At 67.0% G+C, this 41,866-nt stretch carries 34 protein-coding genes and 9 pseudogenes; 19 read left to right on the top strand and 24 right to left on the bottom strand.

Going from position 1 to position 41,866, the window contains the following annotated elements; genetic code table 11:
- Positions 1–554: 554 nt before the first annotated feature.
- The 3 genes and pseudogenes from AB0A61_RS36330 to AB0A61_RS36320 form a co-directional block, all read left to right on the top strand.
- Positions 555–674 (top strand): annotated as a pseudogene (locus AB0A61_RS36330) (IS5/IS1182 family transposase); the annotation flags it as partial.
- A gap of 339 nt (positions 675–1,013) precedes the next feature.
- Positions 1,014–1,481: a VOC family protein gene (locus tag AB0A61_RS36325; protein WP_361302341.1), complete on the top strand. Its 468-nt coding sequence runs from the start codon at positions 1,014–1,016 to the stop codon at positions 1,479–1,481.
- A gap of 381 nt (positions 1,482–1,862) precedes the next feature.
- Entirely contained in the window at positions 1,863–2,825 is a 963-nt protein-coding gene (locus AB0A61_RS36320) for a nitronate monooxygenase (protein ID WP_361302338.1), read from the top strand.
- A gap of 156 nt (positions 2,826–2,981) precedes the next feature.
- Here the strand turns inward: AB0A61_RS36320 and AB0A61_RS36315 are convergent, their stop codons facing one another.
- Entirely contained in the window at positions 2,982–3,599 is a 618-nt protein-coding gene (locus AB0A61_RS36315; RefSeq protein ID WP_361302335.1) for a TetR/AcrR family transcriptional regulator, read from the bottom strand.
- A gap of 437 nt (positions 3,600–4,036) precedes the next feature.
- On the opposite strand from AB0A61_RS36315, the gene AB0A61_RS36310 reads away from it, so the two are divergent.
- Together AB0A61_RS36310 and AB0A61_RS36305 are read left to right on the top strand one after the other, a co-directional pair.
- A complete protein-coding gene (locus tag AB0A61_RS36310) occupies positions 4,037–5,473 on the top strand; it encodes an aldehyde dehydrogenase (protein ID WP_361302332.1) in 1,437 nt (478 codons plus the stop codon).
- Between the two features lie 65 nt (positions 5,474–5,538).
- Positions 5,539–7,143, top strand: coding sequence for a GMC family oxidoreductase N-terminal domain-containing protein (locus AB0A61_RS36305; protein ID WP_361302329.1), 1,605 nt, complete (start codon positions 5,539–5,541; stop codon positions 7,141–7,143).
- A 17-nt stretch (positions 7,144–7,160) separates the two neighbouring features.
- On the opposite strand, the gene AB0A61_RS36300 is transcribed toward AB0A61_RS36305, so the two are convergent.
- Together AB0A61_RS36300 and AB0A61_RS36295 are read right to left on the bottom strand one after the other, a co-directional pair.
- Positions 7,161–7,856, bottom strand: a complete 696-nt coding sequence (locus AB0A61_RS36300) for a type 1 glutamine amidotransferase domain-containing protein (RefSeq protein ID WP_361302326.1) — start codon at positions 7,854–7,856, stop codon at positions 7,161–7,163.
- A 466-nt stretch (positions 7,857–8,322) separates the two neighbouring features.
- Complete coding sequence (locus AB0A61_RS36295) at positions 8,323–9,573, bottom strand: IS701 family transposase (protein ID WP_361302373.1); 1,251 nt, start codon at positions 9,571–9,573, stop codon at positions 8,323–8,325.
- A 195-nt stretch (positions 9,574–9,768) separates the two neighbouring features.
- Here AB0A61_RS36295 and AB0A61_RS36290 point away from each other — a divergent pair, with 195 nt between their 5' ends.
- Positions 9,769–10,218, top strand: coding sequence for a GNAT family N-acetyltransferase (locus tag AB0A61_RS36290; RefSeq protein ID WP_361302323.1), 450 nt, complete (start codon positions 9,769–9,771; stop codon positions 10,216–10,218).
- Positions 10,219–10,255: 37 nt separating this feature from the next.
- Here the strand turns inward: AB0A61_RS36290 and AB0A61_RS36285 are convergent, their stop codons facing one another.
- Entirely contained in the window at positions 10,256–11,713 is a 1,458-nt protein-coding gene (locus tag AB0A61_RS36285) for an NF041680 family putative transposase (protein WP_361302321.1), read from the bottom strand.
- 282 nt (positions 11,714–11,995) lie between these two features.
- Here AB0A61_RS36285 and AB0A61_RS36280 point away from each other — a divergent pair, with 282 nt between their 5' ends.
- Complete coding sequence (locus AB0A61_RS36280; RefSeq protein WP_361302370.1) at positions 11,996–12,457, top strand: GNAT family N-acetyltransferase; 462 nt, start codon at positions 11,996–11,998, stop codon at positions 12,455–12,457.
- Positions 12,458–12,466: 9 nt separating this feature from the next.
- On the opposite strand, the pseudogene AB0A61_RS36275 reads toward AB0A61_RS36280, so the two are convergent.
- From AB0A61_RS36275 to AB0A61_RS36245, 7 genes and pseudogenes are all read right to left on the bottom strand, one after another.
- A pseudogene (locus tag AB0A61_RS36275) lies at positions 12,467–13,341 on the bottom strand (IS5 family transposase).
- A 79-nt stretch (positions 13,342–13,420) separates the two neighbouring features.
- Entirely contained in the window at positions 13,421–14,182 is a 762-nt protein-coding gene (locus tag AB0A61_RS36270) for an alpha/beta hydrolase (RefSeq protein ID WP_361302318.1), read from the bottom strand.
- Positions 14,183–14,665: 483 nt separating this feature from the next.
- Positions 14,666–14,824, bottom strand: coding sequence for a hypothetical protein (locus AB0A61_RS36265; protein ID WP_361302315.1), 159 nt, complete (start codon positions 14,822–14,824; stop codon positions 14,666–14,668).
- Positions 14,824–15,512, bottom strand: a pseudogene (locus tag AB0A61_RS36260) (ATP-binding protein); the annotation flags it as partial. The pseudogene AB0A61_RS36260 and the gene AB0A61_RS36265, both read right to left, overlap by 1 nt.
- A 377-nt stretch (positions 15,513–15,889) precedes the next feature.
- Positions 15,890–16,564, bottom strand: a complete 675-nt coding sequence (locus AB0A61_RS36255) for a hypothetical protein (protein ID WP_361302312.1) — start codon at positions 16,562–16,564, stop codon at positions 15,890–15,892.
- A gap of 813 nt (positions 16,565–17,377) precedes the next feature.
- Positions 17,378–17,668, bottom strand: a complete 291-nt coding sequence (locus AB0A61_RS36250) for a hypothetical protein (protein ID WP_361302309.1) — start codon at positions 17,666–17,668, stop codon at positions 17,378–17,380.
- Between the two features lie 65 nt (positions 17,669–17,733).
- The gene (locus tag AB0A61_RS36245; protein ID WP_361302306.1) at positions 17,734–18,240 is read right to left on the bottom strand and encodes a MarR family transcriptional regulator; all 507 of its coding nucleotides are present in this window, start codon (positions 18,238–18,240) and stop codon (positions 17,734–17,736) included.
- Between the two features lie 70 nt (positions 18,241–18,310).
- Here AB0A61_RS36245 and AB0A61_RS36240 point away from each other — a divergent pair, with 70 nt between their 5' ends.
- Positions 18,311–19,231, top strand: a complete 921-nt coding sequence (locus AB0A61_RS36240) for an EamA family transporter (protein WP_361302368.1) — start codon at positions 18,311–18,313, stop codon at positions 19,229–19,231.
- Positions 19,232–19,326: 95 nt separating this feature from the next.
- Here AB0A61_RS36240 and AB0A61_RS36235 read toward each other — a convergent pair.
- The 4 genes and pseudogenes from AB0A61_RS36235 to AB0A61_RS36220 all read right to left on the bottom strand — a co-directional run bounded on the left by AB0A61_RS36235 (position 19,327) and on the right by AB0A61_RS36220 (position 22,701).
- A pseudogene (locus tag AB0A61_RS36235) lies at positions 19,327–20,423 on the bottom strand (integrase core domain-containing protein).
- 327 nt (positions 20,424–20,750) lie between these two features.
- The gene (locus AB0A61_RS36230; protein WP_361302303.1) at positions 20,751–21,491 is read right to left on the bottom strand and encodes an alpha/beta hydrolase fold domain-containing protein; all 741 of its coding nucleotides are present in this window, start codon (positions 21,489–21,491) and stop codon (positions 20,751–20,753) included.
- Positions 21,492–21,880: 389 nt separating this feature from the next.
- Positions 21,881–22,171, bottom strand: a complete 291-nt coding sequence (locus AB0A61_RS36225) for a transcriptional regulator (RefSeq protein WP_361302365.1) — start codon at positions 22,169–22,171, stop codon at positions 21,881–21,883.
- A 62-nt stretch (positions 22,172–22,233) separates the two neighbouring features.
- Positions 22,234–22,701 carry a hypothetical protein gene (locus AB0A61_RS36220; protein ID WP_361302300.1) on the bottom strand — a complete coding sequence of 156 codons (468 nt, stop codon included), beginning with the start codon at positions 22,699–22,701 and terminating at the stop codon, positions 22,234–22,236.
- A gap of 304 nt (positions 22,702–23,005) precedes the next feature.
- On the opposite strand from AB0A61_RS36220, the gene AB0A61_RS36215 reads away from it, so the two are divergent.
- From AB0A61_RS36215 to AB0A61_RS36205, 3 genes and pseudogenes are all read left to right on the top strand, one after another.
- Positions 23,006–23,935, top strand: a complete 930-nt coding sequence (locus AB0A61_RS36215; protein ID WP_361302297.1) for a WD40 repeat domain-containing protein — start codon at positions 23,006–23,008, stop codon at positions 23,933–23,935.
- A 458-nt stretch (positions 23,936–24,393) separates the two neighbouring features.
- The gene (locus tag AB0A61_RS36210; RefSeq protein WP_361302294.1) at positions 24,394–24,918 is read left to right on the top strand and encodes a GNAT family N-acetyltransferase; all 525 of its coding nucleotides are present in this window, start codon (positions 24,394–24,396) and stop codon (positions 24,916–24,918) included.
- A 34-nt stretch (positions 24,919–24,952) separates the two neighbouring features.
- Positions 24,953–25,201 (top strand): annotated as a pseudogene (locus AB0A61_RS36205) (Tn3 family transposase); the annotation flags it as partial.
- A gap of 236 nt (positions 25,202–25,437) precedes the next feature.
- Here AB0A61_RS36205 and AB0A61_RS36200 read toward each other — a convergent pair.
- Positions 25,438–26,775: an MFS transporter gene (locus AB0A61_RS36200; protein WP_361302291.1), complete on the bottom strand. Its 1,338-nt coding sequence runs from the start codon at positions 26,773–26,775 to the stop codon at positions 25,438–25,440.
- Entirely contained in the window at positions 26,772–27,437 is a 666-nt protein-coding gene (locus tag AB0A61_RS36195; RefSeq protein ID WP_361302288.1) for a helix-turn-helix domain-containing protein, read from the bottom strand. Before AB0A61_RS36195 ends, AB0A61_RS36200 begins: the two co-directional genes overlap by 4 nt.
- A 709-nt stretch (positions 27,438–28,146) precedes the next feature.
- Between AB0A61_RS36195 and AB0A61_RS36190 the strand changes: the two genes are divergently transcribed.
- The 3 genes and pseudogenes from AB0A61_RS36190 to AB0A61_RS36180 all read left to right on the top strand — a co-directional run.
- Positions 28,147–29,634 (top strand): beta-ketoacyl reductase, encoded by a 1,488-nt coding sequence (locus AB0A61_RS36190; protein WP_361302285.1) that lies wholly within the window; start codon positions 28,147–28,149, stop codon positions 29,632–29,634.
- Between the two features lie 161 nt (positions 29,635–29,795).
- The gene (locus AB0A61_RS36185) at positions 29,796–31,085 is read left to right on the top strand and encodes an MATE family efflux transporter (RefSeq protein ID WP_361302282.1); all 1,290 of its coding nucleotides are present in this window, start codon (positions 29,796–29,798) and stop codon (positions 31,083–31,085) included.
- Positions 31,086–31,100: 15 nt separating this feature from the next.
- Positions 31,101–31,571: pseudogene (locus AB0A61_RS36180) on the top strand (carboxyl transferase domain-containing protein); the annotation flags it as partial.
- 123 nt (positions 31,572–31,694) lie between these two features.
- Here the strand turns inward: AB0A61_RS36180 and AB0A61_RS36175 are convergent.
- The 3 genes and pseudogenes from AB0A61_RS36175 to AB0A61_RS36165 form a co-directional block, all read right to left on the bottom strand.
- A pseudogene (locus AB0A61_RS36175) lies at positions 31,695–32,282 on the bottom strand (transposase); the annotation flags it as partial.
- 134 nt (positions 32,283–32,416) lie between these two features.
- Positions 32,417–32,815: a preprotein translocase subunit TatB gene (locus AB0A61_RS36170; protein ID WP_361302279.1), complete on the bottom strand. Its 399-nt coding sequence runs from the start codon at positions 32,813–32,815 to the stop codon at positions 32,417–32,419.
- 1,706 nt (positions 32,816–34,521) lie between these two features.
- Positions 34,522–35,706, bottom strand: a complete 1,185-nt coding sequence (locus AB0A61_RS36165) for a hypothetical protein (RefSeq protein ID WP_361302276.1) — start codon at positions 35,704–35,706, stop codon at positions 34,522–34,524.
- 119 nt (positions 35,707–35,825) lie between these two features.
- On the opposite strand from AB0A61_RS36165, the gene AB0A61_RS36160 reads away from it, so the two are divergent.
- From AB0A61_RS36160 to AB0A61_RS36145, 4 genes are read left to right on the top strand one after another with little or no spacing between them, the layout of a single operon-like run.
- On the top strand, positions 35,826–35,996 hold the full coding sequence (locus tag AB0A61_RS36160) for a hypothetical protein (RefSeq protein ID WP_361302273.1): 171 nt from the start codon (positions 35,826–35,828) through the stop codon (positions 35,994–35,996).
- 23 nt (positions 35,997–36,019) lie between these two features.
- Entirely contained in the window at positions 36,020–36,196 is a 177-nt protein-coding gene (locus AB0A61_RS36155; protein WP_361302270.1) for a hypothetical protein, read from the top strand.
- Positions 36,197–36,232: 36 nt separating this feature from the next.
- Complete coding sequence (locus AB0A61_RS36150) at positions 36,233–36,409, top strand: hypothetical protein (RefSeq protein WP_361302267.1); 177 nt, start codon at positions 36,233–36,235, stop codon at positions 36,407–36,409.
- A 5-nt stretch (positions 36,410–36,414) separates the two neighbouring features.
- Positions 36,415–38,244, top strand: coding sequence for an HEXXH motif domain-containing protein (locus AB0A61_RS36145; RefSeq protein ID WP_361302264.1), 1,830 nt, complete (start codon positions 36,415–36,417; stop codon positions 38,242–38,244).
- Here the strand turns inward: AB0A61_RS36145 and AB0A61_RS36140 are convergent.
- Together AB0A61_RS36140 and AB0A61_RS36135 are read right to left on the bottom strand one after the other, a co-directional pair.
- Positions 38,235–39,152 carry a hypothetical protein gene (locus AB0A61_RS36140; RefSeq protein WP_361302261.1) on the bottom strand — a complete coding sequence of 306 codons (918 nt, stop codon included), beginning with the start codon at positions 39,150–39,152 and terminating at the stop codon, positions 38,235–38,237. The two genes, AB0A61_RS36145 and AB0A61_RS36140, sit on opposite strands and share 10 nt — an antisense overlap.
- A gap of 161 nt (positions 39,153–39,313) precedes the next feature.
- Positions 39,314–39,805 (bottom strand): ArsR family transcriptional regulator, encoded by a 492-nt coding sequence (locus AB0A61_RS36135; protein ID WP_361302258.1) that lies wholly within the window; start codon positions 39,803–39,805, stop codon positions 39,314–39,316.
- 49 nt (positions 39,806–39,854) lie between these two features.
- Between AB0A61_RS36135 and def the strand changes: the two genes are divergently transcribed.
- Positions 39,855–40,526: a peptide deformylase gene (gene def / locus AB0A61_RS36130; protein ID WP_361302362.1), complete on the top strand. Its 672-nt coding sequence runs from the start codon at positions 39,855–39,857 to the stop codon at positions 40,524–40,526.
- Between the two features lie 199 nt (positions 40,527–40,725).
- On the opposite strand, the pseudogene AB0A61_RS36125 reads toward def, so the two are convergent.
- Both AB0A61_RS36125 and AB0A61_RS36120 read right to left on the bottom strand, forming a co-directional pair.
- Positions 40,726–41,485: pseudogene (locus AB0A61_RS36125) on the bottom strand (IS5 family transposase); the annotation flags it as partial.
- A gap of 264 nt (positions 41,486–41,749) precedes the next feature.
- A pseudogene (locus tag AB0A61_RS36120) lies at positions 41,750–41,866 on the bottom strand (IS5/IS1182 family transposase); the annotation flags it as partial.

The following is a 41,866-nucleotide window of genomic DNA, read 5'->3' as shown; positions in this document are numbered from 1 at the left end:
GTGCCGCCTGCCGCCTGCCGCCTGCCGCCTGCCGCCTGCCGCCTGCCGCCTGCCGCCTGCCGCCTGCCGCCTGCCGCCTGCCGCCTGCCGCCTGCCGCCTGCCGTTGTACCGACTGGTCCGCAGCGCGGTCAGTTCAGTCGATGGCCGCTGGGGCAGACGGCGCTGTGGGGGTGTGCTCCAGGCCGGGTGGTAGGGGCAGGAGCGGATCTGCTGAGGGCGTTCAGGGTCTGGTGCATAGCTGTTCGTACCGTCCGTTTCGCCCGGCACGATACGACGGTCAGTCTCCTCAACTCGTCCTTGCTGACCGCGCCGGTGGCCTGGGTGACCGCTTCGGCGAAGGCCGACCCGGCGAGGGTGCAGACGGTGGCGCCGGGCTCGCGGTGCCTCTCGCGCCGTGCCGCGGGTTCCCTAGCGGAATGGGTGAGACCGCCACACGATGAGCTTCCCTTGACAGTCCCGGAGACTCGCGGCCTGCTGAGCACGTCTGCACAAGGGCCTCGGACAGTTCGCTGTCCGAGACCCGCAGACCCTCGGCCTGGTCGACGGAATCCCGCCTGTGGCCGGATGTCCGGGCCGTCCACGGCGGCGGCCCGGCTGCGTCCTGAGCGACAAGGCGTACGACTCGAACGCCGTGCGGCGTGAGCTGCGACGCCGCTGGATCCTGCCGGTGATCTCCGGCAAGGGCGCGCCGAGTATCAAGGGCCTGGGCAAACTCCGTTACGTCGTCGCGTAGCCCTTCGCCCTGCTCCACCAGTTCAAGCGGCTCGCCGTCCGCTGGGAATGCCGAACCGAACTCCACGTCGCCTTCGTCTCCTTGGCATGCAGCCTCATCTGCTGGATGCGACTGAAGAGGCACCGATCATAATCGTGTTACAAGCTCTACACGGCGAGCCATCAAACCTGATCACGAATATCCGGACCTTGATTATTCCGCAGCGAACCGGGCGATAGGCTGAACCGTCTGGTTCATCCCGCCACCCCCTGATGGTTCAGCAGGCTAGGAGTGATCGCGATGCCCATGCCAGCCCACCCGCCGAAAAACCCATCAAGCCCCTTTTCATCCTTCAGTGGTCACCATGTTGGTATCCGTGTTCCCGACTACGACGCGGCGAAGGCTTGGTACACGGAGAAGCTGGACTTCCGAGTGCTCCAGGAGTGGCCCTACGGTGAGCTGAAGCTCGCGTACCTCTGCCCGCCCAACGATGACAACTTCCATGTAGAACTGCTGGCCGGACCGGTACCCTTCCCGAACGAGGTCCTCGACGACCTCGGAGTCAGCCTGCAGCACGGCGGCTACCAGCACATGTGCTTCCATGTCGCCGATGTCGACGAAGCACGTGCGGAACTCGCTGGCCGTGGTGTCGACCTTATCGGTGAACCTTTCGAGATCGAGGACATCAGCCGGCGACTGGCGTTCTTCCGCGACCCGTGGGGCAACATGATCGAACTGTCGCAGAAGCTGCCCGGAGCTGGTTCCTGATCAGCCTCACAACATCAGCATGCGCTCAGTTGCGCAGACTTTTACTTGCCCACTGCACCGTCCGCGAAGAATAGCGCGGGCCTTCCCCTGCCGTGTGTTGCGATTCAGTCGAACCACAAATCGTCGTCCACGATCCACGGCCGAGTACTCGCAGCCGCCCGAACGGCCGAATCATCACATCGTTCACGCCCAACCAGAGCACTTTAACAAGATCGTGTTATGAGCTTTACGGCACCATCTAACACTCCGACTGACGGGTCAGGCGCTCCGCGGTTCCATTTTGCGATCGAGTAGCTCCACGCGGGCGAGACGGCGCTTCTGGTGGGCCGGACTCACCGTGTTCGCTAGCGTCTACCCATGTTGCATACGAGATTCACCGAAATGTTCGGTATCACCTACCCGGTGATGGCGGCCCCGAGGGCCTTGCACAGCGGCGGAACACTCGCCGCCGCGGTCTCCGCGGCCGGCGGGCTCGGTTCCTTCGGGGGTACACATCCCTGGAAAGGGCCTGACTGGATCCGTGCGGAGATCGCGACCATTCGCGCCACGACTCACCTCCCGTTCGGAGTCGGCTTCATCACGCCGTTCCTCCCCTTCACCGAACCGCATTTCGAGGCCGCTCTGGAAGAGCGACCAGAGGTCATCGCACTGTCGTTCGCCGACCCGCAGCCGTGGCTTGCCCGAGCCAAGGCCGCAGGAGCCCGGGTGATGTGCCAGGTACAGAACTACGACGACGCACAGGCGGCCGTCGCCGCGGGTGCCGATGTCCTCGTGGCGCAGGGTACCGAGGCTGGCGGCCATACCGGAACGATGGGCCTCCTGCCCTTCCTGGCCGGGATCGTGAGGCGCTACCCCGATGTTCCGGTGCTGGCCGCAGGAGGCATTGGCGATGGCCGCACACTCGCGGCCGTCCTCACTGCCGGGGCGGACGGCGCCTGGCTGGGCACGGCGTTTCTCGCCACGACCGAAGCGATCGAGGTAAACGATGTCCACAAGCGCCTGATCGTCGAGAGTGATGGCAGCGACACCGTATGGACGCGGACCTACGACATTGTGTCGGGGCTGCCGTGGCCGGCGACCATCGGTGAACGAGTCCGCCGCAATCGGTTCACCGATGAGTGGTCAGAGCGCGAGGCGACGCTGCGGGGCCGCGAAGAGGAATTCGCGCCCCCCAAGGGCGTCAGTCCCGTTGAGGACCCGCCCGACCCTGACACGAGCGCGATTCTCTATGGCCAGTCGGCGATCTTCGTCGATGCCGTCCGTCCCGCCGCGGAAGTGGTCCGGACGATCAGTGACGAGGCCGAGGCAATCCTGGCCGCACGGCCTCGATCGCTGCTGAGCTGACGAGCAACCCAGCTCGCGCGGGTGTCGTGAACGGCTGAGTCACCACCCGACGGGAAGCCGGGTGGGGAGGTGGCGGTGCCGGTGGATGCGGTCGGCTGAGCGTGGTGAACGATGACTCCGGATGGTCTTTGGGAGCTGTTGACGGTGGCTGCCCTGTCATTCTCGTGATGTTGCCGAGGCATGCTCGGTGATGGCCTCGAAGAGGAAAAGGCCCTGCTCCACCAGTTCCTCCCTTGAGATGCCCAGATCTCCGTTGAACCAGCTCAGCAGCATCTCGCTGACCGCGCCCACGACGGCCACGGACAGGGTGGCGGTGTCGATCCGGGGATCATGAAGCCCTTCCCTCAGGAGGGAGTCCACGAGGCCGCTCATTCGCTGCAGGCCCAGACGCCGTTCGCGTGCTGTGAGGGGACCGGCACCCAGGGATTCCGTGAGTTTGACGCGCCCTTTTCTGGGGTCTTCCAGAGGAAGCCCGGCGATGAGGTCGATCATGTTTCGAGCCCGGTCGCGCAGCGGCTGGTCTGTGGCGATCGCCTCGGTGCACCGGCTGATCTGTTCCTCGTAGATGTCTCTCATGAGCGCTGCCATGAGATCGTCGAGGGACGCGAAGCTCTCCGCGAAGTACCTGTCTTTGAGTCCGGCGTGGCGGAGAACCGCACTGATCGATGTGCGGGCGTATCCCTGGGTGGAGAAAAGTTCGAGTCCGCTTTCCATGAGGCGCCGACGGCGGAGCGAAGCGCGCTGTTCCGCCGTGGCTCCGCCATATGTCCTCACGATGTGCCGCCTCTCCTTGAGGCGTCCTGCTCATGGTGCGATGTCACGCACCCGGGGGCCGGCCTGCCGACCGCGATGCTCAGTGGCCTCGTGTGATGTCTTGAGCCGCCGGTCCGGCCTTCCCTCGTCGGGAGGCGGCCACAGCATTTACTCCCACATTTCACCCATCTGGTGACAGGCTACCCCAGATAGGTGTAATGTCGGATTCATTCAGTTGTGAATCATGAAAGCGCTCCCCCCGGGCCGGTACCAGCCGCAAGGGGCGTCGCAGATGTGGCCCCCCCGCAGGTTCGACGCGCCGGGCCACTGCGCAGGAAAGTCATGACCGGCAGCGGCCTGCGTACCGCGCTGAGCACCCTCGTACCCGCTGGTCATCCACGTATCGAACACCACGGAATGTCGTGGTCCCAAGGCCATGCCGTGGGGAGAGTTCACCAATGGATCCCAACCAACTGTTCATCGGCGGACGCTGGGTGCACACGTCCGGTGACCGTGTCATCAACGTCGCATCCGCGAGTACCGGCGATCATCTCGGTGCCGTTCCGGACGGTTCTCAGGACGACATCGACCGGGCGGTCGGAGCCGCTCGTGCCGCATTCGACGCACCGACCGGCTGGTCCTTCTGGGGCCCTGAACATCGCGCGGCCGCCATGATCCGTCTCGCGGATGCGCTCGATGCCAGGAAGGGGGCGACCTCCGCCGCCGTCAGCGCGCAGAACGGCATGCCGATCACTGTCGCCCGGTCCTTCGAAGGGGTGGTGCCGTCAGCCCTGCTGCGCTACTACGCGGGTCTGGCCGACAGCATGACGTCCGAGGAACTGCGTACTGGACTGCCCCGTGGCACCACGCTGGTCCGACGGGAACCCGCAGGCGTCGTAGCCGCCATAATGACCTGGAACTTCCCTCAGACCATCGCCTTCTTCAAGGTGGCCCCGGCTCTGGCGGCCGGTTGCGCGCTCGTCCTCAAGCCGGCTCCGGAGACGGTCCTCGACTCGGTGCTGCTGGCGGAGGCCGTCGAGGAAGCGGGAATTCCCGACGGCGTGATCAACATCGTTCCGGGCGGCCGTGACACCGGCGCCTATCTGGTCTCCCATCCTGACATCGACAAGGTGTCGTTCACCGGATCCACCAGAGCGGGACGCCAAGTGGCTGCCGCATGCGCCGAGTTGCTGCGGCCGGTAACCCTGGAACTGGGAGGCAAGTCCGCCGCCGTTGTCCTCGACGACGCCGACCTCGCCGCGAACGCAGAGCAGTTCTTCATGGCCAGTCTGCTGAACAACGGTCAGACATGTTACGCGAGTACCAGGATCCTGGCCCCCCGCAACAGGTATCACGAAGTGGTCGAGTTCTGTACGGCGATGGCCCGTGACGCCGTCGTCGGTGACGCGCTCGACCCCGACACCCAGATCGGCCCACTCGTCAGCCAGCGCCAGCGCGAACGGGTCCTGGGTTACATCAAGACCGGCCTCAACGAAGGGGCTCGGCTCACCACCGGAGGAGGTCGGCCATCCGGCCTCGATCGAGGCTGGTTCGTCGAACCCACCGTATTCGTCGACGTCGAGAACTCATCGACCATCGCGCAGGAAGAAATCTTCGGCCCGGTCCTCACGATCACACCCTACGACGGCGAGGACGAGGCAGTGCGCCTGGCGAACGAGTCGGCCTACGGCCTCGCCGGCACCGTCTGGACCACGGACCTGGACCATGGTGCCCAGGTGGCCCGCCGTTTGAGGACCGGCACCGTCGGGCTCAACGGCTATCTGCCCGACCTCGCCTCCCCCTACGGAGGCAGGAAGGCCAGCGGACTCGGCAGCGAACTGGGGCCCGAGGGACTTCACGCATACCAGCAACTCCAGTCGATCTACCACCCCTGATGCGACAGCCGTAGCCCGGCTCGGCGAGTCCGGGCGACGGCCGCTCGCCGGGCGAGGGAACCAGCATGACTTCCACCGGAACCGAAGGATTCGACTACGTCATCGTGGGCGCCGGCAGCGCCGGTTGCGTACTCGCAGACCGCCTGAGCCGCGACGACCGCGTTCGGGTGCTGCTCCTCGAAGCGGGCGGCCCCGACGCCGACGAACTCATCCACATCCCAGCCGCGCTCGGAATGCTCTTCGGATCGAATACCGACTGGACCTACCGTACGGTCGAGCAGCCCCAGCCGGGGCGTACCTTCTCCTGGCCCCGGGGAAAGACTCTGGGCGGCTCATCATCCACCAACGTCATGATCTACACCCGGGGCAACCGGAACGACTACGACAGCTGGCGTGATGAGCACGGTGCGAAAGGCTGGGGCTACGACGACGTCCTGCCCTACTTCATGAAGTCCGAGTCCAACCGCCGCCTCGGCGAGCCCTACCACGGTTCGAACGGACCCCTGCACGTCGAGGACCGCACCTACACCCACGAACTCTCACAATCCTGGCTGGACGCCGCCGTGGAATGGGGACTGGACCGCAACGACGACTTCGCGGGTGCGTCCCCTGTCGGCGCCGGCCTGTACCAGGTGACATGCCATTACGGGCGACGTTGGTCCACGGCCGACGCCTATCTGCGCCCGGCCCTCGGCCGACCCAATCTCACGGTACGCACCAGCGCCCTGGCAACAAAGATCACACTCAACGGATCACGCGCGGCCGGCATCACCTATCTCCGGGACGGACAGGAGCAGACGGCCCACGCCGACGGGGAGATTCTGCTCTGCGGCGGATCCATCAACTCGCCCCAGCTGCTGCTCCTGTCGGGCATAGGCGATCCCGACGAGCTGCACGATGTGGGGATAGACGTCCGAGTCCCCCTGCCCGGCGTCGGGCGTAACCTGCAGGACCACTTGATGGCTCCCATCGTGTGGGAGACCCGGAACTCCACTGATATCGTCCGGGACCTGCTCACCTCGGACAACCTCGAACGGTGGCGCACACACGGCGACGGGCCCTTCGCCTCCAACTACGGCGAGGTCGGCGCGTTCCTCAATGTCACGGACGGCCAAAGCCGTCCTGACGTCCAGCTGGTGGGAGGGGCCACGGCACTCATTCGCAGCGGTGAGGAAGAACCTGACCGGCCGGTGTTCACGATGAACTGCGTCCCCCTGCACCCGCAGACTCGCGGCACCGTCCGTCTCGCGTCGGCTGATCCGCAGGCCCCGCCGTTGATCGATCCCCGGTACTTCGACGTGCCCGTGGATGCGTCGGTCATGGTCGCCGGACTCAGAGCGGTCATGGGCATCGCCCACCGCGCACCGTTCGCCGAATACCTGGGGCGGTCGTACCTGCCGGCCAGTGACGACCTGGACGGTCTGGACGACGCGGCTCTCGAAGAGCACGTCCGCAGATGGAGTGCCACGGCGTATCACCCGGTGGGCACCTGCGCCATGGGAACCGGACACGACTCCGTCGTCAATTCGGATCTGGAGGTCTACGGAGTCGAGCGACTCCGTGTCGTCGACGCCTCGGTCATGCCGACTGTCATCAGTGGAAACACCAACGCACCCACGATCATGATCGCCGAAAAGGCTGCCGAGCGGATCGGGGAGCGGCCTCACTGAACTCGACGTAAGCGAGGTCAGGGCAGAGCTTCGACGAGCTCCTTGGCGAGCGGTCCCGAGGACGCGGGGTTCTGCCCCGTGAAGAGGTTGCGGTCCACGACCGTGTACGGCTCCCACGCGGGGCCCCGGGAGTACTCGGTGGGGAGCTTTTTCAGCTCGTCCTCCAGCAGCCACTTGGCCTTCTCGGCGAAACCGACTCCGGCCTCCTCCTCATTGCAGAAACCCGTCACCCGGTAGTTCGCGAAAGGCGTGCCGCCGTTCGCGTCACGGGTCGCGAGGAGAGCGGCCGGGGCATGGCAGCCGATGCCGAGTGGACGGCCGGAGGCGAGTGCCTCCCGCAGCAGTGACCCGGAGTCCGGGTCGACCGCGAGGTCTTCCATCGGGCCATGGCCTCCGGGGTAGTAGACCGCGTCGTAGTCGTCGAGGCGCACATCCTTCAGGGAGAAGGGATGCCGTAGCTCGTCCGCCTCCTCGATGACGGCCTCCTCCCGCAGCGCGTTCTCCTCGCCGCCCGCCATACGGGGCCTGAGGCTCATCGTGTCCACGACGGGCACGACCCCGTGCGGAGTTGCCACGGTGACCTCGTGTCCGGCCTCGGTGAACACGCTGTAAGGCGCCACGAACTCCTCGGCCCAGTACCCGGTGGGATGTCGGTGCCCGTCCTTCAGGGTCCAGTAACTCGCGCCGGTCAGCACACACAGGATCTTGACCATGGGACGGTCCTCCGGGAACACACTGCCCTCGACAGGGCATGAGGCGACCGGTTCAAACTTGCCCATCAAGTGTGGGCACGTATCCAGCTGCTTGCAACTCGTGGCCGACCGAGATGCGCATATTTCGGCCTCGCGAAATTTTCAACGGGATTTGACGCACTTCGTCTGGGGGATGTGGGACACGAATGCGTGGGATTTCAGTGAAGAATTTCCCGTGATGAGTTTTTCTTGAAGTGCAGAGATCTGCCGGCGTAATTGGACGGACCAATCCGGTGTTCCGAAGGCTGGCCAACGACGCCGGATACAGAAGCCCTCTCGGTCCGGCGCCGCCTCCGGGCAACGGCCCGGACCGCCACTTCCTGGTGGGTGCATGCCGTCGACGTGAAAGAACGGGAGGTGTCCGCGGACATCGACCCCGGCATATGTGGACATCCTCAGCCTAGTACTCCAGCCGTAGATGTGATCTTCATGGTTGCAGGGCGGCTTGGCGGCTGTAGTGGCTGTGGCGGGCGCGGGCTTGGTGTCGTCGGCGCCAGGTGGACCAGCGCAGTCGGTGCGCGAGGTCGTGGACGGGCTGGAGCAGCAGTGCGGTGAACAGGCGCTGGATCTCGTTGCAGGTGAGCGGGATGAGGCCGTCGGGGCTGGTGCCGTCGTCGGCCGGGGTATGGCGGCGTTCGAGGGCTGCGGTGACGGCGAGGAAGGCGTGGGCGGCCAGGGTGACCCATCGGTGCCATGAGTCCCAGCGGCGGACCTGGTGCTCGTCCAGTCCGGCCAGGGTCTTCGAGCTTTGGAACGTCTCCTCCACCGTCCAGCGGCTGCCGGCAACTTTGACCAGGGTGAGCAGTGGCACTGGGCGGGGTGAGCAGCAGCGGTAGTAGGCGAGTTCGCCGGTGGTGCGGTTGCGGCGGACCAGTAGGTGCTGGTGGCCCGGCAGATCGTTTGCGGTAATGGCGACTTGTGCCCAGTCGTACCGGCGGTGGCCTTTCGCACCCGTCCCGGCGGACAGCTTTTGCCAGGCTCGGCGTGGAATGCGTTTGGCGAGGTGGTCGGCGCGCTGCGGTCGGGCCGGGGTGGGGATGCGGTGGGTGCTGGAGACCGCGAGCGCGTGGCCGAGCTGCCGTTTCTCCAGGGCGGAGCGGAGGTTCGGGTTGTTGCCGTAGACCTCGTCGCCGGCTGCCCAGGCGGTCGGGACTCCAGCGTCTAGGGCCCGCTCGATCATCTGCTGGGCGAGTTGGGGCTTGGTGGCGAAGCCGACCTCGTCTGGGGTGGCGGCCTGTCGGCATCGCTCCGGGTCGCTGGTCCAGGATTTGGGCAGGTAGAGCGCGCGGTCGATGCCTGCGTGTCCGTGTGGGGAGGTGTAGGTGAGGTAGACGGCGACCTGGGAGTTCTCGATTCGTCCGGCGGTGCCGGTGTACTGACGCTGCACGCCGACGGTATGCGTGCCCTTCTTCAGGTCGCCGGTCTCATCCATCACCAGCACGGCCTGGTCATCGGCCAGATGCTCCACTATGAAGGCGCGCGGGTCGGCCCGCACCAGGTCGGCGTCCCATTTGGCCCGGCCGAGCAGGTGCTGCAGCCCGTCCGGGCTGGTGTCCCCGGAGTGCTCGGCGCTCGTCCAGCAGTTCTTGCGCGGCAGGTCAGCCAGCAAGCCGAGCACCAACTGCCGGGCTCGAAGCCTGGGTTCAACCCGCGCGAAGCGGCCCGCGATCTGGCCGATCAAGCCCTCAAACATGGCCCGCCACCCGGCGGGCACTACGCTGTGACCTGCGGCCACCGCTTCATGGTCAGTCCACACACCTCACGATGATTACCGGCGGCCGCACCCGAGTCCGTGCTGGGTGTCGTCGTTGAGTCAGTGTCCGATAGCCGAAATGCCCTGCTCCGCTGGTGCCGCTCCTGTTAGACAACCCTGATGGGCTACATCAAAATCCGTACCGCGAGCATCGCCGAGGTTCCCGCACTGCTGGCCTTCTGGGCCCGGTCGGCCGAGGGCACCAGCATCACCGACGACAAGGACGGGGTCACCCGCCTACTCGTCCGTGACCCAGAGGCCCTGCTGGTGGCCGAACAGGACGGAGCCATTGTCGGCACAGTCATCGCCGGCTACGACGGCTGGCGCTGCCACCTCTACCGGCTGGCAGTCGACCCGGACCAGCGCCGCCAGGGCATCGCCGCGGCGCTAATCGCCGCCGCCCACGAACGCTTCGTGACACTCGGCGGCCGCCGGGCCGATGCAATGGTCCTGGACCACAACGAACTCGGTCAGCATGCCTGGCGCGCCGCCGGTTACCACGCGGAGGAGCAGTGGACCCGCTGGGTCAGGCCGCTGTCCGACAGTGCCGACAACGGCTGCGGTGCATGACAGCATCACATCTACGGTTGGAGTACTAGCTTGATCTTTAACCTGTGCGGCGGGGTCGTGGGTCCGTTGACTTCTTCTTGCTGGGTCTCGCGGTGTCTGTTTTGCGGACTGTGTGCACGTCGTGGCGTGGGGTGGGCCGGGTGTTCTTGCGGCCGGGTGGCCGTCCCGGGCCAGGGCGGGAGGGTTTCGGTGCCTGGGCGGGGCAGGCGACGTGTGGGCGGAGGTGCCGGAAGTCGCGGCGGACGCGGGCAGGGGTGAGCCTGTTCGGCGGGCTCGGTTTCTCCCACGGTCGGCGCAGGTCGACGGCCAGCGGTCGGGCCAGCCGCAGCTGGGTGTAGACGGCGAGGATCAGCCAGGTCCATCGGTCGGCCGCCTCGGGAGTACGGATCTTCGGGCAGGTCCAGCCCAGGGTCTGCTTGAACAGCCGGAAGGTGTGCTCGATATCGAAGCGTCGCAGGAAGACCTGCCAGAGCCGGTCGACGTCAGCTTCGGTGGCGTCGGTGCCTGACCACCACAGCCATACCGGCTTCGGGGTGGCGCCGCTGGGCAGGCGGTCCACCCGCAGGTGGATCACGGTCCCTTCGATGACCGGGAGGACGCCCAGCTGAGCGGTCCAGGCGGAGCGATGGGTCAGCCGCGGGTGGAGCCTGTCCCATGCCTGGGCGGTGGCTGTGCCATACAGACGGGTCTCGGTCACGGTCTGGACATTGGGTGTGCCCCACGTGGTTCGGTCGCCGAAGACGAACTCGCCGCCGTGACGCGGTGGACGGCCCATCGTATGCGGCTCGCGCGGTGGGGCCGCCCGGCGCAGGACGCGGTCCGAGCGCATCCGGCCCAGCACCTGCACCGGAAGATCCTTCAGCAGGAAGGCCAGTCGGGGAACGTCGTATCCGGCGTCCACCACGATCAGCACGTCCGGATCGCCGTCCTTCCACTGCCCGGCCTCCATCAGCCGCTCGACCAGCTCGCGCATCTGCCGTGCGGTGACGGTGGCGGCGTCGTCGCCCGGAGCCAGCCGCAGGGCGTCCAGCGGCGCGGTCCACGAACTACGGCCCGATTCCAGTGCGCAGATCATCGAGTACGGCCAGCCGGGGACGGGGATGTGCTGGTCCTTGCCACGGCCGTAGGTATGGCACAGGATCCGCTGCGGTGAGGTGTGCGCATCGGGGCGCAGCCAGCAGGTGATGTCGGCGGCCAGCACCAGCCGGCCGTCCGCTGCCCGAGGCAGAGACACTGCGGCCAGCGCCCGCCGCAGCCGGGCGATGTCCACCCGGCCTGCGGCCAGAGCGTCATACAGCCCGCCGTGCCCGCGGCGGTGTTCGCCCACCAGCGACAGCTCCACCAGCGACCGCACCGGGCCATCCACACACAGCACCGCGTCAGCAAGCTCGAGCAGCGCATCCGCACGCCGAGTCAGGCAGGAGTAGAACTCGCCCCGGAAGCGTGACAGTTCCGCGAACGGCTCCTGCCGGACAGCATGATGCAACACACTCATCCTCACGGCCTTCGTGCTGGTCAGGTGTATTCCTTGGTCGGAGCACATGATCAGCCGAAGGCCGCCCGCGCGTACGGCGGTTACCGACGCGAGTGATCAAGTACGACACGTCGTTCGAGGCCAGAGGTTAAAGATCAAGCTAGGGCGTGTGTCAAAAGTGGCTGGTTGTGACTCTGTGGCCTGTGTTTCTATGCCGGAGTGAACATCGAGAGCTCTGGGGTGCCTGTTGAGAGGCCGAGCCGCCGGGTCCGGCAGAGGGTTGATGGCGATGTTGCGGAGTGCGTGCGGGTCCTCGCGGAGGTCCATCAGCTTGACGGCTATCCGGTGAACTGGCCTGATCAGCCCGGCGAGTGGCTGTCACGCGGTCCCCTGCTGGGTTCCTGGGTTGCCGAACTCGAAGGCCGCCTGGCTGGGCATGTCAGTTTGTCGCAAGGCGGCGAAGGCGATCTGGCCCCGATGTTGTGGAGCGAGCGGAACGGGGCGACGCGAGGTATGACCGCCGTGGTCAGCAGGCTGTTCGTTGCCCCGCAGGCGAGGGGACATCGGATCGGCGCACTGCTGATTGGCCAAGCAGTGGAGGAAGCGCGGCGTCGTGGCCTGCATCCGGTGCTCGACGTCGTCGCATCCGATACCGCAGCGACAGCCCTGTATGAGCGGCTGGGCTGGGAGCTGATGGCTATGGTCGAGCAGCAGTGGAGCCCGCATCAGACGGTGGCCATCCGCTGTTACGCAGCGCCATCGTGACGTGGCCAGTCACAGCCACTCGTTGATGGCCGAGACGAGGACGGTCGCCTCGTAGCGGACCGCGAGCTTGTCGTATCTGGTGGCCACAGCTCGGTGCCTTTTCAGGCGATTGATGCCGCACGCGACCGCGTGCCGGGCCTTGTAGTCCTGCGGGTCGAACTTCGGGGGCCGGCCGCCGCGCGAGCCGCGTTTCTTGCGGTTGCGGGCCTGGTCGGCCTTGTCCGGGATGGTGCAGCGGATCCCGCGCCGCCGCAGGTGAGCACGGTTCTTCCGGGAGGCGTACGCCCTGTCGGCGCGCACGCGATCGGGCCGGGTGCGCGGCCTGCCCGGCCCACGACGCGGGACACGAACCTTGTCCAGGACCGGCTCGAACTGCGGAGAATCGCCCCGTTGCCCGGCCGTGATCACGATGGCCATGGGCTTCTGACCCTGTTCGACGGCCAGGTGCAGCTTGGTCGTCAGGCCGCCGCGCGAGCGCCCGAGCCCGTGGTCGTCAGGCTCGACGGTGAGGCCGCCGGGCGGCTCCTTCTGCAGCTCCCCTTTTTCCTCGCACCGGCGGCGTGCTGGTGGGCCCGGACGACGGTGGAGTCGACGTTGATGTCCCAGGTGATCAACTCTTTCGCGTCGGCCCGGGCCTGGAGTTCGGTGAAGATCCGATGCCAGGTGCCGGCCCGCTGCCAGCGCCGGAAAAGGTCGTACGCCCGACCCCACGGACCGTACTCGGCGGGGAGGTCCCGCCACGGGATGCCCGTGCGGATCCGGAACCGTATACCGTCGATCAGCTGCCGCCTGGCCCACGTCGGCGGCCGTCCGGGCTTCTTGCCCTTCGGCAACAGCGGTTCCAGCACCGCCCATTGCGCGTCCGTCAGATCTCCACGTGCCACGAACCAAGATCATCTCACGTTCAAGATTCACTTTCGACACACGCCCTAGTACGGTGCGGGCGTCCTATTCCCCGTCGCCCTATTTCCACATGTAGTTCTCGGCGGCGTCGACGATCAGATTCTTGACCGCCTGCGGCTGCGAGACCAGGGACACGTGGGAGGAGTTGATCTCCACCGTCTTTCGGGCGTTCGCCCGCTTCGCCTCGTACCGCTCCAGGCTCGGGTTGATCGCCTGGTCCTGCTTGCCGACAAGGACGTAGACGGGCTTGTCCCGCCATGCGGCGCCGGTGAGCTTGTCCGCAAACGCCGACAGCGCGATCGGCCGCTGCGTGGCTCCCAGAATATCGGTCTGACTCGTGGGCAGGTCCGCGGCGAACACCTGGTGCAGTCTGTCCGGCTGTACGTACACGTCCGTGCCGGTGGTGCCGTCACCGTTGCGGAAGGGCACTTGCTTCAGGGCCTTGGTGAGGGGGGCGGGAGCGAACTTCGCCGACAGGCTGGAGAACGATTCTCCCACGTCGGGCATGATCGCGTTGATGTACACGAGGGCCTTCACGTTGTCGTTCCCGACGGCGGCCTGGGAGATCACCTCGCCGCCGTAGGAATGACCGGCCAGCACGATCGGTCCCTTGATGGACTTCAGGAAGCTCGCGAGGTAGGCCGAGTCCTGGGGTATGCCGCGGAGCGGGATGGCCGGTGCAGCCACCGTGTAGCCGTTCTTCTGGAGGCGTTCCACGACACCGTTCCAGCTCGACGCGTCGGCGAAGGCGCCGTGCACGAGCACGATCGTGGGCTTCTGCCTGCCGGGATCGCCGCTCGGACCACCTGCCTGTGCCGTCACGGCTCCCAGCGTGGAGGCGGTTGCCGATACCGCCAGAAGTGCCACGCCCCAACGGACGACGGTCAGGTCGCGGCGCGACTTGCAGGGTATTCGCATGTCGTTCCTTCGGTGCGAGGGCGTCGGGCGACACCCGGGATTCCAGAGTCGAGGACACCTGCCGGCGTGGCCCGGCGCACGGGCCATCCGAGTGAACGCATCCCGGCGGTGGGGCGTCTCCCGCTCTCTCGATGGCTGTGCTTCCGGGTCCCGCACCGTGACCATCGGCCAATCACCCTCGGACTCGCCCTCGTCGCAGCCGTCTACGGTTTCTGGCTCACGCCCTGGCCCGAACCGGTGCCGAACTCCGCGAAGGCGTAGGCGCAGTAGCTGGGGCTCTGGTCGTAGTGCTGCCACGGTTCCCCGGGTGCGACTCCCTCGCGATCGACGAAGGCTTCTGGATCGAACCCGTCCAACGCCCCGGCGAACCCGAACCATGCCTCATCGTCATCCTCCGCATCCCAGGAGGACGCGAAAACCCACCACGCCTGCGGGCACGCTCAACGGCAGGGCCAGCACAAGCATGCCGACGGCCACGGCGAGTACGGCCAGGGCGCTTGCCGCTGCGGTGATGCGCCGGGAGCGGTCCCAGGATGAAGAGGTCATCAGGCACGTTCCTTCAAACGGGCACCGACAGCCTCACCGCTAGGCGGCGCGGACCCCGTCTCGCAGGCCGTGCTCGTGCGGCGTCCCGGTGTGGTGGTGACAGGCGTGGCGATAGCGCGATGCGGGGGATGACGGCCTTGATGCGGCCGGTGTTCTGCCGAGGGCAGGTCAGCAGGAACTCGCCCTCGCGGCCGCGTTGGCCGACGGGGGACAAGCCGGTGTTCACCAGCCGCAGCAGCTCGGGGTCGTGCGCATCCAGGCCGACGAACTCAGGGCCCCGGCGGGCGCGTTCACGATCCGCAGTACGGGCGAGTGCCCGGTAGGCCATCAGACCGCGGTCGGGGCCGAGTTCCTCGGCGTCGTGGGATCCGGCGAGGAGGCCGGCGCCGTGCTTGCGGCCGGCGTGGAGGATTTCGTGGACCAGGGCGGTGCCCTCGGCGGACGAGGTGAGCCAGTACAGCTCGTCCAGGACCACCGCGGTGAACTGCTCGGGGTTCTCGAACGCCTTTGCCGGGCGATCGCGGCGATCCGGTAGAGCACCGCGCGGCCGATCAGCGCTTCCAGTGACTGCTGGTGCAGTACTTCGGGCTTGTCGAACGCGGCCTTCGGGGGCAGCTTCAGCCCCGCTGTCGTGATCACGCATGTCGGGGGCGCTGGAGGCGTCCAGCCTGACCGGCGGCAACGCCGGACACCCCGACCTCTCACCTGCCGCCGCCTTCCGACTCGGCGACCTGCTCTTCGCCTACGACATGGCAGCCGGAGACATGGCGCTAGCATGGCGAAACGAGGCCCGGATGCCCTGCAGACCGCAGTCGATTCGGACCGCCCGGTGGACGGACCACAGGCTGCCAGACTCCTCATCCGACAGCAGCACCAAGCCCAGTGACCTGAGTCAGAGGTTCGTCGTTGCTTTGGCGGACCGATGGCACCGGACCGGTCGGACCAGGAGAATGCGCCCTGTGCAAGACGGGACTGATCCGGCAAGCGGTAGGTCATCCTCGGCCGAACCGCTCAGCGGTCGGCACGGCTGGCTGCCGCTGCAGCGGCAGCGTGCTGCCTGGCGTTTTACTCGGCCCGCTGGGATGGTGCCTCGTCCCGGGACGTTGCGGTGGTCTGCCCGGCTGCGTGGCGGGCAGTGTAGAAGACGGAGCTGCCCTGCTTGGTCCGCTGAGCCCGGTTCTTGGCGACGAGGCCTTCCAGGGCGGTGCGTACGACCGTGATTTTGATGCCGCGCTCGGGATGGGCCTTGTCGAGTGCGGTGGCGACATCCGCCGCGGAACGCGGTTCGCTCTGCTCGGTGAGGTGGCCGCCGACGAGTTCGACCAGCGTGGGCCGGGCCGCCTTCACGGCTGCGGCGTCACCTGCGGGCTTCTTGCCGGCCGTCGTCTTCTTGGAGACGGACTTGTTGGTCGCGGTGCGGTCCTGTGCGTCGGCGGTCTTCTTCCCTCGTGTCCGCTTGCCGGCGCGGGGCTCACCAGCGGTCTTCTTGGTGCGGGGGGCGGGCACGGTGGAGGGGTCCGAGGCGGTCGCCGGCTGCACCGGGGTGGGGGATTGGCCAAGCGCCTGCTGCACGTTGACCAGCACGGAGTGGTCGCGCCGCAGGGCAGCCAACTGCTCCTGCAGCGCAGCGATGTCCACGCCGATGCGTTCCTGCTCCTTGGCGTTGCGTTCGAGGTCGCTGGTCACCTGGGCGGCGTACTTCGACGCCAGCTCGGTGGTGGCCGTTGTGCTCTGCGACATGGTGTTGACCTTTCTTGGGTTCCCTGGCTCGGTGTGTCACAGCTGGCGTAGGCGTAGAGCGCCACGCGCGGGTGCTCGGGCTGGTGTCTGAGGGCAGCGACGGTCACTGCTGCAAAGAGCCCTTCCGCAGAGATAGTACGGATGAGTGATGTGTGTTGTTGCTCTGGAGTGATGTCTTTTTGCTCGAGCTGAGCTTCAGGGCCGGTGCACGTGGTGCTGTCTGGCGTGTACTGCAGAGTGCAGTGGAGTGCCCTCGTGAGCAAGTTTCCACAGGACTTCGTCCGCGTCCCGGTGATGGTGCCAGGCGGCCAGGATGCGTGTGGCCGTCAGCCGGTCGAGCAACTCTGCGGTCTGCTGAGGGGAGTGCCCGCACAGACGGGCGAGGACGTCCATATCGGCGTGGTGGTGGACTGGTCGGACGTGTGGACGGCCAGCACGAGTGCGGTCAGTCGCACCGGTGGTGGTGCGGTATACGGCAGGAGCAAGGGCATGGGTTGCAAAGCCCCAGTGCGCGGCGTGGCGGCGTGCACTGCGACCGGGAGCCTGGTCCAGGACCGCCTCATCCAGCAGTCGCACCTCCACGGCGCCGACTTGAGGCCGGGCAGCTGGAGCCATTGGCCGTGGTCCCCTCCTGCCACGGTTCCTGGCGCCCGTACAGCCGCATGCCGCGCAGCAGGCCTGCCGGAAGCCGGACGTGTCCGCGGGTGTCGGCGCGCAGCGCGCATTGCAGGACCAGCAGCCGGGCGGCCGGGGGAGGTGAACCAGGGGAGGGTGGAGGCGAGGTAGGTGAGTATCTCCCGCACGAGCAGCCGCTCATCGGATTCCGGCCCGGGTCTGCTGGGTGTTGGAGCCGGTGAGCAGCCTGGAGAGCGTACCTGGTGGGGGCCGAGCAGCATGTCCGGCACGACGGCGGTATTGCTGGTAGGCGCCGTGCAGGCGGTGCAGGCATCGGTCCTTGGATGCACAGGCGTACGCGATGTGCGCGGGACCGGTCAACAGCGTTGCCGGGTCGACGCCGGCCGCCCGTGACTTGCGGTTGAGGAGATAACCGTTCGTGGCGTCCTGCGCGGCCAGGTACTGCGCCCGCACATCCGCGTTGTACATCTGCCGTATCTGCTCGTGCCTGTGTCTGAACCCCAAGGCACGAGGTGCGGCCGGAGGGCGGCGGGTCATTTGCTGTCGGATGAAGGCGGATTTTCCATGTGTGAGAGCCAGGTTGTGAGCAGTCCTTCGAGTGCTTTGGTCTCGGCGGGCGTCAGCAGGTCCAGCAGGCGGCGTTCGTTGCGCATGTGGTCGGTGAATGCCTGGTCGATCAGTTCGCGTCCAGGCCGGGTGAGAGCGACGATCCGGCTGCGCTGGTCGTCACCGGAACGGCGGCGGGTGACGAGTCCGGCTCGCTCCAAGCGGTCGATTCTCTTCGTCATCGCGCCGGTGGTGACCATGGTGTGGGCGGCGAGTTCGCCGGGTGCCCGTTCGTAGGGCTCACCGGCGCGGCGCAGTGCGCACAGGACGTCGAACTCTCCCTCGCTCAGGCCGTAGCGCCGGTAGACGAGGCACAGCTCGTCGGTAAGGTGGTCGGCCAGGCGGTGCAGCCGGCCGATCACGCCCTGAGGGGCGATGTCGACGTCGGGCCGTTCGCGCCGCCAGTCGGCCTGGATGCGTGCTACGCGGTCCATCGGTTGCCAGTCTTCCACGGGCACCAATATACCTTCCTGGTAAGCTATATTTCCTTCCATGGAAGCTAATATGCGCTGGGTGGCACTGACCGCAGTCGCGCCGGTGGCCTGGGGGACCAACTACTTCGTCACCCATGAGTTCCTCCCCTCGGACCGTCCGCTGTATGGGGCTGCGCTGCGGGCGCTGCCTGCCGGCCTCGTCCTGCTGGCCTTGTGCAGACAGCGGCCACGCGGCGCGTGGTGGTGGCGGTCTGCCGTACTCGGGTTGCTCAACGTGAGCATGTTCTTCGTCCTCGTCTACGCCGCATCCCAGCTGCTTCCGACGAGCGTCGCCTCGACTGTCATGGCGATGTCCCCGCTGACGATGATGGTTATAGCCTGGCCCTTGGTGTCCGAGCGGCCTCGGACCGCCCACTTGGCCGGCGCCGCGATGGGGCTCGCTGGTGTGTGTCTCATGCTGCTGGCGGGGGCGAGAGCAGTAAGCGTGCCGGGAGTCCTCGCCTCGGCCGCAGCCATGCTGATGTCGTCCTTCGGCTACATTCTGACCAAACGGTGGAGTGCCGATGTTGACGTGCTCGCCTCGACGACCTGGCAGCTCACGGCCGGAGGTCTGTTCCTGCTCCCGGTCGCCGCAGCCGTGGAAGGCCCTCCCCCCTCCCTCTCCGTGTCGGCGCTGCTCGCGTTCGGCTACGTCACCCTGGTCGCCACCGCACTGGCCTTTGTTGCCTGGTTCACCGGACTGCGGCACCTGCCCGCGGGGACCGTGGGTCTGATCGGGCTGCTCAACCCCGCTACTGGCGTGCTGCTCGGCACCGCGGTCGCCGGGGAGGCGCTGACCATCCAGCAGTTGTGCGGGCTGGCACTGGTCCTGGCCGGAGTCGTCCTTGGACGACCCGCGCGTACGGGGCAACGCGGCAACGGACAGGCACCTACCCATCCCGTACCCGGCGGGTATCCCGCGCGAGAACCCTCTACTTGCAATCCCCGGTGAGGACACTGGGGCTCCCGGCAGCCACTTCTGCCTGCGTAGGGTGGCCGCATGGGTGAGGGCAGGGTTGTGGCTGCCGATTATTCCATCCGGCCAGGTCAGGCGGCGTGTCGGTATTCGTGTATAACTCCGGTGAGCCGGTCTCGGCGGCGTATGTCCAGACGGGAGATCCGCTCGGGATCGGTGATCGGTTCGGGGACAGCGCGCAGTGGTGCTGCCTGGTTCATCGCTTGATGGGGCCGGTGCGCGTTGTGGTGCAGCTCGAACTGGCGGAGTGCGTAGCGCAGGTGGCGCTCGTTCCAGATGAGGGTGCGGTCCAGAAGTTCGTGGCGGCAGGTCTGGACCCAGCGCTCCATGATTGAGTTCATGCGTGCCATCCGGACGCCGGTGAGCACCGTCTGGATGCCGGCGTCTTCCAGAATCTGGTCGAAGAGCGAGGGGAACTTCGCGTCCCGGTCCCGGATCAGGTAGGTGACGGTGGCTGCGGGGTCCTCGAGGTCCATGACGAGGTTGCGTGCGGCCTGGCTCACCCAGTGGGCGGTGGGGTGCTCCGTGGTGCCGAGTATCCGGATGCGGCGGGTGGCGTGCTCAATGACCGCGAGGGTGTACTGGCGTCGGCCGGTCAGGGTGACGGTCTCGATGAAGTCGCAGGCCAGGAGAGCGTCGGCCTGGGAGTTCAGGAAGTCGGCCCAGGTCGTGGCGGCCCGATTCGGTGCGGGGTCGATTCCTTCGCTCTTGAGGATCTCCCAGACGGTGGAGGCCGCGATGTCGATGCCGAGGGTGGCGAGTTCGCCGTGCACTCTGCGGTAGCCCCACGACGGGTTCTCCCGGACCAGACGCTGGATCCGGACGCGGATCGAGCGAGCGGTGGGCGGGTGGCCCGGCCTCTTGGGTCGGCAGATGCGGGCGTGGCGCTGCTTGATGAGGTCGCGGTGCCATCACAGTACGGTGTCGGGCTGGACCAGCAGCCGGAGTCGGCGCAGAACCTGGCGCGGCAGCGGCATCAGCAGAGCGGCGAGGAAGGCTCGGTCTTCCGGGGCGAACTTCACCCGGTCCTTGCCGAGCTGCCGTTCAAGGACGGTGATCTGGTGGCGCAGGGCGAGGATCTCTGCGTCCTTGTCGCGGTCGCTCATCGGTAGCAGCTGCAGCGCGGCGAACGCGTGGTGATGGTTAGGCAGGCGAGACGAATCAACACGAGTGTTCATCCTGCCGCAGCACCGAACAAGCCCTTGAGGTGCATGGATGACATTCTCGGCAGGCGCAGAGCGTCATCAGGGCCCCAGAAGCGTTGGACGGTGACGCGTTCTGGGTTGCGGTTCCATAGGTGCCATGGCTCTTGCTACGGGACCGCTGTAGGTGACCAACTCCGCCTTCTGGATCACTGAGCCGACCAGCGAGGTGCGCCAGTGGGCGAGCAACGCCGGGCAGCGTGGTGTGCTACTCGGGCGGATGGAGGCCTTCGAAAGCATCGATCGGGCACATCCACTTCGGGCCGAGCTCGGCCAAGGAGCAGAGAGCTCGGCTATGCCGCTGCGGCGGCTGCGGTTTCGAGGAGGATGTGGGCTGTTCGTCGGCCTGCGTCTTGGGCTTGTGGGGAGCGGGCGGGGACGCAGGTGTTGGCGGTGGGGTCGTATTCGGTCATCACCACGCCGGCGTGGTCGGTGGGGAGTGCAACGTAGTTGGCTGTGTGTCCCGCATGGTGGAGGGCATTCAAGAGGTCCGTCGAGTGGCTGCTGGGAACGATGGTGTCGGCGCTGCCGTGGATGAGCCGTATGGGCACCGAGGGGAGAGGTGATGCCTTGCTGACGCTGGTCAAAGGTGCGGTGCCAGTGGTGCGTGAGGGCACGTCGTAGCGCCCTGCGATGCCGACGGCGGCTGAGGGCTGCCAGCCGTTGCATGCGTGGTGGTCCAGGGCCAGGGCAACGGCGGCTCCGGCTCCGGCTGACCACCCGGCCAGGACGATGGTGTTGCTGCTGCCGGCGAAGTGGGATGCGTGTTCGCGGACGTAGCGGAGTGAGGCAAGAAGGTCGTTCTTGCCGCGGTCGGCTGCCTCTGGGCGCCAGTCGGGGACCACGATGGTCGCGCCGAGGCCGGCTGCTGTGCGGGCGAGGGGGGCCAGGACGTGCTTTTCGTTGGTGCCGCTTCCGTGCCATAGGAGCACTGTCGGGGTGGGACTTGGGTTGTCCGGCTTGTAAATGTCGAGGAGTTGTGCGGTTGAGGCGTCGCCGGTGTAGGGGACATTGTGGCTGATCGTGATGTGCAACAGGAGTGCTCCTTGGACGGCTACGGGTGGAGGACCTGAGGGGTGGAGGCGGCTGTCTGTACGACGGGGGAGTGGGCGAAAGCTAGCGAGGCTGCTATGAGCCAGTCGGTTTCAGGTGCGTGCAGTTACTGACCTTGGCGGCGTCATGTCGTTGAGGGCTGACGATGTGTGATCGTCGCAGTATGCCTGTTGTGTGAGGTATTCGCAGGGTGGTGGGATGACGCCTGAACGGCAGGCGTTTCGCGAGCGGATCCGGCTGGAGGAGGCGGCCGTGGATCTGTTCGCCCAAGGACTGCGCGGCGGAGTCGTTTTGGCCGGTGCCTGAGCGCCGGAGCTGGACATGCGCAGCTCAGTTCACGGGTGCTGCACTGTGCTGGGGCCGGGGCGCGTCAGGATCCGGCGGCGGCTTGCGGGCTTGGGCCGTCCAGGGCCGAACCGAGTGCCGCGGCGTCGGCGGCGATGCGCTGCAGGGCGGCGAGATGTCCGGACAGGGCGGTGCGGCCTTGGCTGCTCAGGCTGAGCCAGGTGCGGGGGCGTTTGCCCACATAGCCCTTGCGCACCGTGACGTAGGAGGCCGACTCCAGCACCGAAATGGTCTTGCTGAGGGCGGAGTCGGAGATCTGGCAGCCGTCACGGACCGCACCGAACTCCGCCTCGGCACAGCCGGAAAGGAAGGCCATGATGGCCAGCCGGGTCGGATGCTGGATCAGTGGGTCCAGGGCGGGCGGTGGGGCGTCGCTGCTCACGAGCCGGCCCCCGTTCTACGCTCGCGCCGCAGGACGAGCCAGTTCACCAGCCCGCCGCAGAGGCCGGCGGCGATCACGAAGCCTGCCAGGTGCCAGAGCAGGGCCGCTGTTGCGGCGATCGCCAGGGCGCCCGCGTATGCGCTGATCAAGGCTTGGGGACTCACCGAGCGCGGGGAGATCTGGATGATTCCGGGGCGCTTTTCGAATCGCTGCGCGAGGACGCAGTGTGCGGCCACCAGCAGGGCAGCCGCCAGTTCGAGCGTCGCCGCCAGTTTCCAGGTCACGTGGGGCAGGGCCCACTGTAGGCCGAGACATCCGAGGCCGACCGCGAACAGCAGCCCGCTGGTGGCCGGATACCAGGCGGGCAGCGAGCGTGCCGGCCGTGCGGCGGCGTCTTTGGCTTCCCCAGCGGCCCGCAGGGCAGCGCGGGCTTCGGCAGCGGTCGGGTGCGGGATGTCGTCCATGGTCTTCTCCAGCCGCAAGTGGGGTAGTACTGGAATCCTGGCATTTACTTTCCTGTCAGGCAAGTACTAGCGTAGGCGGCAGATAATCAGTGTCCCTGGCCACGCCAGCGCGTGACACCCAGCCCACCAACAACCGACCGGCCCGGACCCAGACGCCTACGGGCCAGAGGCCCCACCCGCATGCCCCAAGCACCCCACGATCACCCAATCGGGATTCCCGTTCGATGATGGCGTCCAATCTTCAATAAATCACTGTCGCTGAACTGGAGGGGAAATGGCGCGAATTGTGCACCATGAGCGAGAGATGTCCATTGCGTCAGCTCATGAGGGCATCGTGTGGCCGCTGTTCCTTGCCGGGTTGCCGGGGGGTGAGACCCTCCTCGTCTCAGGGGCCGCGCACCCCGACTATCAACTGCGCCGCTGGGACGTGACCACCGGGGAAGTCCTGTGGGAGACAAGAGACGGAGAACTCTATTACGGGTGCTTCGGACTCGCGCTCAGCCTGGGCGACGGTAGGCAGATCCTCGCCGCAGCCACAGAAAACGGAGTGCAACGGCGGGACGCGAGCACCGGAAGTCCTCTCCCCGACATGCCGGACCTGACCCCTGGGACCATCTGGAGCGTCGACTCCTGTGCGATGGGAGATGGACGCGTCATGCTCATCGGGGCAGGAAACGACCACCTGGTTTACCGCTGGGATGCCATCACCGGCACCGCTCTGGGAGCACCACTCAGCGGGCACGGGAGCAGTGTGAAGTGTGTGAAAGCCGACCGCGTGCCAGGACGCGGCCTGCTGATCGCTTCGGCAGGCGACGATGGAACCGTTCGCCTGTGGGACGGAGGCAGCGGGGAAAGCTTGAGCACCTTCGCGGTGGGTGGCGAAGTAACGGACATCGACCTGTTCGTGCCTCGCGCAGGAATCCCAGTGCTCACCTGCGCAGATATCGACGGTGTGCTGTACCGGTGGAACGCGGTGTCCGGCGAGCCCCTGGGGCAACCCATCGAGACCGAAGACAGGGTCGGCTCCTTGACTTCGGTGGCAGTCGCCGACGAACCCAGACTCCTCGTCTCCTCAGAAAGCGGCGTCGTACGCCAATGGCATGCCACGACCGGACGCCTCCTGGACGACTCCATCCACGGGATCTCCGTCGCTGCTCTGGCCTATCCGAACGGCAGCATCATCCTCGCCACAGGTCTCGTGGACGGAGGCATCCACATTCGAACCCTGTCTTGAATCTCAGGTCGTCGTGGGCTCCGGAGCAGTCTGCGCTGGGAATCGCATGGCTCGGATGGATTCGACACCCATGAGCTGTTCAGGAGGCCCTGCCCGTATGCGTCAAGCGCACCGCGACCGCCCAAATCGGGACTCCCGTTCGACGCGCATCTCTCAAGATCGGAAAGACAACAGCTTCTTACCGATATCCCCACACCCGCCGGACCGACACCACGGCAAATCGGCATTCCGGCCACGGCCACATTGCTGCCCATCATCGGCGTTCGCCATGGCCAGGGAGAACCTTCTTGATCAGCAGGAGACCGGATCCTGCCAAAGCCCCTTGCGGACAGATAGGTTCATCGGGCGGCTCCCCGACGTCAGTGCCGTGCTGCCGAAACACTGGAGACGGGAAACCGGCGGACAGGCGACCGTGACTACCCGGGAGACTCGGGCTGAGATTGGAAGGGGGCAACGTCATGGCAGGCCGCTGGGTCAAGCTGGAGCTCGACCTGAAGACCTTCGACGCGACGCGCTTCGAGGCATACATCGAACGTTGCCGAACCACTGGCATTCGCCTCACCACGCTGGCCGAGCTCGGGGATAGCCCAGGCCACCGACGCGCACTCTACGAACTCAACAAGGAGTGCTCCGCCGACATCCCCGAGCGCGGCGAGTTCTACACGTTCGAGGAGTATCTCGAGCGCCGCATCGAGGTCCCTTCCTACGATCCGCGCGGTGTCGTGATCGCACTGGGCGACGATGGGTGGTGCGGACTCGCCGCGACATCCGACCATCGATCGTCCGGCTTTGTCTTCAACGAGATGACCGGGGTCAGGGCTGCCTACCGCGGCCGAGGCATCTCAATGGCGATGAAGACGGTCGGCATCCGATTCGCTGATCTATGCGGCGTGGACAGGATCCGGACCCTCCACCACCCGGCGAACACGGCCGCCATCGAGATGAACCGACGACTCGGTTACGCCGACGCCGAGTGGGACTGACCCCGAACACTCTTGACAACTCAGATTCCACAGAATGGCCCGCTACCTGCGGCTGCGCGACCTCCAGCGGGAGATCGAGGAGGGCCTGAACGTTATGGAGTTCTCCAACGGAGCCAACTCTGTGATCGCCTACGGCAAGGGCGGGGAGATCGCCTCGAACCGGCGCGACGAGCAGAAGATGTTCGTGCTGTGTCTGCGCATCCTCCAGTCCGCCCTGGTCTACGTGAACACCCTCATGCTTCATGACATCCTCGGCGAACCGGAGTGGGCCCGGCTTCTCACGCCTGCCGATCGGCGCGGCCTGACCCCGCTCTTCTGGTCGCACGTGCGTCCGTACGGGGAGGTCAACCTCGACATGGACACCCGCCTCGACCTTGCTGCAGTGAAATTTCCGGGTCCCCGAGTTGCGGCGGACGCCGCCGACCAGCAGTCATCTGAGCGTGCGTGGAGCGTGGGCGAGGTAGAAGGAGCGGTGGGAGGGAGAAGGAAGCCAGATGGTCCACCTCCCTCCCGTCGACGTCATGTCGCTGCTTTCGCACTGTCTTGTGAGGCGTCTTCCTTGGATTGCGGCTTCACGAGGCCCCGCCCACGCGTACGGTCTATCTCGCGCCATTCCGTCCGCAGTCCAGCCAGATTCGTGGTGAGGAAGTACGCGGCGCCGCAGGCGAGCAGCACCGGCACGAGTCCGACAGCGGTCACCGCCGCCCCGGCGAGCAGCCCGCCGAGAGGGATGCCTGCCCAGGCCAGCGAGTCACCGAGGGCGTTGACCCGGCCCAGCATCCGGCGCGGCACCCGCTCGAATCGGACTGCCCCCAGCACAGGATTGACGAAGCCGGCACCGAACCCACTGACCGCGAAGACGGCCAGTACCGCCCCCAACGGAGCATCGAAGGCCAGGATCAGGAACCTCGGTGCCCCGGCCAGCAGGAACCCGGTGAGAACCACCACCCGCCGCCGAAGCCGGTGCGCGACCACCGCGGCGATTAGGCTCCCGCCGACCGCTGCGGCCCCCATAATGCTGCCCATCAGGCCGATCTCGGTCGGCCCGTTGCCGGACTCCCTGGCCCAGACGGGTATGAGCACCGAGGTGATCGCCGCGTCCAGCAGGTTGGTGATGCCGACCATGACGATCACGGTGAGCAGCAGCGGCTCGCCGCGCAGGAAAGTGAAGCCTTCGCCGAATTGCCGCCAGTAGCCCGGTCCCGTTCCCCCGGCCGGCGAGGGGGCTTCCTCGACCGCGTGCCCCATGCCGCGAGGCAGCGCGAGTTTGATGATCACCGATCCGAGGGCGAAGCAGCCCGCGTTGACGGCAAGTCCCGTCAGGGGACCGAGCAGCGCCACCAGGGATCCGCCGACCGCCAGGCCGACGGTAGAGGCGAGCCGCTCGATCACACCGGCCAGACCGGTGGCCCGCTCCAGCGGCACCCGGCCGCGCTCAGCCGCCTCCGGGACCATCACCTCCTTGGCCAGGTCGCCGGGTCCCCGGGCCGCGCCGATCAGCGCGACCAGAACCAGCAGAAGGGGAAAGGACAGCAGGTCCAGGGCGTGGAGCAGGGGAACCGCGGCGGCGGCGGTCGCGCTGGCCAGATCGGTGGTCCAGGAAACAGTTCGCGGGCCGATCCGGTCCACCAGCGGCCCGGTGAACGCCTTGACCACCACATAGGGAGTCATCTCGCAGAAGGCGACCAGTCCGGTCTGGGTGGCGCTACCAGTTGCGACGAGGACGAACCAGGGCAGTGCCACAACGGAGATCCGAGTGCCGGTCAGCGACACAACCATGGCCGCCAGCACCCCGCCCAGCGGCCGTAAGGACCTCTTGCCGGGTATGCCGCCGGCCTCCGAGGCGTCGTCGGTCATGACGTCGGGCTTCCTTCCTCTTCCTGAGCGCCGGAAGGGAGCGACGACACGGAAGGCGCATCCAGTTCGGGCAGGATCTGCGTGATCACGGCGACCCGTTCGGCTCCCTCCGGTGCACTGGCCGCCGTCTCCGGCGCGTCTCGCCGGTAGCGCGCGATGACGTCCGTCAACTCCCGGTACAGGGCGGCGGCTTCCTCGGGCGTGAGCCGCAAGGCCCAGTCGCTCATGTCGAAGGTGTTCCGCCATGCGCGGGGCATCGTCTGAAGCTCGTTCAGGGTCTGCTGCGTGCGCAGGGTGTAGATGGCGGCGACGGACTGCTGGTAGGCCAATGATGCTTCGGGCTCCCGCTCGGCCAGCTCCGGATCGTTGAACCAGGTAGTCCGGTGCACCGAACGCCACCAGCGCTCTCGCGCGTTGCCGCGTTCGGTGTCCTCCTCGACGAAACCGGCCGCGCCGAGTTGCCGGAGGTGATAGCTGGCCGTACCGGAATTCACGCCCAGCCGCTCCGCGAGGCGGGTGGCCGTCGACGGGCCGTACTTGCGCAACAGCCCTACCAACTGCACGCGCACCGGATGCGCCAGGGCACGCAGCCCCTTGGCATCCAGGACAACCGAGTCCTCTTCAACGTTCGGGCCATCCGGCCTCTCCACTGCATCAGCCATGCGACACACGGTAGTCCGCAAAGAGTTCTTCGCAAAGAGACCTTCGCGAAGAACTCTTTGCGGTTCAGCTCGCTTGCGAGGGGCCGCTACCCATATATCGACCGGCAGTTGGACACGAGGCCGGGGCCGGAAGCTCCTGGGGGAGGTGCGTCCAACAAGGGCGTGCAGAAACCGGAAGGAGCTAGTCCACTGCTTCGCGACCGGAGTTGGAAGAAGTCACCCCAAAAATTTCCCGCAGACAGCGGGTCGCCCGGCCCGCACGTTTACAGGCGGACACGCGGCGCTGCCTGCGATTGTGAGAAGACAGTCAAGCCCACTACCTTCGAGAGAAGGTTTAACTAAACCATCAGCACCAGATTGTGTGGCCTAGGCCGTACGCTTCCTTAGAAAGTACGGGTGCAAAGCAGGGTATCGTCGTCCCTGCCCCACGGATCCTCCCGAACTGAGCGGCGAATCCAGCCAGTTCACAGACTCCTGGGACCAGCACGCCTGGTGCCGGACCGGGAGGGGAAAGTGAGGTGGTGCTGACGGACGTCCCATCGGACAAGCACGACGGGAAAAAGTGGCCTGAGCCAGACAAGTGGCAGGTCTTCCTGGCGGTGGCGAGTCTGCTGGTGGCGATCACCGCCTTGGTGAGGTAGTTCGCTCGGCGGAAGCTGAGTGCTCACCCCGAAGTGCGGTCGGGAACTGGACCGCGAGGACGCTGTGCATGCAGCGCAAGGCCCTGATGAACGCCGGAGTGCGGGGACGGATCGTGGCCCTCACCCGCAATGCCTGCGCGCTGGTGGACGGTGCGGCCGTCGGTGCCCCGGAGAACTCCGCGCCGGCCGGTCTCGCCAAGGTGATCGGGCGGGAGTTCCCCTACCTCAAGACCCGTGTCCAGGACCTGGACGGGCACGTTACGTCCGACCTGCTGTGGCGCGAGATCGTCCGGCCGGAACCGGGCCTGCACCTCCTGCGGGACGGGTGCTCCTACCACGAGGTCTTCGAGGAACTCCCCGAACTCGGCACCGGCACGGAGCAGGACTACCTCAAGGCGGGCGGCACCTACCTCGTCACCGGCGGCACCGGGGGCATCGGACTGGCCATCAGCGAGATGTTCGCGAGCCTCCAGCCCGACATCGACCTCGTGCTGGTTAGCAGGTCGGGCGCCCCGGACCGGGCGGACTGGGAGCAGCTGATCGCCAAGGAGCCCGACGGCAAGGCCGCCCGGACGGCCCGTACGATCACCGAGATCGAGGGCATGGGCGCGCGCGTCCACGTCTACGCGGCCGACGCCGGCGACCCGGACGCCCTGCGGGCGGTGGTCGAGGACGTACAGCGCAGGTTCGGCCGGATCGACGGCATCGTCCACGCGGCCGGCATCCCGGGACGGAACCTGATCTCTCTGCGTGATCCGCAGGACTTCGCCGATGTGGTCCGGCCGAAGATCCACGGCGCCTACGTCCTCAACAACGCGACCGCAGGCTCGAGTCCCGACTTCATCGTGCACTTCTCGTCGGTCGCCGTCGTCTTCCCGTCCTCCGGGCAGGGCGGCTACGCGGCCGGCAACTACTACCTGGAGACCCTCGCCCGTATGGGCAGGAGCGACGACTGCCACGTCGTCGCCGTCGACTGGGTCGCCTGGCGAGAAATCGGCATGGCCGTGGACTACGGGAGTAAGCTCGACACGACCTTCAAGGCTGTGTACACGAACACCGGCTTGGGCATCGTCGACAAGATGCTGCGCTCACGTCGGCGTCGTGCGTTCGCCGGGGAGGTGAACTACGACGGCAACCTGGTGCACATCTTCAAGTCGTTCGACATGTCGCTCGGCGACACCGTGAACACGAAGATGAAGCAGGCAGAGAGTGATCTGAGGGACCGTCTGCGCATCGCGTCGGAACAGAAGCGCAAGCAGATCGACGCGGTCTCCGTGGAACTGACCGGGCGCGAGGACGGCGTCTACCGTGACGCGGAGATCACCGTCGCCCGCTGCTTCGCCGACGCTCTCGGGTACCCGACGCTCGACGTAGAGGCCGACTTCTTCAACATCGGCGGTGACTCCCTCATGGCCACCACCGTCGCGTCCAACATCGCCACGTGCCTGCAGGTTGAGCTCGACGCCGCGGACCTGCTGATGGAGCGCACGGTTTGCGCCGTGGCGGACGCGGTGGAGCTGATGCGGGACGAAGCCGCGGAAGTAAGCCCCGCGTAGCGGGGCACCGAACCGGCCGGACGGGGCTCGAAAGAGCCCGGTCCGGCCCATGGACACGCACGTGGTGGGGTCACATGACCAAAGACGTACTGAAACGCCGGCCGCAGAGCGAAGGCGAGCCCAGATCCGAGCTGAGATCGCTCCTGGGATTCAGTCTCCCGATGTCGGTCGCCAACTATGTACAGCAGTCTTATCTGCTGGCCGACAGCATCATCGTCGGCCACTACGTCGGCGTCGACGGGCTGGCCGCCGTGGGCGCCGCCCAGCCGATCTTCTACCTGGTCAACGCCGTCTTCCTCGGCCTGGTGAGCGGTTTCGCCATACGGTTCGCCCGTATGACGGGATCCGGCCGCGCCGAGCGACAGCAGGAGGCGGTCATCGGTCTGGCGGCGTTCGCCGTCGTGTGGGCCGCGTTGTGCATCGCGCTGGTCTTCTGTGCCACGGGTGTCTTCCTGCACGTGATGGGGATCCACGGCACGGTGGCCCACGGCAGCACGACGTATCTGCGCACCCTGTCCCTCGGCTTCGTCGGTGTGTTCGGCATCGGCGCGCTGGGCGGGTTCCTGCGCGGGCTGGGAGACTCGCGCACAGTCATGTACATCATGATCTTCAGCAGTCTCCTCAACATCGTCCTGGCCTGGAGTTTCGTGGCCCTGCTGGGACTCGGAGTACGCGGCGCCGCCCTGGGCACGGTCACGGCCAGTTCCGTCGCCTTCCTCGCGGGCCTCGTGCTCGTGGCTCGCAGGCACGGGATCCACCGCTACCGCAGCACTTTTCCGGAACTGGCCCGGCAGGCCGGCTCGTCCCTGCGGCTGGGCTTCCCCGTCGGCATCCAGCACATCATGCTCTCGCTCGGCACCATGGTCCTGACGTCGCTGATCGCGCCCTTCGGAACGGCCGCGATCGCCGCGTTCAGCATCGCTTCGCGGCTGGAGACTCTGGTCGGCCGCTTCTATCTGGACTTGTCCGGAGCGGTGACCGTGTTCGTCGCCCAGTACACCGGTGCGGGGGAGGCCGAGCGGGGCCGCCGGGCCCTTCTCGACGCGCTGCGCCTGTGCTGGTGGGTGACCCTCGCCGAGTGCGCGGTGGTGATTCTCGTACGGCACGACATCGCCGCCGCCTTCACCACCGACCAGCCGGTCCACGCGATCGTCGGGACGTACATCCTCATGACATACCCGTTTTTCCTCTTGTATTCGGCGATGGCGGTCGTCCACGGATTCCTCAACGGCATCGGCCGGACCGTCTTCCCACTGGTGTGCACGATGCTGTCGTTCCTGGTCGTCCGCATACCCACCGCGTCCGTGCTGAAGGGACGGCTGGGCCTGGACGGCATCATCTGGGCCGTTCCGATCGGCTGGTTCGTCGGCCTGGCCTACACCGCGTTCGCCGTGCGCCGGTACATCCAGGACGCCCGGCGGTTCATACCCGTCCAGACCAACTCCGTCTGAGCAAGTCGTCCGCACATGACCACCGACGCCGGTACCGGGGCCGCACCTTCCGCCACAGCCCGGGTTGCAGACCTGCACCGCATCAAGCGACAGGCCCTGCTGGGCCCCGGTGATGCCGCCACGCGGTCACAGCACGCCAAGGGGAGACTCACCGCACGGGAGCGGCTGGCGCTGTTGCTGGACGATGGATCGTTCCAGGAGATCGAGCCGCTGCGCAGGCACCGGGCGATCGGATTCGGCCTGGAGGAACGCAAGTCGTACACCGACGGGGTCATCACCGGCTGGGGCACGATCGACGGCCGTACCGTGTTCGTCTACGCCCACGACTTCCGGATCTTCGGCGGCGCGCTGGGGGAGGCCCATGCGACGAAGATCCATAAGGTCATGGACATGGCCATCGCGGTCGGCGCTCCGCTGATCTCGCTCAACGACGGAGCGGGCGCGCGCATCCAGGAAGGCGTGACCGCGCTCGCGGGCTACGGCGGCCACAGCGACTGGGGTCAAGCCGGTGTACGAGGCGAGGATCGAACCGGCGAGACCGCCGGTTCCCCACTTCGTCCGGCCGGGCCCGGCAGACGCCCCGCTCAGAAGCGGGGCGGCGAGCAGATGGATCTTCACGTGGATGGCATCAACGAAGACGACTGGATACACGACGTCGAGAGGCCGGTTCTGCCACTCGGCCATGCCGTCCATCACTTTGTCCGTGATCGTCGAGATGGTCTGCCGGGAGACCTGTGCACCATGGACCTCCGCGAGATGGGCCTGGACCTCACCGGTGGTCAGGCCCTTGGCGGCCGGCGAAATGACCATCTCGTCGACGTCGGTCAGGCGCTTGTGCCGCTTCTTGACGATCTTCGGCTCGAAGGAGCCGTCCCGGTCGCGGGGCACGACTGTCTCCACCGGCCCCACGTCGGTCAGCACGGTCTTGGACCGTTTGCCGTTGCGACAGTTGCCGCCATTCTTGCCCGCCGGATCGTGCTTGTCATAGCCGAGGCGATCGGTCATCTCGCCCTCAAGGGCGGACTCCAGCAGCCGCTTGGTCAGCTGTTGGAGCAGGCCGCCCTCGCCGGTCAGCTGCAGGCCCTCGGCCTGGGCCCGACTCACCAACTCGTCGATCAGCCGGTCGTCCACCGCCTTCGCCGACACAGCCGCTGCCGACTCGACAGCCTCATGCTCGGCCACGTTCTCTCTGGTCATCGATGCATCTGCCATGATCGGGAGTTGCACCGGAACGATTCACAGTCCCGCTGTTGGGGGATGGGGGTGGCCCGCCTCCCTGGAAGCTGGGTGGGGGGCGGGCCACTGTGTGCTGTGCTGTCAGCGCCGGCGGGTTAGACGCAGACGCTGCCGGCGCATACGGAGATGTTGGCGGGCAGCACCGTGATGCCGAAGTTCTTCAGGTAGGTGTTGATGACCGCTGTTTGCAGATGGCCGATCTGGACGGTGACGGGCAGGTTCACGTCGTTGTCCGAGACGTTGGCCAGCGCGTTCTGGAGTGTGTTGATCTGCGTGCCGTTGAGGACGTTGACGTCGTGGACGTCGACGGTGGTGCCGTTCAGGACGTTGTTGACCGTGATCAGGCCGGAGCAGTTCACGGTGTGGTTGGGGCCGCCGCCCTGGTTGGAGCAGCTGTACGGGTGGGAGGAGGCTGAGGCGGATGTAGCCAGTGCGCCACCCGTCAACACCGCGGCGGCTGCGGTGACAGCGGCCATACGAGCCAGCTTCGACATCGATGTACCCCTTTTCCACGTGAGGAGCCCTACCGGCCCTGCGCCGGCGGACAGAACACCGCCGGATGTACACCCGGCTGCGCCCTGGAAGAGGTTGCCAGCCACAGCCAGAGTGACTCTCGGACAATCACCTCATTCACTTGTGTGGGTGATGACGAGAAAGCGCTGTGGCGGACGCTTCGACGTTTCGTTCTGTGAACCGCATCCAGTTCGCGATGACGTGCGACGCAAACCAGTCCACCACGTGGGCAGTGACTATGCGCGCCCGGAGTCCTGGCTCGATTCGTCACCGGGAAACGGTTGTGCTTCCGTGCGGCCGTGTGCTGCCAAGGATTGGGTGAGCATCCCCGGTGTCCGCAGTTCGCCCGGGCCACCACGGGCGTAGGGGCGTGATCGGGCCTCCACGGACGAGGACCTGGCGGACTTCGTCGCGACCTTCGGGCAGCGCGAGTTCGACGAGACGGAGCCGCCCGCCCACGAGGAAGCCGCCGAACCCGCCGTACAGGCGTCCTCCGACGAGTCCCTCCCGAACGAAGACCAGCCCGAGGAGACACCCGTCGGCGCAGGCGCGCACCCCGCCAAAGAGATGCGCACTCCTAGGGTGAGCGCCGCCATCGACGAGGCAGGCGAGGACGACGCCCCCGGGGAGCCCGCCGCGCTCACCACCGTCGACCGCTACTACCTCGCCTGGGCGGAGTACCACACCGAGCAAGGCGAGGAACCCAAGGCCGAGCAACTCTCCGCCTACCTCGCAAACAAGAAGGGCATGAACGGCCGCGGCGGAAAGCCAGTCAGTCCGTCCACCCTGCGCCGCTACCTCCTGCCGTTGCGCGTCTACAACCTCTGGGCGCAACAGCGAGTGCGCAACCACCCCGTCGCTCGACGCCGTTGCGCAGGAGTGCGCAGCCCACGGGATCACTGCGCAGCACAACCGGCCCCTCACCACCGACTGCATTGCCGACGGGGCCGTCGACTTCGAGCGGCGCCGGCAGGGACTGATCCGCCACCACGCGCAGCCACAGCGGTGAGGGCCCGCGCCCCGCTCGCCCCTGCGCAACCGGCTGCGCAATCGAGAGAAAGCGCAGGTCACCCCAGCATTGCGCAGCCGCGGTGACCATTGCGCAGCCAGTGTGCACAGCGATCTGAGAAGCGCTGCGCACACGACACCAAGCGAGGAGGACTCATGCGCGCGCTGCGCATCGCACCCGACACCACCGTCACGGAACTCGACCTGCCCGCGGCCGGTGCGCACTCCGCGATCCGGGAACACATCGCAACGACCGACGCAGTTGATCAAGGCGTCTACCACCGACGGGCACTCCTGCACATCCACGGCAACGGGCACGCGATCCGGCTCGCGCAGAACACCGCCGCCTGGGCCCTGGCAAGCGCCTGGCGAGGCATCGCCCTGTACCCGGTCCACGGACCGGTCATCGTCACCGGACGTACTCAGGACGGGGAAGTCGCCGGCCTGGACGACGGCCTGGCTCAGCACGCGTACGCGGGTGCGCAGACCGTACGGGAAACGCTGGGGGAGTGGCGCACCCGGCCGCCCGCGTCCAACGAGGCGGCCCTGAACGAACTGCTCGCATACGCGGCCCGGGACCTCACCCCCAGCCCGCAGTGCGCACTACGCGGCCCGCGGACCCAAACGTCCACCACTCATCTTGCGCAGTACTCCGGTCAGTCGGACAGCACTTGGAGAGTCACGGGCCGCCACCGCATGGGCCAAGGCCGGGGCCGCCGATCACTGGCCCCTCCGGCCACAGGTCGGCCAGGTCGGCGGGATGGAGCGGCCTGCGGTAAGCCGCGCGCAGCACAGCGGTGGCCGTGGCGGGAGGTGCCCCGGCCAGCGCGGCGAACCAGTCGAGACCGGCAGGATATGCCCAGAGATAGGACCGTAGGAGGGGGTCTGTGCCCCGGTCGGTGAGTATCTCTGCGATCTCGGAGTCGCTCCAGAAGGGCACCCGGGTCAGCGCGTGTGCCGCGCACGCGTCAACGCTCTCACCCGAGTTGATCGCCAGGTGCAGTTCGGCGCGGACCAACTGAAGGTAGTGGTCCAGCCGAACGCGTGTGATCAGCTGCCGGTCGTCTGCGGCGACGAACAACGCCAGTGCCTGGGCGAGCCCTTCGAGAGCGACCTGGCAGGGCGAATGCACGGTGAGCAGAGGCAGCCACTGAACGCTGTCCCGGGTGAAGCCTGCGTGGAACCCCGCGCTCTGCAGTCCGTGCCCGAGAACCTCGTGGAGCGCGAACAGACGGGCCTGGACAAGGGTGAAGGCCGCCCGTTCCAGGTTGATGCGCAGCCGGACGGCCCGGCCGGCTCCGTCCAGCCAGTAGGACCAGTAGGCGTCGACTCGGACGGTTTCGACAGTGAGGTCGTACGGAGCCGCCGTGTCGGCCGCGGCACGTACGCGGGGTTCGAGTGCCGCCGCCTCCTGGCCGATCGCTTCGGCCGCCGCTTCGGCCGTGAGTATGCCTTCGGCCCACGCGAGGTCCCGCGCGGTGTCCGGGCCCCAGTCGATCCCTGCCTCGGCCAGGAGACGGCGAGCCGTCTCACCGCGCGCGGTGACGTAGTCGGCCGGCCATCCCCGGGTATCGCAGCCCTGTGTGCGGCGCACGTAGTCGGCAAGGGGATCGTGCCGGCCCAGCAGTGCGGCCAGGTAAGTGAAGTGGGCCTGGATCTCCCGTGTCAGTCGGCAGTCGCCGGTCCGCTCCGCACGGTCGAGCAGCAAACGCAGCCGCCGGTATGTGTCCAGTCTGTTCCGAGATGCAGGGGCCGGTACGGGCGCACAGTCGAAGTCGACCACAGGCGCGTTGCCCTGCTCTGTCTCGTAGCGGTGCCAGCCGCGCAAGAGGTGTTCCAACTCCTCGTACAGCGTCTCGCTCATACCAGGCCCGCCCCGGTCCGCGGCGGCGGAAACGAGGACTTCCGGGCGTCCGTGGGGGGAGTCATACTCAGAATGATGTGCGATTCCCGGATGGCTTGCCAACGAGGACGGTGAATCTCGTGGAATCCCAAGTACCTGATCTGAGCGGTGTGTTGCTGGCCGATCTGGGCGATGCGGATGACGAACGAACAGGTGCCGCCATCGCCTGGGTGATTGAGCAGTGCGACCGTGCGCCTGTCATCCTTGCCGGAGGCGGTGAACCGGGTGGCGGCGCACAGCGTATCGACTGAGCGCCACCGGAAGGGGAGCCGACATGATCGAGACCCGGACGCCAGATCTACGGACCATTGCGCTCCACGTACTCCTCGACACCGACGACACGACACTGCACCACGGCCTGCAGTGGATCGGAACGCAAGCCGACCAGGCACCGGCACTTGCAGAAGCCAGCGATGGCACTGGGGGTGGCGGCGCCGAGCGCGTCGACTGAACGCTCATCACCACATCGCGGGCAGGAGGAACCGACGTGATCGAATCGCAAGTACCGGATCTCGAAGCTGTTTCGCTCTGCGATCTCCTCGACAGTGACGACAACGCATTGCGTCGCGGTGTTCTGTGGGCCGGCGCGCAGGCGGACAAGGGTCTGGAGATCGCCGCCAGCGGCGGCCAATCGCCCGGCGGCGGCGCGGAGCGCATCGATTGACCGGCGTGGGGATCTCCAGCCACCGGATCTCCTGGGACACCGTCGACGCCATCGCCGACGGGGCCGCGAGCCCCGCTGACGTCCGCGAGATCAGAAGCGCCGAGCGCAGTCGCACGCTGCTGCTTCTGCGAGCCATCAGCGACGAGGCGGCGGCCGCCCCTGGATCCGCGGGCCCGCTCCCCCCGCCGGAGCAGGCCTGGCAACTGCTGGACCACGTCCAGCGGACCGCACCTGCGGCTCTGGAGGCCGTGCTGTCCTACCCGTACGTCGCCGGATGGGCCGGCTACACGCTGCGCCATCTACGCCGAGGACACCCCAACGACCCCGCGCCGACCTGGGTCCACCTGGGCCATCTGCACAGCATCGCCGCCGCAGCCGCACTTTACGCGGGCGTTGACGTGGACGTTCGCGTGCCGGTCAGGAACGGCGCCATCCCCCTGCCCACGCTGGGCATGGCCCGCTTCCCGGGCGAACCGGGAGAGCCGTGGTCCATTGCCCGAATCCGTTCCCGCGGCCGAACCTTCTGCGTCGACTTCGCCGCCGAGACCGTCGAGATCCCGGCGGACCCCGCTCGGCCGGCTCCCGGTTGGTGGCCGCTACGACACGTCGAGTGCCAGGAGGGACCACACGCGCTCTCCGTACGACTGGACGACCTCGATCCCTACCGAGGTCTGTACGATGCGCTCGAACCGCGCCGCCTCGACGACGCCGAGTTCGGCGCATGGCAGCGCCTGCTCGCCGGGGCATGGAGCCTGATCTGCCGTTGTCTTCCCGGCAAGGCCGCTGTGCTGAGCGCTGAACTGGACGCCATCGCCCCGTACCCCTTCACCAGCCGGTTCCCGCTCATCAGCGCCTCCAGCGGCGAGGCCTTCGCCGCCATCACCATCGCCCGGCCCGACACCCCCGAGGATCTCGCGGAGATCCTCGTGCACGAAACCCAGCACGTCCTGCTCGGCGGCCTCCTTCACCTGGTCCCGCTGACAAGTCAGGACGGCGAGGGACTCCTCTACACACCCTGGCGCGACGACCCGCGACCCGCAGCAGGGCTGCTGCAGGGCATCTACGCCTTTTTCGGGGTGACGGAGTTCTGGCTGGCTGTGCTCCGCTCCGCAGACGACAAGCTCTCCGGCACTGCCGCATTCGCCGCCACTCGATGGCAGGGACCGACTCAGAGCGCGATACGCACGCTTCGCGCCGAACCCTGCCTGACACAAGCCGGCCGTCGCTTCCTCGACAGGATCATGGAACGGTTCATCGAGTGGGAAGCCGCTGGCCCGCGACACCCTGCCGCGGAGACCGTGACCGCCGACCACCGCGCAGGCTGGCGGCTGCGGCATCTGCGTCCCAACCCGGATGTCGTGGCCGACCTGGCCCGTGCCCGGGAGGGCGCACCTACACCTGACCGCGGCCTACCCCGCCGGTACACGGAAACACTCCAAGCACAGCCCGACGGCCCGTGGTCCCAGTCCCGCGCCCATCTCCTGCGCTGCATGGCCCAGGCGAAGTCCTCGTCCGTGGACCCCGCCCTGGCCGAGTTGACCGGGGCGACAGCCGCCGACCTTGCTCTCGCCGAGCATCGATATGCAGACGCATTGGAGGGTTACCGCACGGAACTCGCCGTTGACCCGGACCGCCCGTCCTCCTGGGTCGGTTTCGCGCTGGCCTGGTCCCACCTCGCGCCGGGCCCCGGACCCACACTGCTGCTGCGCTACCCGCACCTCGTGAGAGCCGTGTCCCGATCGCTGAAAGCCAAAGCGCACACGCCGCAGCCCGACGTCCTCGCCGCCTGGCTCGCCATCCACCTGCCCGCGCACGAGGAGGAGGCTCACGAGTGACCGCGAACAGGAATGGCGTAGCGGTATCCGAGCTTGGCCTGCGAGGTCTTCCACCGCACTCCGTCGGTCATCTGGCAGTACCGGGACTGCAACTGCGACTCCGGCGCGTCGGGCATCTCCATGCCCAATTGCTGCGCCTCCACGCGGGTCTGCGCAAAAGGTGAGCACGAGACGCTGAGACTGTCCTGGCCGAGGATCGTGACCTCGAGATCGTCGGTGACGTACGAAACGTCCGTGTAGCACTTCTCTTCGTGGTCGATGAAGCCGAACGCGCCGATCAGTTCCAGCTCGACGGTGAAGGAGCAGCGGGTACGGCCCGGGTCCAGCGAGACGGGTACCCGTACGGCGCCGGACTCGACCAGACGTCCGTCGAGTGCCGTGGCTTCGGCGGGAATCTTCCGCTCCCTCCGTATGAAGGCGATGGTGGGGTCCGACTCCACTCCGTTCACAGTGACCCGACGAACGGAAATACTCGACCAGGGCGCATGGTCCGGAGGAACCTCGGCGATCATCGGGAACGAGATCCACGGCACCACATCGGCGTCCGGTGACTCCACATCACAGGAAATGCGCAGCGTCGCATTGCCGTCGCTCGCGATGACGAACGTGTCGTGCCGCCGACGAAACCGGATGAGCCGGGGCACATAGGCTTCCAGATCGCGCAGGTGTGCCAGCGCCCTGACGTTCTTGCGGATGCTGTCGGCCAGCAGCCACACCGCGACCAGGGCCGTGGCGATGGAAGCCACGATCAGCAGCCAGGTGAGGACGAGGAAGAGCGCGGCCTGCGAGGCACTGGACCTCAGGCCGACGAGCGTCCCCGCGATGGTCAGTACGACTGAGATAACCGCGGAGATGAACGCGGCGAATGCTGCGCTCACCCCGCCTTCCTCTGGCTGCCCCACGCCCACTCTCCCCCACCGGTGCGCGGCCGTGACTCCATTGTTCCCCGGGGTACCGCTATGTGGCCACCGGGACACCGAAAGTGAGAACCCGTCTTTGAACTTCTCTGGTGAGGCCCGTGAGGTGAGTGTGCGTCTTTGATTTGCCCACAGATGTGAAGCCTGTTGGCTCAGTTCTCGTTCGCTGTGTCCGGCAGCAGGGGGAAGAGTCGCGCGATGAGGGCAACCGGCCGGGCTGAGGCGGGTCGGGCGGAGGGCTGCTGTTCCCGGTGCTGGTAGGGCGCCAGTGCCTGACGCACTGCTGCGGCGACGGTGCTCATCTCCTCGGGGCTGAGGTAGACGACGGCGCTGAAGGCTTCGTCCTGGCGCCATTCGTCTGGGGCGTGGTCACGTCGGGCGAGCCATCGCTGGTAGCTCTCGTCTTCCAGCCCGCGGGCCGGCTGGCCAAATCCTTCTGCTGAGGCGTCCGTGGCCGGCGGTGCTTCCTGCCGGAGGCGCCAGGGCCGTGCCCGGCCGCCGGATTGCGGGACCTCCTCGATGTGCCCATAGCACGCCAGTTGCCTGAGGTGGAACGAGCACAGGCCGGAGCTGTAACCGAGTCGTCCGGCTGCCTCGGTTGCGGTGACGGTACCGACCTCGGCAAGGAGATCGAGCAAGGCCATGCTAGGCATGTCGTATTGCCGTGAAAGCCCGTCTGTCCATGGAGAAGAGATGACCTCAGCGTCCGTGCGTCACGATCAACCTGGCCTCGTCGACCGTCGGGTCAGAGTCCAGGGGAAACCAGTCGATTCCTATTCAGCGTTACCTCCAGGCGCCGAGCGGGCTTCGGTTCGCCGGATCACCTTGGTCGGTGAGGAGATCCTGCACCGCCCGTGCCAAGAGGTGACCGAGTTCGGTACTCCGGACCTGTCCGCCCTCATCGACGACATGTTCCTGACCATGCACGTCGCCGAGGGCGCCGGGCTGGCGGCCAATCAGGTCGACGTCGACCTGCGGCTCTTCGTGTACGACTGCCCCGACGACAACGGAGTCCGGCACGTCGGCCACATCATCAACCCCGTCCTCGACGAGTTCGACGTGGCCGGACGGCGCTTGCTGGACGATCCGGAGGGCTGCCTGTCAGTACCCGGAGCCGTCATGGACATTCCCCGAACCGACCGCACGGTGGCCCGCGGCTTCGACAAGGACGGCAACCCGCTGGTCATCGAGGGAACGGGATATTTTGCCCGTTGCCTGCAGCACGAGACCGACCACCTCTTGGGGCGTGTCTATCTTGACCGGCTGTCCAAACGGGACCGCAAGGATGCCCTGCGGCAGATGAACGACCGGCGTGAGCGCGTCTTCGCCCAGCGGGCCGCCAGGGCAGCAAGGCTGGACCGTTAGTTGCCGAGAGAGCGCTCCGATCCTTCCAGCGCAAGCGTCCAAGAGGTGTCAAGGCTCAGTGATATCGCTCCCCTCCGGCACCGGGCGCTGCCGCTTCCGATCGGCAACCGGTCGGCAAGGTGGACTTCTCTGCCTCAGATCACCCGGCTTGAACAGTTCCTCCGGGTCGGGGTGCTGCCGATGTGGGGTAGGCGCTCGGGCGGGTGAGGCGACGTGTCATCAGGGTGATGGCGGCGAGGGTGAGCATCGGAGTGCTCGGGCCGGGTCTCGTAGTCCCGCGCGTTCCTGCGGGCGTGAAGCCACCACGCCAGAGTGCGCTCCACCACCCAACGTCGTGGCAGGAGAACGAAGCCCTTCGCCCCTTCGGGCCTGCTCACGGTCTTGACCGTCAGGTCGAGCAAGGACTTGGCCCAGTCGACCAGTGTTCCGCCGTAGATCGAATCGGCCCAGACGACGGCGATCTGCGGGTGCATGAGACGCAGCCGGAGGAGGACTTCCCTGGCCGCGACAGCGTCGTGGGTGTCGGCCGACGTGACCATGACGAACAGCAGCAGCCCTTTCGTGTCGACGACGATGTGTCTCTTCCGGCCCGGGATTTTCTTGCCCGCGTCGTATCCGGACGTGGATCTCGGGACGGTGGCGGCGACCTTGACGGACTGCGAATCGATCACCGCGGCCACGGGGCGCGGGGAGGTCCCCATGGCGCGGCGGACCCGGCGCCTGAGCTGGTCACGGATGAGGTTGAAGATGCCGGCCGCGCGCCACCGGCTGAAGAACCCGAAGACGGTCTGGAAGGGCGGGAAGTCCGCGGGCAGGGCCCGCCACTTGCAGCCCGTATCCACCACATACCGGATGGCGTCCACGATCGCGCGGCGGGGCCACTTCTCAGGGTGGCCGCCCGAGGCCAACTGGCAGGCGGGCGTGGGCAGTAAAGGCTCCAGCAGGGCCCACTCCCCGATGCTCGGTGTCCGAGGGACAGCGGCGTTGTCGCATCCCGTGCTCCTCCGTGCCCGTGCCCGTCCTTCGTGCTCGTGGGCATGGCGCCCACCACCCCTCAGCACGGGACGCCGGCACTCCCGCCGCCGGCAACAAGTCCCGGCCTCGGCCCGCAGCATCCTGCCGCACGAGACCCATGACAACCCATGGCCAACACTGTTACGTACAGCGGGTTCAAAGACGGGTTCTGAGAGGGCGTTTGAAGTAGGCAGATTGCCCTTGATGCCCTAGTACGTTCCTCGCCAGGTGGGGGGTGGTCTCGTCCGTTATGCGCCTGGCGAGGTTGTCGATCGAGGCGATGTGGATCATGGCTTCGGAGCTGGCGGTGAGGGTCTCGTAGTCGC

Source organism: Streptomyces sp. NPDC046197 (genome assembly GCF_040646295.1).
Lineage (GTDB): Bacteria > Actinomycetota > Actinomycetes > Streptomycetales > Streptomycetaceae > Streptomyces.
This window is presented reverse-complemented; position numbering and strand designations above follow the sequence as displayed.

Bases quoted from the DNA above. Each gene is read 5' to 3' on its own strand.
- AB0A61_RS36325 (WP_361302341.1), top strand. From the start codon at position 1,014: ATGCCCATGCCAGCCCACCCGCCGAAAAACCCATCAAGCCCCTTTTCA.
- AB0A61_RS36320 (WP_361302338.1), top strand. From the start codon at position 1,863: ATGTTCGGTATCACCTACCCGGTGATGGCGGCCCCGAGGGCCTTGCAC.
- AB0A61_RS36310 (WP_361302332.1), top strand. From the start codon at position 4,037: ATGGATCCCAACCAACTGTTCATCGGCGGACGCTGGGTGCACACGTCC.
- AB0A61_RS36305 (WP_361302329.1), top strand. From the start codon at position 5,539: ATGACTTCCACCGGAACCGAAGGATTCGACTACGTCATCGTGGGCGCC.
- AB0A61_RS36300 (WP_361302326.1), bottom strand. From the start codon at position 7,856: ATGGTCAAGATCCTGTGTGTGCTGACCGGCGCGAGTTACTGGACCCTG.
- AB0A61_RS36290 (WP_361302323.1), top strand. From the start codon at position 9,769: ATGGGCTACATCAAAATCCGTACCGCGAGCATCGCCGAGGTTCCCGCA.
- AB0A61_RS36285 (WP_361302321.1), bottom strand. From the start codon at position 11,713: ATGAGTGTGTTGCATCATGCTGTCCGGCAGGAGCCGTTCGCGGAACTG.
- AB0A61_RS36265 (WP_361302315.1), bottom strand. From the start codon at position 14,824: ATGACCTCTTCATCCTGGGACCGCTCCCGGCGCATCACCGCAGCGGCA.
- AB0A61_RS36255 (WP_361302312.1), bottom strand. From the start codon at position 16,564: ATGTCGCAGAGCACAACGGCCACCACCGAGCTGGCGTCGAAGTACGCC.
- AB0A61_RS36250 (WP_361302309.1), bottom strand. From the start codon at position 17,668: ATGTACAACGCGGATGTGCGGGCGCAGTACCTGGCCGCGCAGGACGCC.
- AB0A61_RS36245 (WP_361302306.1), bottom strand. From the start codon at position 18,240: ATGGACCGCGTAGCACGCATCCAGGCCGACTGGCGGCGCGAACGGCCC.
- AB0A61_RS36240 (WP_361302368.1), top strand. From the start codon at position 18,311: ATGCGCTGGGTGGCACTGACCGCAGTCGCGCCGGTGGCCTGGGGGACC.
- AB0A61_RS36225 (WP_361302365.1), bottom strand. From the start codon at position 22,171: ATGGCCTTCCTTTCCGGCTGTGCCGAGGCGGAGTTCGGTGCGGTCCGT.
- AB0A61_RS36220 (WP_361302300.1), bottom strand. From the start codon at position 22,701: ATGGACGACATCCCGCACCCGACCGCTGCCGAAGCCCGCGCTGCCCTG.
- AB0A61_RS36215 (WP_361302297.1), top strand. From the start codon at position 23,006: ATGTCCATTGCGTCAGCTCATGAGGGCATCGTGTGGCCGCTGTTCCTT.
- AB0A61_RS36210 (WP_361302294.1), top strand. From the start codon at position 24,394: ATGGCAGGCCGCTGGGTCAAGCTGGAGCTCGACCTGAAGACCTTCGAC.
- AB0A61_RS36200 (WP_361302291.1), bottom strand. From the start codon at position 26,775: ATGACCGACGACGCCTCGGAGGCCGGCGGCATACCCGGCAAGAGGTCC.
- AB0A61_RS36195 (WP_361302288.1), bottom strand. From the start codon at position 27,437: ATGGCTGATGCAGTGGAGAGGCCGGATGGCCCGAACGTTGAAGAGGAC.
- AB0A61_RS36190 (WP_361302285.1), top strand. From the start codon at position 28,147: ATGCAGCGCAAGGCCCTGATGAACGCCGGAGTGCGGGGACGGATCGTG.
- AB0A61_RS36185 (WP_361302282.1), top strand. From the start codon at position 29,796: ATGTCGGTCGCCAACTATGTACAGCAGTCTTATCTGCTGGCCGACAGC.
- AB0A61_RS36170 (WP_361302279.1), bottom strand. From the start codon at position 32,815: ATGTCGAAGCTGGCTCGTATGGCCGCTGTCACCGCAGCCGCCGCGGTG.
- AB0A61_RS36165 (WP_361302276.1), bottom strand. From the start codon at position 35,706: ATGAGCGAGACGCTGTACGAGGAGTTGGAACACCTCTTGCGCGGCTGG.
- AB0A61_RS36155 (WP_361302270.1), top strand. From the start codon at position 36,020: ATGATCGAGACCCGGACGCCAGATCTACGGACCATTGCGCTCCACGTA.
- AB0A61_RS36135 (WP_361302258.1), bottom strand. From the start codon at position 39,805: ATGGCCTTGCTCGATCTCCTTGCCGAGGTCGGTACCGTCACCGCAACC.
- def (WP_361302362.1), top strand. From the start codon at position 39,855: ATGACCTCAGCGTCCGTGCGTCACGATCAACCTGGCCTCGTCGACCGT.